Origin of the sequence: Sphingobium psychrophilum (assembly GCF_012927105.1) — a bacterium.
GTDB lineage: Bacteria > Pseudomonadota > Alphaproteobacteria > Sphingomonadales > Sphingomonadaceae > Sphingobium > Sphingobium psychrophilum.
On record NZ_JABBFV010000004.1, the window covers coordinates 282,249 to 333,064 of the forward strand.

Below are 50,816 nucleotides of genomic sequence, written 5' to 3' on the forward strand. Positions count from 1 at the left end.
CGCGTCGGCCAATTAAGGCGGACAGGCTCCATCCTGATCCCATCATCCCCAATCCGATCATCGCCCGGCCCCGTCATCACCGCGTCATGACGCCATTTCACGGGACATGGCGGGAACATCGCAGTTTTGCGTTGACGCACCATGTTGCACATGCACATAAAAGGATCGCTATGAAATATTATATCCCCCTGATCGCCGCCGCCAGTGTTTCGTTGCTGTCGGCCTGCAACAACAACAAAGAGCCTGAAGTCGTGGGCGGCCCAGCCGATCCCATGGCCGCCGAACTCGCCAATGCCGCGCCGGTCGAGCTGCCGCCGTCGGTCAAGGCGAACAAGCAGTTCCGCTGCAAGGACAACAGCCTGATCTTCGTCGACTTTATGAGCGACGACAAGACCGCGCTGTTGCGCACCGAAAAGGGCGGCACCGCCACCTCGCTCAAGGCCGCCGAAGCCGGCCAGCCCTTCACCGCCGAAGGCTTCGAAGTCAGCGGCTCGGGCGACGACGTGACCATCACCGTGCCCGGCAAGGGCGCCCAGGCCTGCCACGTCTAAACCGGGCACGCCTTTTCTGTTTTTACCAGGCCGGACCTCCCCTAAAGGTCCGGCCTTTTTCTTTTTGAAGCGGGTGGCCGCTAACGACCATTAGAGGCCGGAGCTTACACTTCCGCACGTTCCTTAAACCTGCCATCATCTGATAACGACGATCTAAGTTGCGAGATGTCTATGGAAGCCGCCACCTTTGTAGAATTATTGCGTCAGGTTGTGACAGATAACGCCGCAACGGAAGCCATTGCACAGGCTGAAAGCCCGTCAGGCCGAAGCCAATCCGATGATCAGAAAATGCGTTCGGCGTGGATAAGGGCGCTTTCGGCAGAGGAACGTGGCCACCTGGAATGCGTTGCAAGTCAAGCCGCTCGTGCCACCGCATTTGGGTTGCTTTGTATTTTGGACGGTGCGCGGAAAATTGAGGATGGCATTGATCATGGCCATCTTGAGCTGCGATATGTGGAAGGCCAGTCAAACACCCTGCTTGCTTCTAGCGCGGACCATATGCCAGTGCCCCCGTTGCACGAACTGTTATAGATCGGTCGTCTCAAGATGGCGGCTTATCACTCAAGGGCGCTCAAAAGCTGCCTGTCGCCTAACCACCCATCATCGCTGTGCAGATACAAGCCAGCTCTAACCTCACATCTGTCGCCCAACCACCCCTTCGTGACCAAAGCACGCACGCCGCCATTGCTCTCCGTCCACGCCCCCGCTAAAGGCGCGCACATGTCCAGCACCGCCCCCCAGATCACCCCGGAAGTCGTCGCCGAACATGGCCTCAGCCCGGAAGAATATGACCGCGTCCTGAGCGCCCTCGGCCGCGAACCGAACCTTACGGAACTCGGCATATTTTCGGTCATGTGGTCGGAGCATTGCTCGTATAAATCCTCAAAAATTCATTTGATGAAGCTGCCGACCACCGGCCCGCAGGTCATTTGCGGCCCAGGCGAAAATGCCGGCGTGGTCGACATTGGTGACGGTCAGGCGGCGATCTTCAAGATGGAGAGCCACAACCACCCCAGCTACATCGAACCTTATCAGGGCGCGGCGACGGGCGTCGGCGGCATCTTGCGCGACGTGTTCACCATGGGCGCGCGCCCGATCGCCAACATGAACGCGCTGCGCTTCGGCCGTCCCGACCATCCCAAGATGCGCCACCTGATCAGCGGTGTGGTGCGCGGCATCGGCGGCTATGGCAATTGCGTGGGCGTGCCAACCGTCGGCGGCGAGGTGAATTTCCACCCCGCCTATGACGGCAACATCCTGGTCAACGCCATGACCGTGGGCGTCGCCGACACCGACAAGATTTTCTATTCCGCCGCTTCGGGCGTGGGCAACAGCATCGTCTATGTCGGCTCCAAAACCGGCCGCGACGGCATCCACGGCGCGACGATGGCGAGCGCGGACTTCGGCGACGACGCCGACGCCAAGCGCCCCACCGTGCAGGTCGGCGATCCCTTCACCGAAAAACTGCTGATCGAAGCCTGCCTGGAACTGATGGCGTCCGACGCGATCGTTGCGATTCAGGATATGGGCGCGGCCGGCCTAACCTCCTCCAGCGTCGAAATGGCGTCGAAGGGCGGCGTGGGCCTCCACCTCAAGATGGACGACGTGCCGCAGCGCGAAACCGGCATGACCACCTATGAAATGATGCTCTCCGAATCGCAGGAGCGCATGTTGATGGTCCTGAAGCCCGGCCGCGAGGATTTCGCCGAAGCCATTTTCAAGAAGTGGGAACTCGACTTCGCCGTTATCGGCCATGTCACCGACACCGGCCGCATGGTGCTGGAGCATAAGGGCGAGATCGTCTGCGACATCCCGCTCGCCCCGCTGGCCGACGACGCGCCGCTTTACGATCGTCCCTCCATGGCGAAGGATGCGTATAAGATCTGGTCGAAGGTCGAGCCGCTGGGCGACATCGCGCAAAGCACCGACATCGGCGCGGACCTCGTCAAGTTGATGGGGTCGCCCGACATCGCCAGCCGTCGCTGGATCTGGGAACAGTACGACCATATGGTCGGTGCCGACACCGTCCAGCGCCCCGGCGGCGACGCAGCGGTCGTGCGCGTCCATGGATCGAACAAGGGCATCGCGATCAGCACCGATTGCACGCCCCGCTATTGCTATGCCGACCCCTATGAAGGCGGCAAGCAGGCGATCGCCGAATGTTATCGCAACCTGTCCGCCGTCGGCGCGACCCCGCTGGCCGTCACCAATTGCCTCAACTTCGCCAACCCGCAGCGACCCGAAATCATGGCGCAACTGACCGGTTGTCTGGAAGGCATGGGCGACGCCTGCCGCGCGCTCGACTTCCCGATCGTGTCGGGCAACGTCTCGCTCTACAATGAATCCAAAGCCACTGGCGGCGGATCGGCGATCCTGCCGACCCCGGCGATCGGCGGCATCGGCCTGCTGGCCGACGTGGACGTGATGGCGACCGTGGCGTTCAAGAATGAGGGCGACGCCATCTGGCTGATCGGCGAAGAAGGCACGCATCTGGGCCAGACCATCTGGCTGCGCGAAATTGCAGGCCGCGAAGCGGGCGACGCGCCCAAGGTCGATCTGGCCGCCGAACGCGCCCGCGCCGACACCGTGCGCGCGCTGGTCGCCAATGGCATCGTCAACGCCGTGCATGACATCAGCGATGGCGGATTGCTCGTCACGATCGCGGAAATGGCGCTGGCCGGCAAGATCGGTGCGACACTGGACATCACCCTCACAACAGCCTCGGCCTTCGGCGAAGATCAGGGCCGCTATGTCGTCACCGCGCCCGCAGGCGTCGAGATTGCAGGCGCGATCAAGATCGGCACGACCGGCGGCGACACCGTCGTCGGAGTCGCGCTGGACGCCCTGCGCACCGCCCATGAAGGCTTCTTCCCAGCCCTGATGGACAGCGAACTCTAAACCTTAGCACCAAACCCCCGTCGTCCCCGCGCAGGCGGGGACCCAACTGTCGTGAAGCGCCTTCATTGCGATGGCGGGGGTTCGTTAATGCTGGCGCTGCTTCATAGATTTTCGAGCGCAGCCCTTCTCGAAATTATCCGGTCACCACAACCAAAGGCGTCTGGCCCTTAGTGGGTCCCCGCCTTCGCGGGGATGACGAATTGCTATTACGAAGATTAAGCATGGTTTAAGCCAAGCCGATGCACCGCACTCGCCAGCCCTGCGTCTATCTCCTCGCCAGCCGACGCAACGGCACGCTCTATATCGGCGTTACCGCCGACCTCATCGCCCGCCTGCACCAGCACCGCACCGGCGCAGTCCCCGGTTTCACCCACGACTATAGCGTCAACCGCCTGATGTGGTTTGAACAACATGGCACGATGGACGAAGCCATCCTCCGCGAAAAACGGCTGAAGAAATGGAACCGCGCGTGGAAGATCGCGCTGATCCAAGAATTGAACCCGCATTGGGATGATTTGGCGATCGGCCTGGGCTTCGAGCGCTTGCCCGATTGACCCTCACTCCCCGTCGTCCCCGCGCAGGCGGGGACCCAATTGTCGTGAAGCGCCTTCGTTATCATTGGCGCGCTACGGTCTCACCTGCCACCAGCAAATTGCGCAACGACAGCTGGATTCCCGCCTTCGCGGGAACGACGAGTGAGGGATAACCCTGCTCCGGCCTAACCCGCCCGCGTCACCCGCGCAAACAGCACCTGATAGCCCTCCCCGCCGCCGCGCTCTTCAAACGCCGCCATCACCCGGCGCAGGTCGCGCGGGGTCAGCGGCTTGCGCCCCTCGCTCGGCACCACCGCGCCAATCCCCTTGAGATGCGCGATCAGCCCGCGCGCGTCGCCGCACTCCAGCGCATAGTCCTCGTCAAAGGCGAAGGCGTCCTCATACCCCGCGATCAGCCCGCGCAGATCGCCCAGCGACGGATAGTCCGGCACCCCCGCCACCAGCCCGCACGCCGCATGCGCCGCGCGCCAGCGGGCAAAGCTCCCCTGCCCCATGGTCGAGAAGATCAGGCTACCCCCCGGCCGCAACAACCCCGCCAGCCGCCCCATCGCGCCGCCCAGATCGTCGAACCACTGGAAGGCCAGGCTGGACAGGATCAGGTCGAACCACGCCCCCTCGAACGGCGGCGCTTCGCCGTCCATCGTCATGAACCGTCCCGCGACCAGCCCGTGCGACGCCGCTTGCTCCAGCATCCCCGGCGATATGTCCGTCGCCACCAGTTCCGCGCCGGGCCAGCGCGCCTGGATGTCGCGCGTCAGGAATCCGGTGCCGCACCCGATCTCCAATATGCGCGCCACACCGTCCGACTTCTGGCGATAGGCGAGGTCCGCGACCAGGCTGGCGGCCAGCCGCTGCGGCCCGGCATGGGCGTCATAATGCGCCGCCGCCGCGCCGAAGGCGTCGCTTATCCGTTGCTTGCGAACGTCGTTCATGGCTAGGCGCATGGCAGAGCTTTGGCCGCTTGGCCAGTATCGACCCGCATCCGCCCGCACAGAACAGGAACCGCCGCCCCATGACCGCTTCCGCCCGCATACCCGCAATGGACGTGCTGCGCGGTTGCGCCGTGCTGGGCATAGTGTGGATGAACATCACTGCCTTCGCCCTGCCGCAAAACGCCTATTTCAATCCGGCTGTCGCGGGACCGCCATCGGCCGCGGACATCGTCGCCTGGGCGATCAGCCTGATCTTCGTGGACGGCAAGATGCGCGGCCTGTTCGCCCTGCTGTTCGGCGCGTCCATGCTGCTGCTGATCGACCGGGAGGAGATGGCGGGGCGCGACGGTCGCCGGGCGCAGATGATCCGCTCCGGCTGGCTGTTCGTCCTGGGCTGCGCGCATTTCTTCCTGCTCTGGTGGGGCGACATTTTGCGGGTCTATGCGCTGGTCAGCCTGTTCGCTTTGTTGTTCGTGGGCCTGGAACCCTTCGCCCTCGTCAAGCGCGCCCTGCTCTTCTTCTTGCTCCAGTTCCTGCTGGTCGCCAGCTTCATCGCCAGCCTCTACGCCTGGCACCATGCCGCCGCGGCCTCCGACGCAGGCGCCACCCTGCGCGATGGCTATGCCGCCTTCATGACTGCCCTGGCCGATCCCGCCAGCCCCGGCACATTGGCGGAAATCGCCACCTATCGCGGCGGCTTCGTCACCATCCTCCAGCATAAACTGGCCGGTCTGCCGGGCGACTGGCTCTGGGGCTTCCTCTTCACCGCCTTCGAAACCATGGGCTTCATGCTGCTGGGCATGGCGATGCTCAAAGGTGGCTTCCTCACCGGCCGCTGGGACGCGGCGCAATATCGCCAGACCGCGCGCCATTGTTTCATGATCGGCCTGCCACCCATGGCCGCGATGGCGCTATGGGTGGCCTGGAGCGGCTTTGCGCCGCTGCCCGCCTATGGCGTCGCGCTCGCCTGGTCGCTCCCCTTCCGCATTCCGCTGACGGTCGGCTGGGCCGCGCTCATCCTGTGGCTGCTCGCCCGCCATCGCAGCCATTGGCTGGTCGACCGCCTGGCCGCCGCCGGGCGGCTGACGCTCAGCAACTATCTCGCCACCAGCCTTGTCATGACCGCGCTCTTCTACGGCTGGGGCCTTGGCCTCTTCGCGCAGGTTCCCCCGGCGGCGCTGCCACTGTTCGTGGTGGGCGGCTGGACGCTGATGCTCGCCTGGTCGAAACCCTATGCGGCGCGATTCGCCCTCGGCCCGGCCGAATGGCTGTGGCGCAGCCTGATCCGCGGCCAACCGCAAAAGATTCGCAAGAGCGACTAGATTACTATTGCGACCCATTATCAGACACGCTATCTCTGTTTCCAACAGGAGAGTGTCTTCGATGGTCGTCTGCGTGTGTAATGCGATTCGTGAAAAGGACTTGCGGGAAGCCGCGCGCAACGGGGCGGACACGCCTTGCAGCGCCTATGCCCAATATGGCCGCCGCCCCAAATGCGGCCAGTGCGTCTCCTTCGCCCGCACCATCATCGCCGCGGAACGCGCCTCGGCCTGACAGGATTGCGAATCAGCCGCAACCGGCAGTCGCGATCTCCACGCAATAGCGCGGCGAAAAACCCCTGATTTCCAAGGGTTTTGCACTTAACAGCGCGTCTCCGAAACGATATACGATCCGGCGTCCCCCATTGCCGGAGTAAAGCGCCATGAAAGGCGATCTGAAAGTCATCGAATATCTGAACGAGGTGCTCAAGAATGAGCTGACCGCGATCAACCAATATTTCCTCCACTATCGCGTGCTCAAGCATTGGGGCATCGAGAAGCTGGCCAAATTCGAATATGAAGAATCCATCGATGAGATGAAGCATGCGGACAAGGTGGCGGAACGCATCCTCTTCCTCGACGGCCTGCCCAATTTCCAGCTGCTTGGTCGCCTGAAGATCGGCGAAACGGTCGAGGAAATCCTCAAGGCCGATCTCGAACTGGAATATGAGGCGCTGCCCGTCCTGCGCGAAGCGATCGCCTATTGCGAATCGATCAAGGATTTCGTCAGCCGCGACCTCTTCCAATATATCCTCGAAAGCGAAGAAGAGCATGTCGACACGCTGGAAACCCAGTTCGAAATGATCGAACGCATGGGCATCCAGAATTATGTCCAGCTACAGAGCAAGGCGAAAGAGGACTGATTCCTGACTGTTCCCCGGCGCAGGCCGGGGTCCAGGGTTTTCTGGCGCAGCGCGTGACGCCCTGGACCCCGGCCTGCGCCGGGGCACTTATAAAGCCAACTCGATCCAGTTGAAAAAGGGGCGTCCTGCATGGGCGCCCCTTTTGCGTTACAGCAGCGCTTCGAGCAACCCGATTAGCGGCAGGTCCGCCGGCGGCATATCCAGCGCGTACATCTGCGCCGGCTTCAGCCATTTGAGCGCGGTCGCATGGCGCGCCTCCGGCACGCCCTTCCACTTGCGGCAGACATAGAGCAGCAGCAGCAGATGCTTCTCGCCCATGGCCTCGCTGGCGAAGGTCGCGGGGGCCAGACAACTACTATGCGTCTCGATCCCCAATTCCTCTTCCAGTTCGCGCACCAGCGCCGCTTCGGGCGTTTCGCCCGGCTCCACCTTGCCGCCGGGAAACTCCCACAGGTCCGCCATCGCCTTGCCGGGCGGGCGCTGCTGCAACAACACGCGGCCATCGGCATCGATCAACGCTACGGCAACGACCAGCAGGGGAGGAAAAGCGGGCATATCGGTCCAGTCGGGAGGGGTTTGTTAACCGTGGCTGCTTTACAGGTTCATCGGGGACTGTCTGTAGCGAAACGGGGATTTTATGCGCGCGCTTGTCGAAATCCTGGCCCGATTGAGGCTGATCCGGTGCGAGCGCGGCGCTACGGCCGTCGAATATGGGCTGATCATCGCGATGATCGTAATCGCCATGATCGCTGCACTCAATAACGTCGCAAACAAGACGACCGGCATGTGGAATAACGTCGCGACGGAAGTAACCAAGCATTAACCATCAATATTTGACAGCCGCTCGATCACATTAAGTCTTTCTCAACCGACCTGATCTAATCCGTTCCTTGCTGACCACAAATAACCATGCGGGGCGGCCGGGTAGTTAAACGCTGAAATCCATTTCTAGGGAGACGTCACATGCAGTTCATCCGTAAGATGCTGAAGAATGAAAAGGGTGCCACCGCGATCGAATACGGCCTGATCGCCGCTCTGATCGCCGTCGCCGCCATCGGCGCGATGACCAGCCTGGGCACCAAGCTGGGTTCGACCTTCAACAACGTCTCGGGCAACCTGAAGTAAGCCCAGACGCTTGTCGAATTAAGGGGCGGCGGAAGCAATTCCGCCGCCCCTTTTCGTTTGCGCGTAAGAATGCGCTTTTGGCGCGTCCGCACCAGCCCTCACCCCCACCCGACCTTCCATTCAGGATACGCTCTGTGGGAGGTCGGGTGGGGGTGAGGGCTGGTGCGGCAACCGAAATGCGCTCTTTCGCGCATTTCGAGACAAACTCTTACCAAGTCACGATCTTGACCCGCTGCCCCGGTCGCAGCGCCGCATTAGCGCTCAGCGCGTTCATGGTCAGGAACCGGTCGAGCTGATAATCCGAATAGGCCATGCGTTTGGCCATGGATTGCACGGTGTCGCCTGCCTTGACGGTGACGACGTCGACACGGCGCGGCTTGATCGCCGCCGCTTCCTGCGCGCTCAGCCGCTGCACCGACTGCACCATCGCGGTAAAAGGCCCAAGCCCCTGCCCAGCCGGCGTCAGCAGCAGGAAATGATAGGCTTTCCCGCCGCCGAAATCATAAGCGAAGACGGTCGCATCGACCTCGCTCGACTGGCTCGTCGCCCGGACGGTGCGATAAGCGGCCGGCAATCCATTGATCGTCGTCCGGCGAACCTCGCCTGCGGGCACGCCGCCGTCATTCCCGCCCAGTTTGGCGAACACGCTGTCGATATAAGCGGCCAGATTGCCGGAATAGGGTGCCGCGCCGAACTGCGCCTGCCCCCCCGATCCGGTAATCGACACCGCGTCCGCGCCATTTTCCATGCCAAAGCCGCTGGGCGCGGCAAAGCTCAGCCGCAGGTCGGGATGGCGAAAGCGATTGCCGTCGATCACCCCCTGTTTGGGATCGTCGCCATAGAGCACGCCGTCCACCGCATTGAGGAAGGCGTCGCGGTTGCGCACCTTGCTGGTCGCGCGAGTCGCGGCGGCGGCATTGGCAGCGCGCTGAACGCGGGCACCGGGATCGGGGTGGGTGCTCGCCCATTCCGGCATCGACCGCGCGCTGCCCGCCACCCGCGCGTCCAGGCTGCTCTGCGCCGCCAGCGACGCAAGCATCCCCGACAGCGCACGCGGGTCATAACCGCCCGTCGCCAGGTAACGGATGCCCAGATCGTCGGCCTCATATTCCTGGCTGCGTGAAAATTTCAGCGTCAGCAGCTGGCTGCCCGTGCCAATCCCCTTCTGGATCAGCCCCGCAAAGCCCGAATCGCCCAGGAACGCCCCTGCCAGCGCGCCCAGCAGCGCCCCGCCAATCGCGTTGCGCGTCGCCGCCTTCTGTCGCCGCTGGCCATGCTGGGCCGCGACATGGCCGACCTCATGACCCAGCACGCCGGCCAGTTCGGCCTCGTCGTTCATCAGCGCCATTAGCTGCCGGGTCACATAGACATAGCCGCCGGGGATCGCGAAAGCGTTGTTCACCGGCGAATTGAGCAAGGTGACGGTGAAGTCGCCCTGTGCGTTGGACAGGCCGGATTGCACCGCGATGCGACGCCCGACGCCCTCCACATATTTGGCCTGTGGCCCCACATAGGGACCGCCAAATTCCTTGAGCAATTCAGGATGCTGCTTGGCCCCGCTCGCTTTGTCCTGCGGACTAATCGACGAAACGGTGCGAATCGCCCGTTGCTGGCCGATCACGGCCGGGGCGCTGATCGCCGCGATCACCAGCACGCCGCTGGCGCAGCCCAGCTTCATCTTCCAGTTCATATACCCTCACCCATTGCCGTTACCCCCACGTAACGAACAATCATGACGGGGCGTTCCCGTAAAAGCGAGCGACTAAGCGCGCCATCACCCCATCAGCGACGCCGTATCAGGCCCCGATGGCCAGGAATTTGTCGGCGCGATCGGTGCGCAGCGCGTCCGCGCCCAGCCCGTCGAGCGACGCCAGTTCCGCCTCGATCGCCGCGGCCAGATTGGCGATCGCCGCCACCGGATCGCGATGCGCGCCGCCCACCGGCTCCGGCACGATTCCATCGATCACGCCCAGCCCTTTCAGATGCTGCGCCGTCACCTGCATCGCCGTCGCCGCGTCGCTCGCCTTGTCGGCGGTGCGCCACAGGATCGATGCGCAGCCTTCGGGCGAGATCACCGAATAGATCGCATGTTCGAACATCAGCACGCGGTTGGCCGCCGCCAGCGCGATCGCGCCGCCGGAGCCACCCTCGCCCACCACTACCGCGACCATGGGCACGCCCAGCTTCAGGCAGGCTTCGGTCGACCGGGCGATGGCCTCGGCCTGGCCGCGTTCTTCCGCTTGCACGCCAGGAAATGCCCCCGACGTGTCGACCAAACTCACGACCGGCAGGCCGAACCGGTCGGCCAGTTCCATCAGGCGGATCGCCTTGCGGTATCCCTCCGGCTTGGCCATGCCGAAATTGTGGCGCACGCGGCTGGCGGTATCATCGCCCTTTTCATGGCCGATCACCATCAGCTTGCGCTCGCCCAGCGTCGCGAAACCACCAATGATCGCCTGATCGTCGGCAAAGGCGCGGTCGCCCGCCAGCGGCATGAAATTGTCGAACATGCCCGCGACATAGTCCTTGAAGTGCGGGCGTTCGGCGTGCCGCGCCACCTGCGTCTTCTGCCACGGCGTCAACCTGGCATAAGTGTCCGACAACAGCTTGCCCGCGCGGCTTTCCAGCGTCGCGATCTCGCCGTCGATATTGATGTCGCCCACGCTGGCGGTGGCGCGCAGCTCGACAATGCGCGCTTCCAGCTCCGCGATCGGCTTTTCGAATTCCAGAAAACTTACCATGGCCGGAGCGTTAAGGCGCTGGCGCGTCGCCGTCAACGCGGGGATGCGCGATCTTGGGGCTCATCCCCGCGAGCGGATGGCGGCTGTTGACCAGTTCGACCAGCCGCCGGCTGTCGACATGGGTATAGATTTGCGTGGTGCCGATATCGGCATGGCCCAGCATCATCTGCAACGCGCGCAAATCCGCCCCGCCCTCCAGCAAATGCGTGGCGAAGGCATGGCGCAGCACATGGGGGCTGACCCGCTGCGGCGCGATTCCCACTGCGCCTGCCAGCGCCTTGACCAGTTGATACAGGCGGATGCGGCTCAAATGGCTCTTGCCCGACGGAAACAACCACGCGCTGTCCGCCGGCACATGCGGCAGCCAGGCGGAAACGGCCGCCCGCGCCCGGTCGGAAATCGGCACCAGCCGCTCGCGCGCGCCCTTGCCCTTCAGGATCAGGAAGGGCCGGTCGGCCGCCAGCGCCCGGCGCGGCAACGACATGAGTTCCGTCGCGCGCAGCCCCGACCCATAGAGCAGTTCGATCAGCGCCGCGAGCCGCAGGTCCGCCGCCGCAGGATGCTCCGCATCCAGCCGCTCGGCGATATACGCGAAAAAACGATCGACCTCCGCCACCGACAGGATCTTTGGCAGCGACCGACGCGTCGTCGGCCGCGGCAGCGCGGCGGAGGGATTATCGGCACGCAGCCCTTCCTCCTCCAGAAAGGCGTAGAAAGCCCGCAGCGCCGACACTTTGCGCGCCATGGACGACGCCGCCAGATCGGCCCAGGCCGCCGCCAGCGTGCCCAGCCCGTCCTTGTCCGCCCCGGCCAGTCCGCCCAGCAGATCGCCCGCTCCGCTCAAATCGGCGCGATAGGCGAGCAACGTGTTGCGCGACGCCCCCCGCTCCGCCGCCATCATCTCCAGAAAGCGGTCGACGAGGATGGCGTCATCCTGTCCCATATTCAGGTGCGACTGATCGCCTCGGCCGCGATCATCCGCGCTTCAGGGTCCAGCCCCACGCGATGCAGCGCCGCCACGACATGATAGAGATGGGCCGCCGGCAAGCGGCTCCAGTCATTCCCCTGCATGCCCACGGCGGCCAGCAGCGCCACGGTGCCCTTTTCCCCCCGCTGCGCCGCCGCGCCAATCGCGCGCGCCCAGCGGCTGTTCGCGTCCAGCGCAAAGCCGTTATCCTGCGCCAGCGCCGCGGCATCGTCCGCTGACAGACGCGACAGGCCGACCAGCGCCGCGATCAACATCCGGCCCTTCTCCGCCCCGGCGTCGCCGACATAGCTCGACACCCGGCTGCTATTGATATCCACCACCGGGCTTGGCGCGCCGACCGCCAGCAAGGCCCAGAATTGCGACGCGCCCGCGCCGTCCAGCTGGCCGATCGCCCGCGCCCAGCGCGCGGCATTGCGGTCGTATCCCGCCGCCAGCATCGCCGCGACCAGATTGGCCGCATCCTGCGCATCGGCCTGCGCCACCGGCAACGCCGCGGCCGCCCGCGCCGTCGCGATCAGGCCCAGATAATCGGGCTTCGCGCCATCGCGCCACCATGTTCGCATCGCGCCGATCCGGTCGCCCACGGTCGATCCGGCATGGGCGGTGCGCAACGTCTCGATCCGGTCGGCGACATCGCCCGCCGCATCGCCATCGGTGCCCATCTGGCCATAGAATCCGACCAGCGCCGCGCTGGACAGCACGCCCAACCGCGCGGCGATCTCCACGCCCGGCCGCCGCTTGACCGCGCTCAGCGCAGGCGCCCGCGCTTCCCACGCGCGGACATGCGATCCGACCGTGCCCCATAACGCATCGGGAATTTCGACGTTCAGCGCCGTCGCCAGCCCGAATCGCCACGCCGTCAGCCTATCGACGCCATCCCATTCGATCTTCACAGACCGGCGCGCATTGAACCCGGTGCCGACCACCTTTTCGGCCAGCCGATAATCGATGCCGCGCACGACCCCGCGCCGCTGCGCCTGATTGAGCGCGCCGCTCGACGTGCCCTGATCGCCCGACAGCGCCGGGCAGATCGCCCGCGTCATGTCCCAGCCCGGTTCCTTGCTGAACCGCAGAGCCCCGGCAGACAGCGGGCACAGGCCCGCCGGATCGGCCGTCGCTAGATAGGTTTGCATCGCGATCGCATAGAGGCGCGGCGAATAACGGTCGGGATCGACGCTCTGCACCATCAGCCGGGCATTGTCCGCCTCGCCCATGCGCAGCAGCAGCCAGGCGCGCTCCGCCGCCCAATCCGCCCCGTCGATGTCGCGCGGCGTATCGACCGCGCTCAGCAATGTCCGGCGCAGCAGGATGGAGGCCCAGCGCGACACGATCGGCGCGTGCGTCTCCTTCATCAGCGCAGCCAGATATTTGCCCGATTCGCCCCCGAATGCGTCCGGCTCGAACCCGCGCGTCTGCGGCGTCAGCGGTCCGATGCGGTCCAGCGACCGGCGCGCCGTGTCGGGCAGGTCATATTTCGCCTTCTGCGCCGCCAGTTCTTCGGGCGTCAGTTCGGCCTCGACCGCGTTCTGCGCCGCGTCCACCAGCGACAGGTCGGGCGGCGTGCCCGGATTGAGCGGCTGCACCATCGGCGCGGCGGGCGCGCCCGTCGTGCTGGGCGCACCGGGCGTCGGCCGCACCGGCGGCGGCGCGGGCGCTTCGGGCGTATCGCCGAAACCGGGCGGTAGCAGCGATTCGGGCGCCTGCTGCGCAACCACAGGCAGCGTCAGGGCCAGCGCAAAGCTGCCCAACGCCCATTTCGCATTACCGCGCGGCCAGCGCATACGCCTTACTGGCCCAGCTTCTCGGCGGGGATGACCTTCTCGACGCGCTGCTGCGGCTGTTCGCCCCCGCGCGACCAGAAAAAGGCCAACAGGCCGATGACCAGCAAGGCCAGGGCGATGGGGATGATCGGCAGGCTGGAGCCGCGGCGACGCGAACCGCCCTCAAAACTGCTGAAGTTGCGATTATTCTTCATAAGTCCTTGGCTGTGGCTGGCCGGGCGTTGAAGGCCGGGCGACAAAGAAAGATGCGATTTGCCTCTGTGACGGGTGGCTGTATAGCCCCGCAAGCCATGCAGCGAAACAGCAAAATCCCGCAGAGCCAGGCCCGGCGCGGTCCCATCGTCCTGGTGGGCATGATGGGCGTGGGCAAATCCACGGTTGGCCGCCGCCTTGCCGCGCGTCTGGGCCTCAGCTTCGTCGATGCGGACGAGGAAATAGAGAAGGCCGCCGGCATGTCCGTGGCGGAGATTTTCGAACGCTATGGCGAATCCTATTTCCGCGACGGCGAACGCCGCGTCATCGCCCGGCTGATGGATGGCGCGCCCAAGGTGATCGCAACGGGCGGCGGCGCCTTCATGCAGGATGAGACGCGCCGCCTGATATTGGAAGCCGCCACCGCCATCTGGCTGGACGCCGACATCGACATTTTGGTCGATCGCGTCGCCCGCCGCGACAGCCGCCCGCTGCTGAAAAATCGTGACCCGCGCGTCGTGCTGACGGAGCTGGCCGCGATCCGCAATCCCGTCTACGCGCTCGCGCCCATTCATGTGAAGAGCATCGCTGCCCCGCATGAAGTCGCCGTCGAACGCATCATGGAGCAATTGACCGCATGGCATTAGTCCGCGTCGCGCTGGGTGCGCGCAGCTACGATATCGTGATCGAACAGGGCGCACTGGATCGCGTCGGCGATAGCCTGGCCCCCTATGCCCGCAAGGGGCGGCTCGTCGTCGTGACCGACGCCAATGTCGCATCGACCCAGTTGCCGCGCCTGCACGCCAGCCTGCGCGCCGCGAACATCGCCATCGAACCGATCATCCTGCCACCGGGCGAACAGACCAAGAGCTGGCGTCACCTCGAACAATTGCTCGACGCGCTGCTGGCGCTGGAGATCGAGCGCGGCGATCATATCGTCGCGCTGGGCGGCGGCGTGATCGGCGACCTGGTCGGCTTTGCCGCCTCCATCCTCAAGCGCGGCTGCCACTTCGTTCAGCTGCCCACCACCTTGCTGGCCCAGGTCGATTCGTCGGTCGGCGGCAAGACCGCGATCAATGCGAAGGCGGGCAAGAACCTGATCGGCAGCTTCTACCAGCCCGCCCTCGTCCTGATCGACCCCTCGACGCTCGACAGCCTGCCCCCGCGCGAAACTCGCGCCGGCTATGCCGAAGTCGTCAAATATGGCCTGATCGACGACCCCGACTTCTTTGAATGGTGCCACGCCAACGCTCAGGCGCTGCTGGCCGGCGACCCGGACGCCCGCACCATCGCGATCCAACGCAGCGTCCAGGCCAAGGCCGCGATCGTCGCCGATGACGAGCGCGAAACGTCGGGCCGCCGCGCCCTCCTGAACCTCGGCCACACCTTCGGTCATGCGCTGGAGGCAGACACCGGCTTTTCCGACACATTGCTCCATGGCGAAGGCGTTGCCGCTGGCATGGCGCTCGCCTTCCGCTATTCCGCGCGCCTCGGCCTCTGCGCGCAAGCGGATGCCGACCGCGTCACCGCGCACCTCAAGGCCGTCGGCCTCCCCTACGACCTATCCACCGCCCATGTGCAGGCGGGTGGCGCGGAACTGGTCGGCCACATGCTGCACGACAAGAAAATGGCCGCCGGCACCCTCCCCTTCCTCCTCGCCCGCGGCATCGGCCAGACCTTCCTGTCGAAAGACGTCGCGCTGGACGACGTGGCGGCGTTTCTGGATGCGGATAGGGCGGCAGCCTGAGACGAGGATTCTTAGCACTCTTCCGCTTTTCGCGGGAGAGGGTTGGGTGAGGGTCTTTCTTGCTGAATGGTGCGAACCTGCGGCCCGCTTACCCTCATCCAACTGCGCCTAGCCGGCTGCGCCGCCAAGGCTCCATATCCTTCTCCCGCCTGCGGGAGAAGGAAGACAGATGCCCCCAAAAATTTCATCCACACCGCCCGCCAGCAACATCTCTGACATTCCCCTGCATCATTCGACGCCCACTACCGTCCTTGTCAGCGGCATCCCCTACAGATCCCCCTTCTGTCGCCGCTGGCTCCTCCCCTGAACCTCGGCCTCCAGCTTTTAGCTGGAGGCCCTTTTTTTGCCCCCGCTTCACCGACCGGCGTCAGGCACAAAAAAGGGCGCCTCGCAGGCGCCCTTTCGTTCAACCATGAAAGGCCGATTACTTCTTCAGCGTCAGACCGCCGAAACGCTTGTTGAAGCGGGCCACCTGGCCACCGGTGTCCAGCTGGCGGTTGCCGCCGGTCCAGGCCGGATGCGACTTGGGATCGATGTCCAGCGCCAGCGTGTCGCCTTCCTTGCCCCAGGTGGAGCGCGTCTGAAAAATCGTGCCGTCGGTCATCTGGACGTTGATCATGTGGTAGGCGGGGTGGGTATCGGCCTTCATGGCATATGCTCCGTAATGTGCCGGTTCCGACCGGCTGTGGATGCGGTAAAATAGCGAAGGCGCGCCGTTAGCGGGTTCGGCGCGCCTTGGCAAGAATAAAGCCCGCCCCGGCCCGAACCGGGGACGGAGGCCAGGATCAATCCTTGGGCGGATCGCTGATCATGGCGACGAAATTGGCTTCCGCGGCCAACTTGCCCTCGATCAGCGCCTTGCCGCTGAACTTGCAGATCGCGCCGCGGTTCTGCGTCACTTCGACATGCAGGTCGAGCAGGCAACCCGGCTCCACCGGCGTCCGAAACTTCGCGCCGTCGATGCTCATGAAATAGACGAGCTTGCCCGAATCGGCCAGGTTCATCGATTCCACCGCCAGCACGCCCGCCGCCTGCGCCATCGCTTCCACGATCAGCACGCCGGGCATGATCGGCCGGGTGGGGAAATGACCCTGGAAAAACGGCTCGTTCACCGACACCGCCTTGATCGCGTGGATCGACTGGTTGGGCACCAGTGTCACCACACGATCGATCAGCAGCATCGGGTAACGATGCGGCAGCGCGGCCATGACCCGACGGACATCCATCGGGCCACGCGCGGTCGTTTCAACCTCTCCCGTCATTGTCTATCAGCGCGACTTGGGCGCCTGCGCCGGAGCCACCGGGGCGGGCGCGGCGGCCTGGCCCTGACGGCCACCGGGCTGCCAGCCAGCCGGCGGGGTGATCGATGCGCTGGGGACCAGGGCGTTGAGTTCGGTCGTGACTGCCGGGGTGATGTCCGCGGTCGCGCCGAAGCTTTCGGTCGCCGCCTTCTTGAACACGATTTCCGACTTGGTCTTGGCGGTCGCGGCCTTCAGCGCGTCGTCCAGCTTGGCGACGATCTGTTCCTCGACATAGGCGCGGGCCAGGCTGATCGGCTGGCTCATGCGCTGCAATTCGGCCTGCCCTGCCTGCTGCGCCTGCTGATATTGCTGATACTGGGTTTCGATCGCCGGGGTCGGCTTGTTCGCGGCGGCCTTCAGCGCGGCTTGCAAGGCGTCGCCCTTGGTCTTCAGGTCCGTTTCGATCGCGGTGCGGCGCGTGTTCAGCGCATCGATCTGCGGTTTGTAGGTGGTCTGCATCTGGGCGATCGCCGTGGTGAAGGCCGCGCTCTTGGCGACGGCTTCCTCCAGGTCGACCACGGCCAGGCCCTGCTTGGTCTGGGCGACGGCCGGAACGGCAGTCAGCGCGATGGCGGTCATGGGCGCGAACACGAGCGCCGCGGCCTTGAAAATGGTCTTCATCAGAATTGAGTCCCTACGTTGAAGGTGATGAGCTTGTTGTCGTCCCCTGGTTCTTTCAACAGGGCCTTGGCGATGTCGATGCGGAACGGGCCGAAGGGCGAGTTCCAGTTGACGCCAAAGCCCACCGACAGACGCGGCTTGAGCGTGTCGCCGAGATATTCTTCCTCGAAATTGCCGCCAGCAAAATCGAAGTTCGCCCCGCAAATAGGCGCACTCGCGGTGCCGCTCGCACGGACCCTGGTCGAACCTGTTGGCGCGCTGGTGCCCGGATCGCAATAGCCGGCAAAATTGATCGTGCCGGGATTTTTCAGTCCGGCGACGGCGCCAGCATCCATGAAGATGGACGGTCGCAGGCCCATTTCGCGCGCGCCCGAACCCAGCGGAATTTCGACTTCCGCACGGGCAAGATAATAGATCTTGCCGCCCAGCGCATCGTCAGAGACGTTGTTGTTGCCATCGCTGCGAATGTAATTGCCCGTGGCTGCGCCCGCGTCGTTCGTTTCCGCCGTCAGATAATAGCGCTTCACGCGCGGACCGACGCCGCGGATATCGAAGCCGCGAAACTGCGGTTCACCCAGGAAGAAGCGGTCGGTCAGGCGGATCTTGTCCACTTCCTGGCCGGTCGAATCGCGGCGCGTGCCTTCCAGGCTGTGAATATAGCCACCCTCGCCGGTCAGCGAGAAGATGAAGCCGCTGCCCAGCGGGATATATTTGGACGCCGACAAACGGGTGCGGACATATTTCACGCTGCCGCCCAGACCCGCGAAATCCTGGCTCAGCGTGACATTCTGGCCGCGAGTTGCGCGGATGCGGTTGTCGCGCGTGTCATAGATTAGCGAATAGCCGAGCGAAGATGTCGTGCGCTTGCCGATCGCGTCGCACAGATAGCGACCCGCCAGCAATGGATCGCACTCGGTCGTGCCATTCCCGTCGGTGTCGGAATAATAAGTATCCTTGTCCAACGTCACATCGTCGAAATTGAGGCTGTAGCGCAGCGCCAGCGACATATATTCGGTGATCGGCACGCCCGCCCGGATCTGGAAGCCGGTGGTCGTCTGCTCGTAGGTGGTGTCGCGGTCGTTGTTGGACAGATAGCGGAAGCTGTTCATGTCGCGGCGATAGATGTCGCCGCCCAGCGCGATATTCTTGTCCATGAAATAGGGTTCGGTGAACCCGACCTCGACCGATTTGCTATAGGCCGAATAATTGACCGACGTGCGCAGTTCCTGGCCCTTGCCGCGGAAGTTGCGCTGCGTGATCGACGCTGACACGATGAAGCGTTCCAGCGACGAGAAACCGGCCGACAGCGACAATTCGCCAGTCGATTTTTCCTGTACATTGGTTTCCAGGATGATGCGGTCGGGTGCCGAACCGGGCTTCTGCTCGACGTCCAGCTTCTCCTGGAAGAAGCCCAGCGAGTTGATCCGGTCCTTGGAGCGCTTGACCAGGAAGCTGTTGAAGGCGTCGCCTTCGGCCAGACGAAACTCCCGGCGCACGACCTTGTCCTGCGTCAGCGTATTGCCGTTGATGTCCACCCGCTCGACATAGACGCGCGGCGCATTGGCGATGCGGAAATTAATCCCCATCGTCAGCGATTCCTTCTCACGGTTGAAATCGGGCGACACGTCGGCGAAGGCGTATCCGAACAGGCCGGCCGTCTCGCTCAGCGTATCGACCGTGTCCTCGACCTGCTTGGCGTTATACCAGTCGCCCTTCTTCATCGGCAGGCGCTTGGTCAGCGAATCGCCCGACAGGTCGCGAATGTCGGATTCGACCTTCACGTCGCCGAATTTATAGCGGTCGCCTTCTTCCACGACATAGGTGATGATGAAGTCCTGCTTGTCCGGCGTCAGTTCCGCCACAGCGGAAATCACGCGGAAATCGGCATAGCCTTCGGTCAGGTAGAATTGGCGCAGCTTCTGCTGGTCATAGGCCAGGCGATCGGGATCATAGCTGGTGCCCGACGAAAACAGGCGGAACCAGCGCGACTGCTTGGTCACCATCTGGGTGCGCAGTTCGCCGTCCTTGAACTTGTCGTTGCCGATGATGTTGATCTGGCGGACCTTGGATTTCGGCCCTTCCGAAATCTCGAACACGATGTCGACGCGGTTCTGGTCCAGCTGGACCATCTTCGGCTCGATCGTCGCGGCGAAACGGCCCTGGCGGCGATACAGCTCGACGATGCGGGCCACGTCGGCGCGCACCTTGGACCGGGTATAAATCTGGCGCGGGGCCAGTTTGATTTCCGGCCGGATCTTGTCTTCCTTCAGGCGCTTATTACCTTCAAGGACGATACGGTTGATGACCGGGTTTTCCTTCACCTCGACGGTGAGCGCGCCATTGTCGTTGCGGATCTGGACGTCGGCGAACAATTCCGTCTCGTACAGGTCGCGCAGACCCTGATCCAGGCTCTCCTGGCTATAGGGCTGGCCGATGCGCAGCTTGGTGTAGGACAGGACCGTGTCCGGCTCCAGACGCTGGGTGCCGGTGACGGTGATCGCGCGGATCGTGCCGATGGGTGCCGCCACCGACGCGGCGGGCGCGGCCAGAGGGGCTGCGGGCGCAGGAGCCTGTTGCGCCATGACCGGCGCCGAGAGGCCCGCGATCATCGTGGTCGCCAACAAGGCTGCCACGATCGGGCGCTGCCTGTTGCTGATCTTCATCGCTGTCACCCGCTTCACCTCAAAATTCCGATACAATGTTTCCGCCGACACAGACGACGCCAAACCGGGCTTCCCTGCCCGATGCGCGTCAACCGATCAAGCCGGACAGACTCTTCCAAAGCCCGAAAGACGACAAATCGTTGAAAGTCACCAGCAGCATCATCGCCATCAGCACCGCCAGACCGGACCGATAGGCCCATTCCTGCGCAGCCACGCTGACCGGCCGACGCTGCACCGCCTCAATCCCGTAAAAGAGCAGATGCCCGCCATCCAGCATGGGAATTGGCAACAGGTTGATGAACCCCAAGTTAATCGAGATGAGCGCGGCGAAGAAGATGAAGCTTTCGATGCCCAGCGTCGCCGCCTGTCCCGAAACCTGCGCGATCTTCAATGGCCCGCCCAGTTCCTTGACCGAACGGCCGCCGGTGAAAATCTGACCCATTGTCTCGACCATGGTCCGCACGATCTGCCCAGTGCGCTCGACCGCGACAATGGGCGCGCGCCACAGGCTCACCGGCTCGATCACCGGATCGCCCGGCGCCAGGCCCAGCCGTCCGATCTGGAACTTGTTGCCAAAGCCGTCATCCTCGGTGACGCTGCCGATCTTGCCGTCGCGGGCAAATGTCTTGCCGTCGCGCTCGATCACCATCGCCACCGCTTCGCCGGGACGGATCTGCGCATAGAGGCGGATATCGTCGAAAGTCGCCATCTCGCGACCACCCAGCGACACGATCCGGTCGCCCGCCTTGATCCCCGCCGCCGCCGCCGCGCTGCCTGGCTGCACCATGCCCGCCACCGCCGGCGTCCGGCTTTCGCCATGCAAGAAGGCAAAGGTCGCCAGGATCAGGATCGCAAACAGGAAATTGATCGCAGGCCCGGCCGCGACGATCGCGGCGCGCTGCCACAAAGGCTTGGCGGGGAAGCTTTCCGCCCGGTCCTTGGCCGACATTTCCAGCCAGGCCGGATCGGTCATGCTCGCCGCGTTCATGTCGCCCTTGAAACGGACATAGCCACCCAGCGGCAGCGCCGCGACGCGCCAGCGGGTGCCGCGGGAATCGACCCAGGCGAACAATTCCGGCCCGAAGCCGATGGAGAACGCTTCCGCCTTCACCCCGCACCAGCGGCCGACCAGATAATGGCCCAGCTCATGGACGAAGACGAGCGGTCCGATGACCGCCACAAAGGCGAGCGCGGTCAGCAGGAAACCGGGATTATGGATCAAGCCGTCAATCTTTCCATCACTTGGCCCGCCTCGATACGCGCCCGGCCGTCAGCCGCCAGCACATCATCGATAACGGCGGGCGTCGCCGCGCTATAACGGTTCAACACTTCCTCTACAATCATGGCGATATCAAGGAAGCCGATCTGCCCGGCCAGGAAAGCGGCGACCGCCACTTCGTTGGCTGCGTTCAATATCGCCGGCGTCGCCCCGCCCGCCTCGGCCGCCTGCCGCGCCAGACGCAGCGCCGGAAATCGCTCCATATCAGGGGCTTCGAAATCGAGCCTGCCAATGCGTGTGAGGTCCAGCGGCTGGCAGGGCGTCGCCATCCGCTGCGGCCAGGCCAGCGCGTGGGCAATCGGAATCCGCATGTCGGGCGATCCCAACTGCGCCAGCGTCGACCGGTCGCGATATTCGACCATCGAATGAATCACCGATTGCGGGTGGACGAGAATCTCGATCCGGTCGAGGCCGACCGGAAACAGATGCGCCGCCTCGATCAGTTCCAGCCCCTTGTTCATCATCGTCGCGCTGTCGACGCTGATCTTGGCCCCCATCGACCAATTGGGATGCGCCACCGCCTGCGCCGGGGTGATGTCGGCCATCTCCGCCCGGCTGCGGGTGCGGAACGGCCCGCCACTCGCGGTCAGGGTTATCCTTGCCACATCGTCCAAGCTGCTACCCGCAAGGCACTGGAAAATCGCATTATGCTCGCTATCCACCGGCAGCAGCGTCGCGCCCGATGCAGTCGCGGCCTCCATCATCAGCCCACCTGCCGACACCAGCGACTCCTTGTTGGCCAGCGCCACCGTGCGCCCGGCCTTCAGCGCCGCCATGGTCGGCCGCAGACCCGCACAACCCACGATCGCCGCCATGGTCCAGTCCGCGTCCATCGCCGCCGCCTCGACCAGCGCCTCCTCGCCCGCCGCCGCTTCGATGCCCGACCCGGCCAGCGCCTCTTTCAGCGCCCCGTACAGCCGCGCCTGCCCGATCACGGCGACTGCCGCGCCCATCTCCCGCGCCAATGCCGCCAAACTGTCCACATCGCTGTTCGCGGTCAGCGCCACGACCTTATAGTCGTCCGGCGCGCGCCGGATCAGGTCCAGCGTGGACAGGCCGACCGATCCGGTCGCGCCAAAAATCGAAACCCGCTTCATCCGCCCTGCACCAATATGATATAAAGCAACGCGGCCAGCGGCGCGGCGGTCGCCACCCCGTCCAGCCGGTCCATCACCCCGCCATGGCCGGGCAGCAACGTGCCGCTATCCTTCACCCCCGCCCGGCGTTTCATGTGGCTTTCCAGCAGGTCGCCCAGCTGCGCCGCCACCGCCAGAACGCCGCTCGCCGCCGCCAGCTGGATCGGCAGGCCACCGAAACGATGTAGCAGGAAACCCAGCACCAGCGCCGCCAGCACGCCGCCCGCCAGCCCCGCCCAGGTCTTCGACGGGCTGACCCGCGGTGCCAGCTTCGGCCCGCCGATCGAACGCCCCGCGAAATAAGCGCCAATGTCCGTCGCCCACACCAGCCCCAGCGCCCAGAAGGCCAGCAGCAGTCCATAGGCATAGGGTGCCTGCCCACGCAGGAACAACAAGGCCACGATCGGCAGGCAGACATAGGGGATGCCCAGCGCCAGCTTCAGGCTGCGGCTGGTGAACAGCACGAAGAAGAAGGCGGCAGCCCCCGCGATCAGCACCGGCCAATCGATCCCGGCGGCATAGGGGCATAGCAGCGCCAGCGGGATCGACACGGCGAACATCGCTGCCTTGCGCTGCTCCGGGGTCGCGCCGGTCAGGTCGCCCCATTCGCCCTGCATCAGCACGCCCGCCACCACCAGCAGCGTCCAGAAGATCAGGCCACCTGACAGCAGCGCGCCCAGCGCCACCGCGATCAGCGCGACGCCCACGATGCTGCGGGTCCGCAATTCGCTACTCATGTCGATCACAATCCGCCGAACCGGCGGTCCCTCAATCGGAAAGCGTCCAGCGCCTGTTCCAACGCCCGGCCGTCGAAATCGGGCCACAGCATGTCGGTGAAATACAGCTCGGCATAGGCCGCCTGCCACAGCATGAAATTGCTCAGCCGCTGCTCGCCCGACGTGCGGATCATCAGGTCCAGTGGCGGCAGGTCGGCGGTATAGAGCGCCCGGTCGATATCGCCCGCGCCGATCGCATCGGCCGCAATCTCGCCCGCGGCCGCCCGCGCCGCCAGCGCCTGCACCGCCTGCACCATCTCGTCCTGCGCGCCATAATTCAGCGCGATCGCGACGATCGGCCCGCTATTGCCCGCCGTCCGCGCCATGGCGCTTTCGATCATCGTCACCAGCGACGGTTCCAGCGCGCGATAATTGCCGATCACGCGCAATCGCACGCCATTGGAATGCATCTCGTCGATATCGGACTGGATGAAATGGCGCAGCAAACCCATCAGGTCCGCGACCTCGCTCGCCGGCCGCTTCCAGTTTTCGGAGGAAAAGGCGTAGAGCGTCAGGCACTCCAGCCCCAGTTCCCGCGCCGCCCGCGCCACCTTGCGCACCGCCTCCACGCCGGCACGATGCCCGGCGATGCGCGGCAGCAGCCGTTTCTTGGCCCAGCGGCCATTGCCGTCCATGATAATCGCGACATGGCGCGCGCCATGGACAGGCGCGACGCTGGTCAGATCGGGCTTGGCTTGTGTGGCCATCAGGAAGACATGCGTGCTTTGGCCGCGAAAGGAAAGCCCCGGCTTACTGGCCGAGGATTTCCTTTTCCTTCGATGTCGCCAGCGCGTCGATATCGGCGATGATGCTGTCGGTCAATTTCTGGACCTCGGTTTCCTTGCGCTTGCGATCGTCCTCGCTGATTTCGCCCTTCTTCTCGTCGGCCTTCAGGCTGTCCATGCCGTCGCGGCGGACATTGCGCACCGCGATGCGCGCGCCTTCGGCATATTTGCTGGCGAGCTTCGCCAGTTCCTTGCGCCGTTCCTCGGTCAGGTCGGGAATCGGCAGGCGCAGCGTCTGGCCGTCGGTGATCGGGTTCAGGCCCAGGCCCGCCGACCGGATCGCCTTGTCGCACGGGCCGACATTGGTCTTGTCCCACACCTGCACCGACAACATGCGCGGTTCGGGCGCGGAAACGGTCGCGACCTGGTTGAGCGGCATGTTCGCGCCATAAACGGTGACCATCACCGGATCGAGCAGCTGGATATTGGCGCGCCCGGTGCGCAGGCCGCTCAAATCGCCGCGCAGCGCTTCGATCGCACCGGCCATACGGCGCTCAAGGTCGGACTTGTCATATTGGGCCATGATTAGCTCTCCTGATTCTGGACGATCGTCGCGACACCCTGCCCGGCCAGCACGGTGGCCAGATTACCGGTTTCGCGGATGTTGAACACGACGATGGGAATATCATTTTCGCGGCACAGGGCGATGGCGCTGGCGTCCATCACCTTGAGGTTATCGTTCAAGACCTGGTCGAAGCTGATGCTGTCATACCGCACCGCATCGGCGACCTTCTTGGGATCGGCATTATACACGCCATCGACGCTGGTGCCCTTGAACAGCGCATCGCAATTCATTTCGGCCGCGCGCAGCGCCGCGGTGGTGTCTGTGGTGAAATAGGGGCTGCCGGTGCCGGCCGCAAAGATCACGATCCGGCCCTTCTCCATATGCCGCTCCGCCTTGCGCCGGATATAGGGTTCGCACACCGACGCCATCGGGATCGCCGACTGGACGCGGGTGTCGTAACCCAGCTTCTCCAGACCGTTCTGCACGGCCAGGGCGTTCATGACCGTGGCGAGCATGCCCATATAGTCGGCGCTTGCCCGGTCGAAGCCCGCCGCAGCACCCGCCAGACCGCGAAAAATATTGCCGCCGCCCACGACGACGCAAATTTCGAAACCGGCATCCTTGGCCGCCGCGATCTCGCCTGCGACACGGGCCACGGTTTCCGGCTCGATGCCGAACTGCCCCTGTCCCATCAGCACTTCGCCGGACAATTTCAACAGGATACGCTTGTAGGCGGGCCGGGTCATGAGCGGTCTGATATCCTTTTGCGAGTGGCGGAAAGCGGCGCGGACCTTAGTCGCGCGCAACCGCAATGCCAAGCGGCGTTTGCGCCGATCCGCCGCCCCGCGCGCGAAAGGCGAGATGGCCCGGACATGGCGTGGACATGCTTATTGCGCGGCCGTTCCGATTGATCGCAGCACTCAATCATTGTGACCATATCAATCAATTGTCCGTCTCTCCTGCCCGTCCCTATCCGCCTGTAACGGCACCAACGCCTGCATGAACAGGGATATGACGACATGAGACGAACATCCACATCCATATTGGCGCTGCTGTGCGCCGCAACCTTGACGCCCGCACTGGCGCAGGAACCCGCTTTGCCCACCGAACCAGCCACGACCACCTCGCCGCGCTGGTGGCCCAATGTGCTGGATCTGACCGCCCTGCGCCAGCATGAGGCGCAATCCAACCCCTATGGCGCGGACTATGACTATGCCAGGGAATTCGCCTCGCTCGATCTCGACGCGGTAAAGGCGGACATCCGCAAGGTGCTGACCACGTCGCAGCCCTGGTGGCCGGCCGACTATGGCCATTATGGTCCCTTCTTCATCCGCATGGCCTGGCACAGCGCGGGCACCTATCGCGTGGGCGACGGGCGTGGCGGGTCCGATGGCGGCGAACAGCGGTTCGAACCCCTCAACAGCTGGCCCGACAATGTCAGCCTGGACAAGGCGCGCCGCCTGGTGTGGCCGATCAAGCAGAAATATGGCCGCAAACTCAGCTGGGGCGACCTGATGGTCCTGTCGGGCAATGTCGCGCTTGAAGATATGGGCTTCAAGACCGTCGGTTTTGCGGGTGGCCGCATCGACGCCTGGCAACCCGACGTCGTGTTCTGGGGACCGGAAACGAAAATGATGGGCACCGACCGCTCCAACCCGGACGGTTCGCTCAAGCGGTCGCTGGCCGCCACCACCATGGGCCTCATCTACGTCAATCCCGAAGGACCGGGCGGCAATCATGATCCCATCGGCGCTGCCGCCGACATCCGCCGCGCCTTCGGCCAGATGGCGATGGATGACGAAGAAACGCTGGCGCTGATCGCGGGCGGCCACACCTTTGGCAAGGCCCATGGCGCGCGCAAGCCCGAAGACTGCCTCGGCAAGGAACCTGCCGCGCTCGGCGTCGAAAATCAGGGGCTGGGCTGGCACAATAAATGCGGCAAGGGCAATGCGGAAGACACGCTGTCTTCGGGGCTGGAAGGCGCCTGGTCGGCGACGCCCACGCTGTTCACCACCCAATATATCGACAATCTGCTGAACTTCGACTGGGTCAAGACCAAAAGCCCGGCTGGCGCGACCCAGTGGATTCCGACCGATCCCAACGCCGCCGCCCTGGTGCCCGACGCGCATCTCAAGGACAAGCGCCACGCACCGATCATGTTCACCACGGACATCGCGCTCAAGGAAGACCCAGGCTTCCGCAAGGTTCTGGAAAGCTGGCAGAAGAATCCCGACCTGTTCGGCAAGGCGTTCGCCCGTGCCTGGTTCAAGCTGACCCATCGCGATCTGGGGCCACAGGGGCGCTATCTGGGCAAGGATATTCCCGCCGAAACCTATAGCTGGCAAGACCCGTTGCCCAAATCCGCCATCGCGCCGATCAATGATGCGGACCAGGCCAAGCTCAAGGCGATAGTTCTGGCGTCGGGCCTGACGACGGCCGAACTGGTGCGGACCGCCTGGGCCTCTGCTGCGACCTTCCGCAGCACCGACATGCGCGGCGGCGCGAATGGCGCGCGTCTCCGCCTCGATCCGCAACGCAGCTGGGCGGTCAACAATCCGGCAGAGCTGGCCAAGGTGCTCACCAAACTGACGGCGGTGCAGAAGGACTTTGCCAAGTCGGGCAAGCAGGTGTCGATGGCCGACCTCATCATTCTGTCCGGCAATGCCGCGATCGAACAGGCGGCCACCCGCGCGGGCCATGCGGTGCGCGTGCCCTTCACCCCCGGCCGGGTCGATGCGGCGCAGGCCCAGACCGACGTCGCCTCCTTCGCCTATCTGGAACCCAAGGCGGACGGCTTCCGCAACTTCTACACGGCAAAGGCGGAAGTGGGACCGGCCGAAGCGCTGGTGGACAAGGCGGATGCGCTGAACCTCACCGTGCCCGAAATGACCGTGCTGGTGGGCGGGATGCGCGCACTGGGCGCCAATGCAGGCGCATCGACCGCGGGCATCTTCACCAGCCGGCCCGGCACGCTCAGCAACGACTTCTTCGTCAACCTCCTGTCGATGGACACGGTTTGGGCGAAGTCGGCGGCGAACCCCGCCCTGTATGAGGGCAAGGATCGCGCATCGGGCGCGGCCCGGTGGACGGCAACCCCCGTCGATCTGGTCTTCGGCTCGAACTCCGAACTGCGCGCCGTGGCCGAAGTCTATGCCGCCAACGACGCCCAGCAGAAGTTCGTCGACGATTTCGTCGCCGCCTGGGTCAAGGTGATGGACGCAGACCGCTTCTAAGTGTGACGACCTTACTCTGATCCGTTCGTCCTGAGTAGCCATTGAGCGAAGTCGAAATGGCGTATCGAAGGATCGCGCGCTGCGCATGATGCTTCGATACGGGTCTTCGACTTCGCTCAGCCCCTACTCAGTACGAACGGCGTGGGTCACCTCAATGTCATCACGCTCTAAGCCTCTGGCGGGGCGGCGGCCGGGCCTCTGGTCCGGTCGCCGCCCCACACCTTCTATTACGGACTCCCGATCATGACGCTTCGCCATTCCGGCGCCCTGCCCCTTTGCATCGTCCTGATGGGCGTCACGCAGCCGGCCTTCGCCCAGCCACCGGCCGATTTCGCCATCTGCGCCGCCTGCCACGCGACCCAGCCCGGAAAATCCAGTTTCGGTCCCAATCTGCGCGGCGTCGTGGGGCGCAAGGCCGCCACCCTGCCCGGCTACGCCTATAGCGACGCGCTCAAGGCGTCGGGCATCACCTGGAACGCCCGGACGCTCGACACCTGGCTCACCGGACCGCAGGCCATGGTCAAAGGCACGCGAATGCCCTTTGCCGGGCTGGCCGACCCGGTCCGGCGGCAACGGCTGATCGCCTATCTCGCCACCCTGCGATAATCCGGCCCGCAAATGAAAAGGGGCGCCCCGCAGGACGCCCCTTCCCCTAACCCATGGTCTGTCTCGCGATCAGACGCCGGCGGCCGCCGCGACTTCCGCCGCGAAGTCGCTGACTTCCTTCTCGATGCCTTCGCCCAGCTGGAAGCGGACATAGCTCTTCAGCGTGATCGACTTGCCGGCATCCTTGGCCGCCTTGGCGACGACGTCGGCGACCGGGGTCTTGTTGTCCATCACGAACAGCTGCGACAGCAGGGCCTGCTCCTTGGCGAACTTGGCGACCGCGCCGTCGACCATCTTGGCGACGATCTCGGCAGGCTTGCCCGATTCGGCGGCCTTTTCAGCAGCGATCGCGCGTTCACGCTCCAGCAGCGCCGGATCGATGTCGGCGGCCGACAGCGCCAGCGGGAAAGCCGCCGCGATGTGCATGGCCAACTGCTTGCCCAGCGGCTCCAGCACGTCGGCAGGCGCATCGCCTTCCAGCGCGACGAGAACGCCAATCTTGCCCAGGCCCGGCGCCGCAGCGTTGTGGACGTAGGGGACGACGACGCCCTGGGTCACTTCGACCTGCGCGACGCGGCGCACATTCTGGTTCTCGCCGATGGTGGCGATGTTGGCGACCAGCTTTTCAGCGACGGTGCCGCCCGACGGATAGGCCGAATTGGCCAGCGTCTCGGCATCGATCGCGCCGGTTTCCAGCGCGATCGCCGAAACGGTGCGGACGAAATCCTGGAACTGGTCGTTCTTGGCGACGAAGTCGGTTTCGCTGTTCACTTCGACGGCAACGCCCTTGGTGCCGGCAACGGCGACGCCGACCAGGCCTTCGGCGGCGGTGCGGCTCGACTTCTTCTGCGCGGCGGCCAGGCCCTTGGCGCGCAGCCAGTCGGTTGCCGCTTCGATGTCGCCACCGGCTTCGGTCAGCGCCTTCTTGCAATCCATCATGCCCGCGCCCGAACGGTCGCGCAGTTCCTTGACGGCGGCAGCGGTAATCTCGGCCATGTTTCGGCTCCTAAGTTCAGTGTTTCAAAGGATAAGGTCTTAGATAGGCGTTAGGGCGCGTCTCCGAAGAGCGCGCCCTAGCCTGTCATTCCTACAGTCGTGCGACGCGCTTAGGCTTCGGCGACGACTTCTTCAGCGATCGGCTCGTCCATGGCACCCAGATCGACGCCCGAAGCCTGCTGCGCACCACGGTTGCCCTTGGTGGCGGCGGCGGCGATGGCGTCGCAATAGAGGCGGATGGCGCGGCTGGCGTCATCGTTGGCGGGCACCGGGAAAGCGATGCCGTCGGGCGAGACGTTCGAATCGAGGATCGCGACGACCGGGATACCCAGCGTGTTGGCTTCCTTGATCGCCAGCTCTTCCTTGTTGGCGTCGATCACGAACATGACATCGGGGATGCCGTTCATGTCGCGGATGCCGCCCAGCGACGCTTCCAGCTTCTCGCGCTCGCGAGTCATCTGGAGCACTTCCTTCTTGGTGAAGCCGTGGGTATCGCCCGACAGCTTTTCCTCAAGGGTCTTCAGACGCTTGATCGAACCCGAAATCGTCTTCCAGTTGGTGAGCATGCCGCCCAGCCAGCGATGGTTGACGAAATGCTGGCCAGACTTGCGCGCGGCGTCCGCGATCGGGTCCTGCGCCTGGCGCTTGGTGCCCACGAACAGCACCTTGCCGCCGGCGGCGACGGTGCCCGACACGAAGTCGAGCGCACGGCCGAACAGCGGCACGGTCTGGGACAGGTCAAGGATGTGGATGCCGTTGCGCTCGCCGAAGATATACGGCTTCATGCGCGGATTCCAGCGATGGGTCTGGTGGCCGAAATGGGCGCCAGCCTCGATCAATTGGTGCATGGTGACGACAGGTGCCGCCATAATTATTCTCCTTCCGGTTTGACCTCTGGGAATCAGGAACACGGGGAACAGCCTGAAAGGCGTCTCCGGCACCGGATATGGTGATTCCCATGTGGAATGGTCGCGCCTTTAGACGCGGAAAAAAGCAATTGCAAGGGTTGACGGCGTTCCCGAATAAGAACATAAGGGGAACAGGCGGAACAAATACGGTTAACGGCCGTTCAATCCGTCATCATGAGACATGCCGTGCAAATGGCAAGATGGAAAGTGATCGACGATGTTCACTATAATTGCAGCGACCCTGTTCTCCGCCGCCTTCCTTCTGGCCATGGGCACCATCGTCTGGATGTTCGCCCATTATCACGACAAGATGGTGGCTGCGCTTCAGTTCGAGCCTATCCCGCACAATCCGCCGGTCTATCATCTGCGCATCCGTCGCCCCCGCGCCGCGCAGCCGCTTCGCCGGACGGCGTCGGCCCTGCCAGGCAACGCCCTCGCCGCCTGAACAACCAGACGCGCTTACAACCACCGGCGCTAAACCCGTTGGGGCTGTGCCTTTCGTATCCGTTAAGGCCTGCTCAACTTATATCCGTTCGTCCTGAGTAGCCATTGAGCGAAGTCGAAATGGCGTATCGAAGGATATAACGCCGCGCATGATGCAGCGATATTTGAGCATCTCACCCGTCCTTTAAGTCACAGGCGAAACGACCTTGGCGCTTTCCCTATGCCGACGCACTTTGGCGTAAGACATGATCCCGAACGGGATCAGCGCGACATAGATTGCGCAGATCAACAGCAGCGTCAGCCACGGGTCCGTCACCAGCAGCGCCGCCAGCAATCCGGCGAAAGCGATCACCTCCAGCCGGATGCGCTTGCGCAGCCGCAGCGCCGACCAGGTGTAGGTCGCGATGTTGGATATCATCAGGAAGGCGATGAAGGCGGTCCAGGGTGCGACCACATACCAGGCGCGGAAAATCTCCTCCCCCGTCACGAGCCACAGATAGAGCGGTACGAAGGCCAGCCCCGCCCCCGCCGGTGCCGGCACGCCGGTCAGGAATCCCGCCGACTTGTGCGGCTGCTCGTCGGCATCGATCGCGGCATTGAACCGCGCCAGCCGCAGTGCGCAGGACAGCGCATGGGCCAGCGCGAAGATCCAGCCGAATTTCGGCATGGCATAGAGCGACCAGAGGTAGAGGATCAGCGCCGGCGCCACGCCGAACGCGATCGAATCCGACAGCGAATCCAGTTCTGCGCCGAACCGGCTCTCACCGCGCAACATCCGCGCGATCCGCCCGTCCAGACCGTCGAGCACGCCGGCAAACAGGATGGACAGCACCGCCCGCTCCCACTCGCCCGAAATGCCGTACCGCACGCCGGTCAGACCGAAGCACAGCGCCATCGCCGTGACCGCATTGGGTGCCAGCATCCGCAGGGTGATGCCCCGGCGCAACCCGCGCGGTATGGCGCGCCGCTGGCGACTCACTGCTGGATGCCCGCGATAACCCGCGCGTCGCCCATCTGGCCCAGGATCGTCTCGCCCGCGACCGTGCGCTGGCCCAGGATCACGCGCGGCGCGGTGCCGGCGGGCAGATAGACGTCGACACGGCTGCCAAAGCGAATGAGGCCGATGCGCTGCCCCGCTGCGACCATGTCGCCGGGCTTGACGAACGGCACGATCCGCCGCGCGACCAGGCCCGCAATCTGCGTAAAGCCGATGCGTACGCCGTCATGGCGCTCGACCAATATATGCTGGCGCTCATTATCCTCGCTCGCCTTGTCCAGGTCCGCGTTCAGGAATTTGCCCGAAATATAGACGACCGACTTGATCGTCCCGCCAATGGGCGTGCGATTGATATGGACGTCGAACACGCTCATGAAAATCGACACGCGGATCATCGGCTGGTCGCCAAGGCCATTCGGCCCCGCCATCTCGCGCGGCGGCGGCACCCGCTGGATCAGCGTGATGAGGCCATCGGCCGGCGCGATGATCGCGCCCTCGTCCTGCGGCACGGCGCGCACCGGATCGCGGAAAAAGGTAAAGACCCAGATCGTCACGATCAGCATCAGCCAGCCCACAATCTCCCATCCCAGCAGGAACAGAACGCCGGTGATCGCGACCGCGATCAGGCCGAATTTCATTCCCTCCGGGTGAACCGAAGGAAAGCGCCATTTGACATTGCCGCCTGCGGCAATCGTGATCTCATCATTGTCCATGGTCACCGTCTTTAGGGAGAGACTAATGCCGTGACAACGACCGATCCCGGCCAAGGCTCCCCGCACGGCAGATAACTGGGCAGATAACTGGCCCTCCACGGTTGAACATTGCCGCCGCTTTGCCTAGTGCGTCCCCATATTCCACCCAGCAGCAAGAAGGCAAACAGGCGCTATGGCCAAGATCAAGGTGAAAAACCCCGTCGTTGAAATTGACGGCGACGAAATGACCCGGATCATCTGGGAATGGATTCGCGAGCGCCTGATCCTCCCCTATCTCGACATCGACCTGAAATATTACGACCTGTCCGTCCAGAAGCGTGATGAGACGAACGACCAGATCACGATCGATTCCGCCAACGCGATCAAGCAATATGGCGTCGGCGTGAAGTGCGCCACCATCACCCCCGACGAACAGCGGGTGGAGGAATTTAACCTCAAGCAGATGTGGAAGTCGCCCAACGGCACCATCCGCAACATCCTGGGCGGCGTCGTGTTCCGCGAACCGATCGTCATCAAGAACGTGCCCCGTCTGGTGCCCGGCTGGACCGACCCGATCGTCGTTGGCCGCCATGCGTTCGGCGACCAGTATAAGGCGACCGACTTCCTGGTCCCCGGCCCCGGCAAGCTGCGCCTGGTGTGGGACGGCGAAGATGGCCAGAAGATCGACAAGGAAGTGTTCGACTTCCCGTCGGCCGGCGTCGCCATGGGCATGTATAATCTGGATCATTCGATCATCGATTTCGCCAAGGCGAGCATGAACTATGCGCTCGACCGCAAATGGCCGCTCTACCTGTCGACCAAGAACACCATCCTCAAAGCCTATGACGGCCGCTTCAAGGATCTGTTCCAGCAGGTGTTCGACGCCGAATTCGCCGACAAGTTCAAGGCGGCGGGCATCGTCTATGAGCATCGCCTGATCGACGACATGGTCGCCTCTGCGCTCAAGTGGAGCGGCAAGTTCGTCTGGGCCTGCAAGAATTACGACGGCGACGTCCAGTCGGACACCGTCGCACAGGGCTTCGGTTCGCTCGGCCTGATGACCTCCGTCCTGCTCTCGCCCGATGGCAAGACGGTCGAGGCCGAAGCCGCGCACGGCACCGTCACCCGCCACTATCGCCAGCATCAGCAGGGCAAGGCGACCTCGACCAACCCGATCGCCTCGATCTTCGCCTGGACTCAGGGCCTCGCTTTCCGCGGCAAGTTCGATGACACCCCCGAAGTCACCAAGTTCGCCGAAACGCTGGAGCGCGTCTGCATCAAGACCGTCGAGGACGGCGCCATGACCAAGGATCTGGCGCTGCTGATCGGTCCCGATCAGGCCTGGATGACCACGGAACAGTTCTTTGAACAGATCCGCGTCAATCTGGAAAAGGAAATGGCCAGCTGGGCCTAAAGATACGGAACTGAAAAGCCGCTGAGGCTTTCAGTACGGAAACGGAACGAGGCGGCGCCGGACACCCGGCGTCGCCTTTTTCTTTTGGCGGCGTTTCAATGTTGCTGTTCCCCGGCGAAGGCCGGGGTCCAGTCCCGACGTTGAACTGGACCCCGGCCTTCGCCGGGGAACGCTGACCCAAGCACTGAACGAGGGAATGAAGCCATGACCACAGCAACCCGCAAACGCCTGGAGGTCCGCGCGGCCGTGCCGACCGACGTGCGCGCGATCATCCGGCTCATCGCCCGCGTCTATCCGGGGATGCCCAATTACTCCCCCGCCACGGTCCGGGGCCAGATCAACAATTTCCCCGATGGCTGCTTCGTCGCCCTCTATGACAATAAGGTCGTGGGCTATTGCGCCACCATGCGCGTCAGCAAGGGCATGGCCTTCGCCCATCATGACTGGGAAGAAATCACCGCCAACGGGTTCGGCACCCGCCACAGCGCGGCGGGCGAATGGCTCTATGGCTATGAAATGGCCGTCGATCCCAGCATGCGGGGATTGCGCATCGGCCAGCGCCTCTATGACGAGCGTAAGGAACTGGCCGAACAGCTTGATCTACATGGCGTCGTCATCGCCGGAAGGATGCCCGGCTATCTGCGCACCAAGCGCAAGGTGGAGGGGCCGAAGGATTATCTGGACAAGGTCGTCCAGGGCAAGATCCGCGACCAGGTGGTCAGCTTCCAGCTGAAAAACCAGTTCGAACCGCTCGGTGTCCTCGAAAACTACCTGCCCGAAGACAAGCAATCGGACGGCCACGCCGCCCATCTTGTCTGGCGCAACCCCTATGTCGATCCCGACGAAGCGCCCGAAATGCGCGTCCCCCGCGGCGTCGAAAGCGTCCGCCTCGCCACCTGCCAGCTCCAGGCCCGCGCCGTGCAGGATTTCGACGAATTCATCCGCAACATCGAATATTTCGTCGATGTGGCGGCCGATTATCGCTCAGACTTCATCGTCTTCCCCGAACTCTTCACCCTGCCGCTGCTCTCGTTCGAGGCCAAGAAGCTGTCGCCAATGGAAGCGATCGACAAGCTGACCAACTACACCCCGCGCCTGACCAGGGAACTGACGCGGATGGCGCTGGAATATAATATCAACATCATCGGCGGATCGCACCCGACCCGCGCCGACGATGGCGATATCCAGAATATCGCCTATGTCGCGCTGCGCGACGGTTCCGTCCACACCCAGGAAAAGATCCACCCGACCCCCAATGAATCCTTCTGGTGGAACATCAAGGGTGGCGATTCTCTCGACGTGATCCAGACCGACTGCGGCCCGATCGGCGTGCTGATCTGTTACGACAGCGAATTTCCCGAACTCGCCCGCCGCCTGGTCGACCAAGGCGCACGCATCATCTTCGTCCCCTTCTGCACCGATTCGCGGCTAGGCTATATGCGCGTGCGTTATTGCGCGCAGGCCAGAGCGATCGAAAACCAATGCTATGTCGTCATGTCGGGCAATGTCGGTAATCTGCCCAATGTCGACAATATGGACATCCAATATGCCCAGAGCGCCATCCTGACCCCCTGCGACCTGCCCTTCGCCCGCGACGGCATCGCCGCGGAATCGACCGAAAATGTGGAAACGCTGACGATGGCGGACGTGAACCTGGCCGACCTTAGTTGGGCGCGCGCCGAAGGCACCGTCCGCAACCTGCGCGACCGCCGCTTCGACCTCTATCATATCGAATGGGACAGCAACCCCGACCACAGCCACGCCCCCAGCGGCGGGCCAGTTCCGGCCGGCGGGCATAATTCGCCGGGGGGTGGATAACGACGGCAATTATCCGATGATTGCACGATGGCGACCGCATTCTATCCCGCTATGAAAGGCATTTATGTGATGCTTGCGGGGATTTCGAAATGACCGATCGAAAGGATATGACGGCCGCTTATTATAAAGCGTTGGACCTTCCAAAATCTCTTATAGTGACGAGAGGTGACGAAAAGCACATCATCCAGAAGAAAGCGGCGCTGGATCGAGCGCACGAAATGCGAAGATTCGAAATCGAGAATTATTGGAAACGCGCGACATATTTTTGGTCGTTCCAAGCCATAGCGTTTGTCGTGCTGGGCTTCATTTTCAAAGATGGCAACCCGCCAAAGCCCCTTCAAATCATACAGTTGCCTGCAGCAATTGGAGCAGTTTCGGGCTTCATAGGCTGGCTGTCCGCCAAAGGTTCAAAATATTGGCAGGAAAATTGGGAATCTCATGTCGATTCCTTGGAACATGATATCGAAGGCAAATTGACGCAAACCATCTGGAGCAATGGTAAACGCAGCTTCTCAGTAAGCAGGCTTAACCAAGCCTTTATGGCCGTAATCACGCTTGCTTGGTTGGTGGCGATGACGATACCCATTATAAACGAAACAATTCTGAACTGGATCGTTCGATACTCTGCCAACTTGTCTCTCGGCCTGTTATTAGCGATATTTCTTTATATCTGGATCGCATCAAGCCAGAAAATCACTGGCTATATGCTCAATCAAGACTCTTGGATCGGAAGCAGCACTCGTTGGCATTGGAATTGGAATTGGAAAAGATTGGGCGAAGGCAAAGAAAAACGACAATTAATTCTCCGCCATACGCATATGAAAGACGCTGAACAGCCTGACGATTAATGGCGGTTGAAGCATAATGTCACTCCACCGTAACGCTCTTCGCCAGATTCCGCGGCTGGTCCACATCCGTCCCCTTGATCACCGCGACATGATAGGCCAGCAACTGCACCGGGACCGCATAGACCAAAGGCGCGATCAGCGGATGGACCTTGGGCATCTCGATCGTCGCCATGCAGCCCTCGCCCGCCGCGGCGATCCCTTCCGCGTCGGAAATCAGCACCACCTTGCCGCCGCGCGCCTGCACCTCCTGCATGTTGCTCACGGTCTTCTCGAACAAAGGCCCGCTCGGCGCGATCACGATCACCGGCACCAGTTCGTCGATCAGCGCGATCGGCCCATGCTTCATCTCGCCCGCAGCGTATCCCTCGGCATGAATATAGCTGATCTCCTTGAGCTTGAGCGCCCCTTCCAGCGCCATCGGATAATCCGGCCCGCGCCCCAGATACAGCACGTCACGCGCCGGCGCGATCAGGTGCGCCATCGCCTCGATCTGCCCGTCGCGGCTCAGCGCCTCGTTCAAAGCCGCCGGCGCTTCCGACAAATGCCAGACGATCTCGGCTTCCTCTTCCGGCGTCAGCTTCCCCTTCGCCCGCGCCAGATTGGCCGCCAGCGCCGCCAGCACCGCCAGTTGGCAGGTAAACGCCTTGGTCGATGCCACGCCAATCTCCGGTCCGGCATGGGTCGGCAGCAACAGGTCCGCCTCCCGCGCCATCGAACTGGTCGGCACATTCACCACCACCGCGATGATCTGCCCCTCCGCCTTGGCATGGCGCAGCGCGGCCAGCGTGTCCGCCGTCTCGCCCGACTGGCTGATGAACAGCGCCAGTCCGCCCGCCTCCAGCACCGGGTCGCGATAACGAAACTCGCTCGCCACATCGATGTCGACTGGCACGCGCGCGAATTTCTCGAACCAATATTTCGCCACCAACCCGGCATAATAGCTCGTGCCGCACGCAACGATGGTGATCCGCTTCACCGCGCCCAGATCAAAATCCATGTCGGGCATGGCGACCTCATTCTCCATACGGCGCAGATACGACCGCAGCGTCTGGGCGACGACCACCGGCTGCTCGTAAATCTCCTTCTGCATGAAGTGGCGATGATTGCCCTTGTCGATCATCGCGCCGGACACGCCGGATATCGTCACCGGCCGCTCGACCGGCACATTATCCTTGTCGAAAATCTCCGCCCCATCCGCCGTCACGACCACCCAGTCGCCCTCTTCCAGATAGGCGATCCGCTGCGTCAGCGGTGCCAAAGCCAGAGCATCCGACCCCAAATAGGTTTCCCCATCGCCATAGCCGACCACCAAAGGCGACCCCAGCCGCGCGCCGATCAGCATGTCGGGATGGCTGCGAAACGCGATCGCCAAAGCGAACGCGCCATGCAGCCGCGGCAAGACTTGGCGCACCGCCTCCTGCGGCGACGCGCCCTGCTCCACCAGCTCGCTCACCAGATGGGCGACGACTTCGGTGTCGGTCTGGCTGTCGAAATGCCGCCCCCGCGCCATCAATTCGGCGCGCAGCGACTTGAAATTCTCGATGATCCCATTGTGGACCAGCGCAACCTCGCTGGTCGCATGGGGGTGCGCATTGCTGGTCGTCGGCGGCCCGTGCGTCGCCCAGCGGGTATGCGCGATGCCGGTGGTGCCGGGCAGAGGCTCGTCGCGCAATTCGCGCACCAAGTTCGCCAGCTTCCCCTCGGCCCGCCGCCGCTCGATCGCGCCGTCATGGATGGTGGCCACCCCCGCGCTGTCATAGCCGCGATATTCCAGCCGCTTCAAACCGTCGACCAGCCGTTCCGCCACGTCGTCCTTGCCGATGATGCCGATGATGCCGCACATGTGCCGGAAAGCCTTTCAGAAACTATAGGGAACGCGGATACCTGGCATCTCTGCCGGGAAATCCTTTGTATTTCGTGTCACCAGCACGCGGCCACGCAATTGCGCCGTCGCCAGGATGATGGCGTCCATCGCCTTGAGCCGCCCCCGCTCGCGGCGCAAGGCCGCTGCGCGCCGCCCAACCTCCGCGTCAATTTCATCGACGCCAAAACCGGACAGCAAAGTTTCCGCCCGCCACAGCCCGTCGCCCGCGCCCTTGGACATAACTTCGATCCACACCGCCCGGCTGATCCAAGCCCGCGCGCCATAATCGGTCGCGCGATCAATCTCCATCCGGGCCGGGGCAAAGCCCGCCAGCGCATCAATGATGATATTGGAATCGAAGCTGAAACCGCTCACCGGGACACAGGCGTCTTGGCGTCGGGATATTTGCCCGCGACCATGTCGAGATAAATCCGGCGCTGGCGATCATCGTCCGCGTCGAACAGATCGGGGAATTCGGCTTTGACCTCTTCATAATCATCGTCCCAGGGCCGGGTCGACGATGCCCGCTCCCGCCGCTGCCACGCGACCGCATCCCCTATATCGACGCTGTCTTTCCACGCGCCAAAACCGATATCGAGCCATTTTTTGCTGGTCACCGACTCCGCGTCGGCACGATAGTCCCGCACCGCCTCTCGCAAAACAGCCGCGCGCGACTTGCCCTGCTCGCGCGCCAGCTGGTCGAGCCATTTGACGTCGTCGTCAGGAATATCGGCCAGGAAACGCATGATGCCATGATATCATATCATGATATCAAGTCAATCCGCTCATAGAGGCCGGATCGTCACCAGCCATATATCCGGCGGCGCCAGCATCCGCACTGGCGCGCTGCTCGTCCCCACCCCGCCGGACACGATCATCGTCCGTTTACCCTCGCGATACAGGCCGCACGCATAGCGGGTGCCATATTTGGACGGAACATAGGTAATCCCGACAAAGGGCAAGGCGATCTGACCGCAATGGGTGTGACCCACCAGCGTCAGAGAAGGCGCGTCAGGTAGCAGCGGGAATATATCCGGCCCATGCGACAGCATCACCGGCGCGCCGCCCACCTGTCGCATCGCCGCCAACGTATCGGGCATATCGATCTTGCGGGTGTAGATGTCCCTGAACCCGGCGATGGCGATCGGCCCGCGCCGTGTCGCCCCATCCTGCAACAGGGGGATGCCGATCCGCGCGAAGGCCCTGCGCCAGTCCGCCGCGCTCAGCGCGCGATCGTTCAGCTTGCTACGACTGTCATGATTGCCCAGCACCGCCACCACGCCCAGCGGCGCGCGCAATCCCGCGAACGGCGCGATGCTGGCCCGCGCATCATAGATGGCACCGCCCTTGTCATCGCCGATATAATCGCCGCCCAACAGGATCAGGTCGGGCTTGAACGCATTGATCTGCGCCACGATCCGCGCCATCCGCGCCGGGCTGTTGTCCGGCCCCGACAGATGCGTATCGGTCAGCAGCGCGACGGTCACAGGATCGCGCGGCGCATCGATGGGGAATGGCAAAGCCACCGCCGCCCGCCGCACGACCGGCATGGCGCTGGCGTTGAGGAACAGCCAGAACGCGAAGGCACCAGCCAGCACGAGTAGAGTAAGCAATACCCGAAATATCCTGGCCGCTCTCATCTCGCCAATCCGTGCTCCTGCGCAAGCAGGAGCCCAGGGTCGAACGACGTGCCCTGTATCCTAGGTGCCTGCTTGCGCAGGAGCACCAAATCCTTCCTCACTTCAAGGCTGCCATCATATATAGCGATCATATTGCGACAATCTTCTCGCCATACCTTCCCTCAGTGCCGGATTTTCACTGAATAATGGATCAATAACGCTGGCATGAATTTCATGGACGGCAGATGCGATCGCAACTTTCAGATCCTTTCTGTCTGCTGGTATCAACCGTGCCAAGTCACCAATGTCTCGCGCAGCCTTGATACAGGTGGCGGAAATTATCAAAGCGAGATCGTCATCCACGGAGCAATTCTCCACTTTCCAAAAATGGGCCAAAAAGCCTCACGCCGCCGATGGCATTTTGCTGCTCAGTTCGCCGCTTTCCGCGCCAGCATCCGCTCGCGAAAGCGCTTGGCCCATCCCGCCTTGCCGATCTGCTCCGGCCGCACCAGACACAGCGCATCGGCCTCCACCGGCTTCGTCACCACGCTCCCCGCCGCCACGATCGCCCCGGCGCCGATCGCCGCCGGCGCCACCAGCGCGCTGTTCGACCCGATAAACGCCCCCGCGCCGATCTCGGTCCGATATTTGAAGAAGCCATCATAATTGCAGGTGATCGTCCCCGCGCCGATATTGGCCCCCGCGCCAACACTGGCGTCGCCGATATAGGACAGGTGGTTGACCTTCGCCCCTTCGTCCAGCCGCGCCTTCTTGATCTCCACGAAATTGCCGACCTTGGCTTTGGGACCGATATCCGCCCCCGGCCGCAACCGCGCATAGGGACCGATCTGCGCCCCGCTTGCGATCGTCGCGCCCTCCAGATGCGAAAAAGCGTGGATCGTCACATCGTCCGCGATTCTCACGCCCGGCCCGAAAACGACATTCGGCTCCACCACCACGTCACGGCCCAGCACCGTATCATGGGCGAAGAACACCGTCTCCGGCGCGACCAGCGTCACGCCATCGCGCATCGCCTCGGTCCGGCGGCGCGCCTGCCACATGGCTTCGACCCCCGCCAGTTCGATCCGGCTGTTCACGCCCGCCACTTCCCATGCGTCCGTCTCGATCACCGCGCTCGTCCCGCCGGGCAACATGACGATATCGGGCAGATAATATTCGCCCGCCGCATTGTTGTTGCCGATCTGGTCCAGCAGCACGAACAGGTCGGTCGATCGCACCGCCATCAGTCCGCTGTTGCACAAAGTCACCGCCCGCTCGGCTTCGCTCGCGTCCTTAAATTCCACCATCTTTGCGATGATGCCCTGCCCATCGGCGATGATCCGCCCATAGGCGGCGGCGTCATCGGGGCGGAAGCCCAGCACCACGGCGCGCGGCTCGTCGCCCCGGCTCAACCGGTCCAGCATCGCCCGCATCGTGCCCGCACTCACCAGCGGCACGTCGCCATAGAGGATCAGCACATCGCCCGCGAACCCCGCCAGCGCGTCATGCGCCTGTGCGACGGCATGGCCGGTGCCCTTCTGCTCCGCCTGCACCGCCACGATCGCACCGGTGCCATCCACCGCCGCCTCGACCTGCGCACGCCCCGCGCCCACCACCACCACCTGCCGCTCAGGCGACAATGCACCCGCGCTCGCCAGCAGGTGCAGCAGCATCGGCCGCCCGGCGATCGGGTGCAACACCTTATGCAGCGATGATTTCATCCGCGTCCCCTGCCCCGCGGCAAGGATGATGACGGCCAGCGGGCGCGAAGACAATTTGGGGTCGGTCACGATGATTTTCCCGGCAAATATGATGGGCTTGTCCGCTCTCTGCCATGTTTGCCTTGCCTTTGCCACCGCGCACGCGGCATGGCGGCGGCATGACCAGCATCCCCTTCGATATCGTCGGCTTCGACCTTGACGGCACTTTGATCGACACCAGCGGCGATCTCGCCGCCGCGGTCAATTACGCCATCGGCACGATCGGCCGACCGGCCTTTCCGGCCGCCGCGATCCATCCCTTCGTCGGCAAGGGCGCAAAGGTGATGCTGGCGCGCGCACTCGACGCATCGGGCGGCTACACCGCCGACACGCTGGACGCGCTCCTGCCCATATTGCTCGACTATTATCAGCAGAATCTGGCCATCCACAGCGTCCCCTATCCCGGCCTGATCGCCGCGATGGACGCGCTGACCGACGCGGGCGTGAAACTCGCCATCTGCACCAACAAGGCGGAACGCTTCACCATCCCGCTGATGCACCAGATCGGCCTGTCGGACCGTTTCGCCGCGATCGTGGGCGGCGACACGGTGGGCGTCGCCAAGCCCGATCCCGCACCCATCCGCGAAATGATCGCCCGCGCCGGCGGCGGCCGCACAATCTTCGTCGGCGACACGATCAACGACATCGCGGGCGCGCGCAATGCGGGCATCGCCAATGTCGCGGTCGGCTTCGGCTTCCTCGACGGCCCCGTAGAAAATCTGGATGCCGACGCCATCATCCACCATTTTGACGAACTGGTCCCGCTGCTGCGGCGCTGGCCGGCATGACGCCCCTGTGATGACCCTGCGCCTGGAGCAGGATGGCCCAGTCGCCCGGCTGTTGATCGACCGTCCCGACCGTCGCAACGCCATGACCCAGCCGATGTGGGAAGCCCTCCCCGTCCTCGTCGGGCAAGCCATGGCCGACGAGGACGTCCGCGTCCTCATCCTCGCCTCCGCCACCCCCGGCCTCTTCTGCGCCGGCGCCGACATCAATGAATTTGCCGCCTGCTCGGCCGACACCGACTGGCGCGTCGCCAATCAGGCCGCGATCCGCGCCAGCCAATATGCGCTCGCCCACGCGCCAAAGCCTGTGATCGCCGCGATCGACGGCGATTGCGTCGGCGGCGGCTGCGGCCTCGCCATCGCCTGCGACCTGCGCATCGCCGCGCCCACAGCCCGCCTGGGCATCACGCCAGCCAAGCTCGGCATCGTCTATTCGCTGTTCGACACCAAATTGCTGGTCGACCTGGTCGGCCCCGCCCGTGCGAAGCGCATCCTCTATACCGGCGCGCTCCACGGCGCCGACGAAGCCCTGTCCATCGGCCTGATCGAAGAGATCGCGCCCGATCCCCTCGCCGCGGCGCACATGCTCGCCCGCACCATCGCCGCCAACGCCCAGCACAGCGTCCGCGCGTCCAAGGCGATCGTCCGCCGCATCCTCGACGGGCAGGCCGACGACGACGCCACGACGCTGGCGCTGTTCCGCGACGCCTTCACCCTGCCCGACTTCGCCGAAGGCGTCGCCGCCTTCCGCGCCAAGCGCCCGCCAGACTTCTAGAGCGTTTTCGAAGCAGGTGGCTTCACCTGCTGACTCGGAAAACGCCGCAAATCAAAAGAATCGCAAACGCAAAAAGGCCCGGCGCGAACCGGGCCTTCTGCCATGACGGGCGGGGCAATCAGTTGCCCACGACCGGCCGCATCTCCTTGCCCGCGTCCGCATAACGCTCGCCGGTTTCGGCGCGGGCGATGGCGGCGCTGACCGGCGCCTGCACCTGGGCCAGCGCCTTGGCCTTGCATGCCTGCATCGTGGCCAGGTCCGTGGAGGAACAGACGCGGCTGGCGGCGCGGGCGATGCGGCTGCGCAACTGCTGCTGGCCTGCGGCCTGGCCCAGGTCCAGGTCGCCATGATAGACGGCGCTGGTGCGGCCATTGGACACGAAATCCTGCGCGGATGCGGCGCCGGCACTGGCCAGCAGGGCAATGGACGCGACGGCGGCGGCGAATTTGGGTGCTACGAACATGGGCTTATCTCCTCAAAATCTGTTGTGACCGGCGCGCCGCCTCAAAGGGGGGCGGTAGGGAACACCGGGTGCGAACGGGTGGAGCCGGGGTCTTTGGGGGTCGGCGTCCTGCCCCGTTCGCCTCATCTTGTTACGCTTGCCGCGTGCGCCGCGCCCGCCCGCTTCGACGGAAAGCGATCCGCATCGGCCAACGACAGGGTCACCGACCAAGCGCAGAGGAGCGCGGACGAACGGCGCGACGAACGACATCCGCGCCCACGCCAACGACATGCACGCGCCATATTGCCGTAAGGGAAAGGCGAATCATCCGACAGACAGCGCCAGACGCGAAAACGCCCCCGGCGCAAGGGAAGGCCGGGGGCGTATCCAGATGCTGTCGGGCACCGGATCGGGGTAAAGCTGTCAGGCAGAGACGACGCCATAAGCGCTGAACCGTCGCTTAACGGGCCTTCCGGCGCCGCGCTCTACCGATGCCCGCACCATAGCGCGGCAACGCCGATCCCCCCGCCCGCTTCGATGATCCGCCCATGCGCAGCGCCCGGCTACATCCCGGCCGGACCAACGGCTTGCGCAAAGCGACGAACGACATGAAAAGCGGCGGTTGCGACGAGCGCTTTGGCATGCGCGCCGGCAAATTACCGCAGCGATGTCGCAAGCGTCGATCCGTGCAGCCTACGAGCGCGAACTATGTCGCCAATGCGCCAGTTGTTGCCGCTCGGGTGAGAATTTCGCCTTCCCGAAAGCAGTCGTTCGTTGAGATTTCTATCATGCAGCAGGCGATGAAAAAGCAGCCGGTCGGCCGTCGATCATGTCCCAACACCGTATCGCGCAAACTTAACGGAAATTTCATGCCGCAAAATTATGCCCGCTGCATGAGCGATCGACGCAAAGTCCAGCTATTATGCGTGACATTAGTGGGGATGATCGCGTTTGGCGTTTATAAAATAGGGTTGGCTCTCAGCACCGGAATTTTGGAAACAAAGCTGGCACGGGCTTCGTGGCTCGACAACCCGGCTGGCTTTGTTCTCTATTTAGCTGTTTTCGTTGTGGGCACTGCGGCATTTTGCGCCTGACTGTTTGTCATCATTCATGATGAGCGGTCCGGACGCCAGCATACCAAAAGCCACTCGCTAACGTTCGATAGGCCAGAATACCGGTCATCGGCTCCCGACAAGTCGAGCCGCGACCAACGTCCGTAAATCCCCCATGCCGGGCGACGTGCAGACGATGGGGTCTTTGCAGGAAGCTGCCGGGCGGAACACGACCATTTCTGTCCTAGGTTGTCGGAATTTTCACAATCGATAGCGGATTTTGTCGATATCTCTTTACGGTCCAGCAACCGCACGCACGGTAGGTTTCCGACATGAACAGACTGAGTCAGATGTTGATGCTCGGAAGCCTTTTGGTCTGTGCAGTGGTTCAGTCACCTCCCCTCGCAGCATTATGCATTGGCCTGTCAATGACTTGCTTTAGCTACTGGATTAGTCGCAAATGGCCGGATCCTAGGCCATTATTTGTAGAGATCATGTCTCGACCCAGCACTAAAACGCTACCTAGGGAGCGGCGCTTAAACGCCTTGGTTGCCGGGGCGATGATTGTAAGTGGGCTGATACTTCTATTCTTTTTGCCTCAAATGCTGCCTGTTACCATTTGGACGTTTTGTTGGCCTCCGATGGGCGCGCATATCATGGGGCAAGGGGTCGCCACTCTCATATTTGGCTGGATCGCTGCGCCCAAGAATGTTGCAGAACACAATGCGTGGTTGGCGAAAATGGGCAAACCCTATCACCCCTGATCTCCGTCCGATTTCTACATGAGCCTGCTCCAATCCCGCCTGTCGCGTAGCCAGCTTTCTCCTACCAAATGGTTCAAAGCTGGCACTCCGCAATCCACCCATTATGACCCCCACCTGACGATTGCGACGGGAGTTATGGCAACGCCGACCATCCGCAGTCCCTCGTCTCGTCCTAAAAAGACCGCCATAGCGTAGCGCAGGCTACCAATTTTTAACCCCAAACATTCAACGTCAGTGCAAGGATGCGGAGGTAGCATATGATCCTGAAATACCGGCCTTGGCGCATGATCGTGGCTACAATCCTCGTAGCGATAATAGCCATCGTCTGCGCCATGTTTGCGCTCGACGTACCAGAGCCAAGCCGAAGCGGTCGCTACGCCGCGCTGCACGGCGTGCTGGGGCAAACCGGCATCATGGTGTTTTTACTGGGACTGGCGGCGATCTTCGCGCACTGTGCAGTCAAGTTAGTGTTGCTTTTGGCTTCCGGGTGCGTGGCAGCGGAGAGCGACGACACTGGCGTGCGCTTGCGCAGCGCAGGGCACCCCATCGCTTTGACCTGGGGCGACATATATAGGGTGGAGCGTAAGGAGATAGGCGGCAGGAACAAAGTTCCCGTAGTCGTGCTGCATCACGCGCCGAAGCGCGCGGTCCTCTTTGGCAGCAGACGCACCAGCACCCTGATCCCAAGACTTCTGACCGCAGACGATTGGGAGTTCGAGAATTGGCTAACGACGGTCGAGGCGCGGATCGCCTCCGGGTCGTAAGTCAGCAATGGCGCTCAGCCAGCGTAATCGCCGGCAAACTTGTTACGTTGCTACGTTTACGGCCCCTAATGCCCTTCGACGGATTGGCTCCGGGCCACCGCCATTGCTGCGGCAAGGCGGTTCCGGCTCATTGGCAGCTTTCACGGTTTCTAGGTAAAGCCAATGCGCAAAAGCGGATCAGCAGCTATCGCGATCTTCTCGCCGACGACCGGACATTCGGAAATCGGCCATTTAGCCCCACAATCCCTCCGCCCTACCCTCTCCCACGCCCCGCTGCCCTTTAGGCATGGCATCGCGCGCCCGATGGCCACGCGGCCACTCGCAATCCCATTGTATCGCTCCTATCTTCGCCTCTGGATTCCTCCTCGGAACATTTGTAGAACGGATCGCATGAGCCTCACCCACATCTCCGTCCGCGGCGCGCGCGAGCACAACCTCAAGGGCGTCGACGTCGATCTGCCCCGCGACAGCCTGATCGTCATCACCGGCCTGTCCGGCTCCGGCAAATCCTCCCTCGCCTTCGACACCATCTATGCGGAGGGGCAGCGGCGCTATGTGGAATCGCTGTCCGCCTATGCGCGCCAGTTTCTGGAGATGATGCAGAAGCCCGATGTGGAGCATATCGAGGGCCTCAGTCCCGCCATCTCCATCGAGCAGAAGACGACCAGCCGCAATCCCCGCTCCACGGTCGCCACGGTCACGGAAATCTACGACTATATGCGCCTCCTCTGGGCGCGCGTCGGCATCCCCTACAGCCCCGCGACCGGCCTGCCCATCAGCGCGCAGACGGTGTCGCAGATGGTCGATCGCGTCGCCCTCCTGCCCGAAGGCACCCGCTTCTACCTGCTCGCCCCCGTCGTGCGCGGGCGCAAGGGCGAATATCGCAAGGAACTGGCCGAATGGCAGAAGGCGGGCTACACCCGCGTCCGCATCGACGGCGAAATGATGCTGATCGAAGACGCGCCCGCGCTCGACAAGAAATATAAGCATGACATCGAAGTCGTGGTGGACCGCCTGGCCGTGGAACCCGACATGGGCACGCGGCTGGCCGACAGTTTCGAACAGGCCCTGAAACTAGCCGACGGCCTCGCCTTCGTGGACCTGGCCGACGGTGTCGTCCCCGGCCGCGAAGACGAAGCGCAAAGCACCGACAAGAAGATGAAGGGCGCGGGCATCCCCGCCAACCGCATCGTCTTCTCCGAAAAATTCGCCTGCCCGGTCAGCGGCTTCACCATCCCCGAAATCGAACCGCGCCTCTTTTCCTTCAACGCGCCCATGGGCGCTTGCCCGGCCTGCGATGGCCTGGGCGAACGGCAGGAGTTCGACCCCGAACTGGTCGTCCCCAACGAAGCGCTCTCGATCAAGAAGGGCGCGGTCGTCCCCTGGGCCAAATCCAACCCGCCCAGCCCCTATTATATGCAAGTCCTCGGCTCCCTCGCCAAGGAATTCGGCTTCTCGCTCGACACCCCCTGGGCCGACCTGCCCGGCGAGATAAAGCTCATCATCCTCCACGGCACCGGCGGCAAGCCCGTCACGCTACGCTTCATCGATGGCAAGAAGTCCTACGAGGTCAAGAAAGCGTTTGAAGGCGTCATCGGCAACTTGAACCGCCGCCTGCTCCAGACCGAAAGCGCGTGGATGCGCGAGGAACTGAGCAAGTACCAGACCGCCATGCCCTGCGAAACCTGCCACGGCGCGCGCCTGAAACCCGAAGCCCTCGCCGTCAGGATCGCGGGCGAGGATATCTCCATCTCCACCCACCGCTCGGTGGTGGACGCGCTCGCCTTCTTCACCGCGATGCCCGATCATCTGAACGACCAGCAGCAGCAGATCGCCAAGGCCATCCTCAAGGAAATCGTCGAGCGCCTGGGTTTCCTCAACAATGTCGGCCTCGATTATCTGAACCTCGACCGCACCAGCGGCACCCTCTCCGGCGGCGAATCCCAGCGTATCCGCCTCGCGTCGCAAATCGGCAGCGGCCTGTCGGGCGTCCTCTACGTCCTCGACGAACCCAGCATCGGCCTGCACCAGCGCGATAACGACCGCCTGCTCGTCACGCTGAAGCGCCTGCGCGACCTGGGCAACAGCGTCATCGTCGTGGAGCATGACGAAGACGCCATCCGCCACGCCGACTATATCGTGGACATGGGACCGGGCGCGGGCATCCATGGCGGCGAGATCGTCACCCAGGGCACGCTCAAGCAAATCCTCAAGGCCAAGAACAGCCTCACCGCGGACTATCTCAACGGCACCCGCCGCATCGAAGTGCCGCCCAAGCGCCGCAAGGGGTCTGGCAAGAAACTCACCGTCCACAACGCCCGCGCCAACAATCTGACCGGCGTGACGGCGTCGATCCCGCTCGGCACCTTCACCTGCATCACCGGCGTCAGCGGATCGGGCAAGTCCAGCTTCACCATCGACACCCTCTATGCGGCATCGGCGCGCGCCCTAAACGGCGCCAGAATTATCGCCGGCCCGCATGACAAGATCACGGGCCTGGAACATTGCGACAAGGTGATCGACATCGACCAGTCGCCCATCGGCCGCACCCCACGCTCCAACCCGGCCACCTATACCGGATCGTTCACCAACATCCGGGACTGGTTCGCCAACCTCCCCGAAAGCCTCGCGCGCGGCTATAAACCCGGCCGCTTCAGCTTCAACGTCAAGGGCGGCCGCTGCGAAGCCTGCACTGGCGATGGCCTCATCAAGATCGAGATGCACTTCCTCCCCGACGTCTATGTTACGTGCGACGTGTGCCACGGCGCGCGCTACAATCGCGAAACGCTGGAGGTGAAGTTCAAGGGCCACTCGATCGCCGACGTGCTCGACATGACGGTCGAGGATGCGGTGGAGTTCTTCAAGGCCGTCCCCCCCATCCGCGACAAGATGGCCATGCTCGCCGAAGTGGGCTTGGGCTATGTCAAGGTGGGCCAGCAGGCCACGACCCTGTCCGGCGGCGAAGCCCAGCGCGTCAAACTCGCCAAGGAACTCTCGCGCCGCGCCACCGGCAACACCCTCTATATATTGGACGAACCCACTACCGGCCTGCATTTCGAGGATGTCCGCAAACTGCTCGAAGTCCTCCACGCGCTGGTCGATCAGGGCAATAGCGTGGTCGTGATCGAACATAATCTCGACGTCATCAAGACCGCCGACTGGATCATCGACATGGGACCGGAAGGCGGCGTCAAGGGCGGCGAAGTCGTCGCGGAGGGAACGCCGGAGAAGGTCGCGAAGGAGCCGCGGTCATTCACCGGGCACTATCTCGCGCCATTGCTGGGGTTGGAGAGTGTGGCGGCGGAGTGAAAAAACTTAACACTAATATCTCTCCTTCTGCCATGAGGAGACAAATATCAAAACGGAGGGCCACTTGGCTGTTTACGCTCTTTGGAACAACAAGGGTGGGGTAGGGAAAAGCTACCTCACTTTTCAGATTGCTGCGGAATATGCCCGCACTCACCCAGCCGAAAATGTGCTGGTCATTGATTTATGTCCTCAGGCAAATTCATCAAGCATGTTGCTTGGTGGCATCGAGCATGGTGAGCGCATTCTTAACGAGCTTGCCACGGGCACACCACGCCGAACAATTGCTGGCTATATCGAAGAGCGGATCGTCAGTCCCTATATAAATCCCAATGCCGGATCAGCCTATGTTCATCAAGTAAGTCGCTACAATCACTGGATTCCACAGAACCTGCATTTAGTTGTGGGTGATGAAGAATTAGAAGTTCTAACCTCTAGGGTACAGGGTGCGACAAATCCTGGACCCGGCGATGCATGGAGAATAGTTCATAGTTGGATTTCAGATCTCATCGCAGATATTCGTCATTCTTGGAACGTCGAAAACAGTACAGTTTTCATAGATTGCAATCCAAGCTTCTCCATCTACACAGAACTAGCAATGTCAGCCTCAGATAGGCTTATTATTCCTTTTTCAGCAGACGGCTCTTCAAAAAGAGCTGTAAGAGCGGTTCTGTCATTGTTGTTTGGAATCCGACGGACGGGTACAGGCCGTCAATCTGAATTCTTCCTGAATTCTCAACGCTATCGCATGTCTGTGCCAGAAATATACAGCTACGTTGGCAATAGGCTAACGTCGGCTAATATGAGCACTGCAAGTGCTTTCCGGACTGTGGTGAATGAGATTGGCTCAGAGCCTGATTCATAATTATCCGATGAAATTTCATAGTCTTGCGATGCGACGCGCGAATAGCTGGATGGAAGCTATGAACAGCCACGCAGTTGCCGATGCGATGGTCTGTTCAAAGTCCTTGG

General features: G+C 63.2%; 51 protein-coding genes and 1 pseudogene. 23 read left to right on the plus strand and 29 right to left on the minus strand.

Annotated features, from left to right (window positions below; genetic code table 11):
* Positions 1-170: 170 nt before the first annotated feature.
* The 4 genes from HHL08_RS08005 to HHL08_RS08020 all read left to right on the plus strand — a co-directional run bounded on the left by HHL08_RS08005 (position 171) and on the right by HHL08_RS08020 (position 4,003).
* Positions 171-551: a hypothetical protein gene (locus HHL08_RS08005; RefSeq protein WP_169572161.1), complete on the plus strand. Its 381-nt coding sequence runs from the start codon at positions 171-173 to the stop codon at positions 549-551.
* Between the two features lie 171 nt (positions 552-722).
* Positions 723-1,082, plus strand: a complete 360-nt coding sequence (locus HHL08_RS08010; protein ID WP_169572162.1) for a hypothetical protein — start codon at positions 723-725, stop codon at positions 1,080-1,082.
* A 189-nt stretch (positions 1,083-1,271) separates the two neighbouring features.
* Positions 1,272-3,449: a phosphoribosylformylglycinamidine synthase subunit PurL gene (gene purL, locus HHL08_RS08015; RefSeq protein WP_169572164.1), complete on the plus strand. Its 2,178-nt coding sequence runs from the start codon at positions 1,272-1,274 to the stop codon at positions 3,447-3,449.
* Positions 3,450-3,688: 239 nt separating this feature from the next.
* Positions 3,689-4,003, plus strand: coding sequence for a GIY-YIG nuclease family protein (locus HHL08_RS08020; protein ID WP_169572166.1), 315 nt, complete (start codon positions 3,689-3,691; stop codon positions 4,001-4,003).
* Between the two features lie 164 nt (positions 4,004-4,167).
* On the opposite strand, the gene HHL08_RS08025 is transcribed toward HHL08_RS08020, so the two are convergent.
* Positions 4,168-4,935, minus strand: coding sequence for a methyltransferase domain-containing protein (locus tag HHL08_RS08025; RefSeq protein ID WP_169572168.1), 768 nt, complete (start codon positions 4,933-4,935; stop codon positions 4,168-4,170).
* Positions 4,936-5,015: 80 nt separating this feature from the next.
* Between HHL08_RS08025 and HHL08_RS08030 the strand changes: the two genes are divergently transcribed.
* From HHL08_RS08030 to bfr, 3 genes are all read left to right on the plus strand, one after another.
* Positions 5,016-6,257, plus strand: a complete 1,242-nt coding sequence (locus tag HHL08_RS08030) for a DUF418 domain-containing protein (protein ID WP_169572170.1) — start codon at positions 5,016-5,018, stop codon at positions 6,255-6,257.
* Positions 6,258-6,318: 61 nt separating this feature from the next.
* The gene (locus HHL08_RS08035) at positions 6,319-6,489 is read left to right on the plus strand and encodes a (2Fe-2S)-binding protein (RefSeq protein WP_066603762.1); all 171 of its coding nucleotides are present in this window, start codon (positions 6,319-6,321) and stop codon (positions 6,487-6,489) included.
* A gap of 148 nt (positions 6,490-6,637) precedes the next feature.
* Complete coding sequence (gene bfr / locus HHL08_RS08040) at positions 6,638-7,117, plus strand: bacterioferritin (RefSeq protein ID WP_056687943.1); 480 nt, start codon at positions 6,638-6,640, stop codon at positions 7,115-7,117.
* 147 nt (positions 7,118-7,264) lie between these two features.
* Here bfr and HHL08_RS08045 read toward each other — a convergent pair whose 3' ends face one another.
* The gene (locus tag HHL08_RS08045) at positions 7,265-7,672 is read right to left on the minus strand and encodes a (deoxy)nucleoside triphosphate pyrophosphohydrolase (RefSeq protein WP_169572172.1); all 408 of its coding nucleotides are present in this window, start codon (positions 7,670-7,672) and stop codon (positions 7,265-7,267) included.
* Between the two features lie 82 nt (positions 7,673-7,754).
* Here HHL08_RS08045 and HHL08_RS08050 point away from each other — a divergent pair, with 82 nt between their 5' ends.
* Together HHL08_RS08050 and HHL08_RS08055 are read left to right on the plus strand one after the other, a co-directional pair.
* Positions 7,755-7,940, plus strand: a complete 186-nt coding sequence (locus HHL08_RS08050) for a Flp family type IVb pilin (RefSeq protein ID WP_169572174.1) — start codon at positions 7,755-7,757, stop codon at positions 7,938-7,940.
* A 140-nt stretch (positions 7,941-8,080) separates the two neighbouring features.
* Positions 8,081-8,242, plus strand: a complete 162-nt coding sequence (locus tag HHL08_RS08055) for a Flp family type IVb pilin (RefSeq protein ID WP_056687935.1) — start codon at positions 8,081-8,083, stop codon at positions 8,240-8,242.
* 208 nt (positions 8,243-8,450) lie between these two features.
* Here HHL08_RS08055 and HHL08_RS08060 read toward each other — a convergent pair whose 3' ends face one another.
* The 5 genes from HHL08_RS08060 to HHL08_RS08080 all read right to left on the minus strand — a co-directional run bounded on the left by HHL08_RS08060 (position 8,451) and on the right by HHL08_RS08080 (position 13,946).
* Positions 8,451-9,932, minus strand: a complete 1,482-nt coding sequence (locus HHL08_RS08060; RefSeq protein ID WP_169572176.1) for a M48 family metalloprotease — start codon at positions 9,930-9,932, stop codon at positions 8,451-8,453.
* Between the two features lie 106 nt (positions 9,933-10,038).
* Positions 10,039-10,983, minus strand: coding sequence for an acetyl-CoA carboxylase carboxyltransferase subunit alpha (locus HHL08_RS08065; protein WP_169572178.1), 945 nt, complete (start codon positions 10,981-10,983; stop codon positions 10,039-10,041).
* 10 nt (positions 10,984-10,993) lie between these two features.
* Complete coding sequence (locus HHL08_RS08070) at positions 10,994-11,926, minus strand: tyrosine recombinase (RefSeq protein WP_169572180.1); 933 nt, start codon at positions 11,924-11,926, stop codon at positions 10,994-10,996.
* A 2-nt stretch (positions 11,927-11,928) separates the two neighbouring features.
* The gene (locus tag HHL08_RS08075; protein ID WP_169572182.1) at positions 11,929-13,752 is read right to left on the minus strand and encodes a hypothetical protein; all 1,824 of its coding nucleotides are present in this window, start codon (positions 13,750-13,752) and stop codon (positions 11,929-11,931) included.
* 5 nt (positions 13,753-13,757) lie between these two features.
* Positions 13,758-13,946 (minus strand): cbb3-type cytochrome oxidase assembly protein, encoded by a 189-nt coding sequence (locus HHL08_RS08080; protein ID WP_169572184.1) that lies wholly within the window; start codon positions 13,944-13,946, stop codon positions 13,758-13,760.
* A 96-nt stretch (positions 13,947-14,042) separates the two neighbouring features.
* Between HHL08_RS08080 and HHL08_RS08085 the strand changes: the two genes are divergently transcribed.
* Positions 14,043-14,591, plus strand: a complete 549-nt coding sequence (locus HHL08_RS08085; RefSeq protein WP_169572186.1) for a shikimate kinase — start codon at positions 14,043-14,045, stop codon at positions 14,589-14,591.
* Entirely contained in the window at positions 14,582-15,691 is a 1,110-nt protein-coding gene (gene aroB / locus HHL08_RS08090) for a 3-dehydroquinate synthase (protein WP_169572187.1), read from the plus strand. Before HHL08_RS08085 ends, aroB begins: the two co-directional genes overlap by 10 nt.
* 424 nt (positions 15,692-16,115) lie before the next feature.
* On the opposite strand, the gene rpmE is transcribed toward aroB, so the two are convergent.
* From rpmE to pyrH, 10 genes are all read right to left on the minus strand, one after another.
* Positions 16,116-16,340, minus strand: coding sequence for a 50S ribosomal protein L31 (gene rpmE / locus HHL08_RS08095; RefSeq protein ID WP_169572189.1), 225 nt, complete (start codon positions 16,338-16,340; stop codon positions 16,116-16,118).
* Positions 16,341-16,476: 136 nt separating this feature from the next.
* Positions 16,477-16,953, minus strand: coding sequence for a 3-hydroxyacyl-ACP dehydratase FabZ (gene fabZ / locus HHL08_RS08100; RefSeq protein ID WP_169572191.1), 477 nt, complete (start codon positions 16,951-16,953; stop codon positions 16,477-16,479).
* 6 nt (positions 16,954-16,959) lie between these two features.
* Positions 16,960-17,613 carry an OmpH family outer membrane protein gene (locus HHL08_RS08105; protein WP_169572194.1) on the minus strand — a complete coding sequence of 218 codons (654 nt, stop codon included), beginning with the start codon at positions 17,611-17,613 and terminating at the stop codon, positions 16,960-16,962.
* On the minus strand, positions 17,613-20,276 hold the full coding sequence (gene bamA, locus HHL08_RS08110) for an outer membrane protein assembly factor BamA (RefSeq protein ID WP_169572196.1): 2,664 nt from the start codon (positions 20,274-20,276) through the stop codon (positions 17,613-17,615). The genes HHL08_RS08105 and bamA overlap by 1 nt, the downstream gene beginning before the upstream one ends.
* 88 nt (positions 20,277-20,364) lie before the next feature.
* Positions 20,365-21,498, minus strand: a complete 1,134-nt coding sequence (gene rseP / locus HHL08_RS08115; protein ID WP_169572198.1) for an RIP metalloprotease RseP — start codon at positions 21,496-21,498, stop codon at positions 20,365-20,367.
* Positions 21,495-22,652 carry a 1-deoxy-D-xylulose-5-phosphate reductoisomerase gene (locus HHL08_RS08120; protein ID WP_169572200.1) on the minus strand — a complete coding sequence of 386 codons (1,158 nt, stop codon included), beginning with the start codon at positions 22,650-22,652 and terminating at the stop codon, positions 21,495-21,497. Before HHL08_RS08120 ends, rseP begins: the two co-directional genes overlap by 4 nt.
* The gene (locus HHL08_RS08125) at positions 22,649-23,428 is read right to left on the minus strand and encodes a phosphatidate cytidylyltransferase (RefSeq protein WP_169572202.1); all 780 of its coding nucleotides are present in this window, start codon (positions 23,426-23,428) and stop codon (positions 22,649-22,651) included. Before HHL08_RS08125 ends, HHL08_RS08120 begins: the two co-directional genes overlap by 4 nt.
* Positions 23,429-23,433: 5 nt before the next feature.
* Complete coding sequence (locus tag HHL08_RS08130; protein ID WP_169572204.1) at positions 23,434-24,174, minus strand: isoprenyl transferase; 741 nt, start codon at positions 24,172-24,174, stop codon at positions 23,434-23,436.
* Between the two features lie 43 nt (positions 24,175-24,217).
* Entirely contained in the window at positions 24,218-24,775 is a 558-nt protein-coding gene (gene frr, locus HHL08_RS08135) for a ribosome recycling factor (protein WP_169572206.1), read from the minus strand.
* 2 nt (positions 24,776-24,777) lie between these two features.
* The gene (gene pyrH, locus HHL08_RS08140; protein WP_169572208.1) at positions 24,778-25,503 is read right to left on the minus strand and encodes a UMP kinase; all 726 of its coding nucleotides are present in this window, start codon (positions 25,501-25,503) and stop codon (positions 24,778-24,780) included.
* Positions 25,504-25,776: 273 nt separating this feature from the next.
* Between pyrH and katG the strand changes: the two genes are divergently transcribed.
* Positions 25,777-27,990 carry a catalase/peroxidase HPI gene (gene katG / locus HHL08_RS08145; protein WP_169572210.1) on the plus strand — a complete coding sequence of 738 codons (2,214 nt, stop codon included), beginning with the start codon at positions 25,777-25,779 and terminating at the stop codon, positions 27,988-27,990.
* Positions 27,991-28,233: 243 nt separating this feature from the next.
* Positions 28,234-28,596: a c-type cytochrome gene (locus HHL08_RS08150; RefSeq protein ID WP_169572212.1), complete on the plus strand. Its 363-nt coding sequence runs from the start codon at positions 28,234-28,236 to the stop codon at positions 28,594-28,596.
* Positions 28,597-28,665: 69 nt separating this feature from the next.
* Here HHL08_RS08150 and tsf read toward each other — a convergent pair whose 3' ends face one another.
* Positions 28,666-29,592, minus strand: a complete 927-nt coding sequence (tsf, locus tag HHL08_RS08155; protein ID WP_169572214.1) for a translation elongation factor Ts — start codon at positions 29,590-29,592, stop codon at positions 28,666-28,668.
* 110 nt (positions 29,593-29,702) lie between these two features.
* Positions 29,703-30,461 carry a 30S ribosomal protein S2 gene (gene rpsB, locus HHL08_RS08160; RefSeq protein ID WP_169572215.1) on the minus strand — a complete coding sequence of 253 codons (759 nt, stop codon included), beginning with the start codon at positions 30,459-30,461 and terminating at the stop codon, positions 29,703-29,705.
* A 256-nt stretch (positions 30,462-30,717) separates the two neighbouring features.
* On the opposite strand from rpsB, the gene HHL08_RS08165 reads away from it, so the two are divergent.
* Positions 30,718-30,945 (plus strand): hypothetical protein, encoded by a 228-nt coding sequence (locus tag HHL08_RS08165; protein ID WP_169572217.1) that lies wholly within the window; start codon positions 30,718-30,720, stop codon positions 30,943-30,945.
* A 183-nt stretch (positions 30,946-31,128) separates the two neighbouring features.
* Here HHL08_RS08165 and HHL08_RS08170 read toward each other — a convergent pair whose 3' ends face one another.
* A complete protein-coding gene (locus HHL08_RS08170; RefSeq protein WP_169572308.1) occupies positions 31,129-31,866 on the minus strand; it encodes a CDP-alcohol phosphatidyltransferase family protein in 738 nt (245 codons plus the stop codon).
* Between the two features lie 53 nt (positions 31,867-31,919).
* Positions 31,920-32,654: a phosphatidylserine decarboxylase gene (locus HHL08_RS08175; protein WP_169572219.1), complete on the minus strand. Its 735-nt coding sequence runs from the start codon at positions 32,652-32,654 to the stop codon at positions 31,920-31,922.
* A 172-nt stretch (positions 32,655-32,826) separates the two neighbouring features.
* Between HHL08_RS08175 and HHL08_RS08180 the strand changes: the two genes are divergently transcribed.
* The 3 genes from HHL08_RS08180 (at position 32,827) to HHL08_RS08190 (ending at position 36,713) form a co-directional block, all read left to right on the plus strand.
* Positions 32,827-34,047 (plus strand): NADP-dependent isocitrate dehydrogenase, encoded by a 1,221-nt coding sequence (locus HHL08_RS08180; RefSeq protein ID WP_169572221.1) that lies wholly within the window; start codon positions 32,827-32,829, stop codon positions 34,045-34,047.
* Positions 34,048-34,251: 204 nt separating this feature from the next.
* Positions 34,252-35,865 (plus strand): bifunctional GNAT family N-acetyltransferase/carbon-nitrogen hydrolase family protein, encoded by a 1,614-nt coding sequence (locus HHL08_RS08185; protein WP_169572223.1) that lies wholly within the window; start codon positions 34,252-34,254, stop codon positions 35,863-35,865.
* Positions 35,866-35,954: 89 nt separating this feature from the next.
* On the plus strand, positions 35,955-36,713 hold the full coding sequence (locus tag HHL08_RS08190) for a RipA family octameric membrane protein (protein WP_169572226.1): 759 nt from the start codon (positions 35,955-35,957) through the stop codon (positions 36,711-36,713).
* A 19-nt stretch (positions 36,714-36,732) separates the two neighbouring features.
* Here the strand turns inward: HHL08_RS08190 and glmS are convergent, their stop codons facing one another.
* From glmS to glmU, 6 genes are all read right to left on the minus strand, one after another.
* The gene (glmS, locus tag HHL08_RS08195; RefSeq protein ID WP_169572228.1) at positions 36,733-38,556 is read right to left on the minus strand and encodes a glutamine--fructose-6-phosphate transaminase (isomerizing); all 1,824 of its coding nucleotides are present in this window, start codon (positions 38,554-38,556) and stop codon (positions 36,733-36,735) included.
* 15 nt (positions 38,557-38,571) lie between these two features.
* Positions 38,572-38,952 carry a PIN domain-containing protein gene (locus tag HHL08_RS08200; RefSeq protein ID WP_169572230.1) on the minus strand — a complete coding sequence of 127 codons (381 nt, stop codon included), beginning with the start codon at positions 38,950-38,952 and terminating at the stop codon, positions 38,572-38,574.
* On the minus strand, positions 38,949-39,323 hold the full coding sequence (locus HHL08_RS08205; protein WP_169572232.1) for a ribbon-helix-helix domain-containing protein: 375 nt from the start codon (positions 39,321-39,323) through the stop codon (positions 38,949-38,951). The genes HHL08_RS08200 and HHL08_RS08205 overlap by 4 nt, the downstream gene beginning before the upstream one ends.
* A gap of 39 nt (positions 39,324-39,362) precedes the next feature.
* Positions 39,363-40,217: a metallophosphoesterase gene (locus HHL08_RS08210; protein ID WP_169572234.1), complete on the minus strand. Its 855-nt coding sequence runs from the start codon at positions 40,215-40,217 to the stop codon at positions 39,363-39,365.
* Positions 40,218-40,331: 114 nt separating this feature from the next.
* Positions 40,332-40,559: a hypothetical protein gene (locus HHL08_RS08215; RefSeq protein WP_169572236.1), complete on the minus strand. Its 228-nt coding sequence runs from the start codon at positions 40,557-40,559 to the stop codon at positions 40,332-40,334.
* A gap of 65 nt (positions 40,560-40,624) precedes the next feature.
* Positions 40,625-41,917: a bifunctional UDP-N-acetylglucosamine diphosphorylase/glucosamine-1-phosphate N-acetyltransferase GlmU gene (glmU, locus tag HHL08_RS08220; protein WP_235954986.1), complete on the minus strand. Its 1,293-nt coding sequence runs from the start codon at positions 41,915-41,917 to the stop codon at positions 40,625-40,627.
* Positions 41,918-42,075: 158 nt separating this feature from the next.
* On the opposite strand from glmU, the gene HHL08_RS08225 reads away from it, so the two are divergent.
* Both HHL08_RS08225 and HHL08_RS08230 read left to right on the plus strand, forming a co-directional pair.
* On the plus strand, positions 42,076-42,744 hold the full coding sequence (locus HHL08_RS08225) for an HAD family hydrolase (RefSeq protein WP_206377768.1): 669 nt from the start codon (positions 42,076-42,078) through the stop codon (positions 42,742-42,744).
* Between the two features lie 10 nt (positions 42,745-42,754).
* Positions 42,755-43,516, plus strand: coding sequence for an enoyl-CoA hydratase/isomerase family protein (locus HHL08_RS08230; protein ID WP_169572240.1), 762 nt, complete (start codon positions 42,755-42,757; stop codon positions 43,514-43,516).
* 118 nt (positions 43,517-43,634) lie between these two features.
* Here the strand turns inward: HHL08_RS08230 and HHL08_RS08235 are convergent, their stop codons facing one another.
* Complete coding sequence (locus HHL08_RS08235; RefSeq protein ID WP_169572242.1) at positions 43,635-43,979, minus strand: UrcA family protein; 345 nt, start codon at positions 43,977-43,979, stop codon at positions 43,635-43,637.
* A 527-nt stretch (positions 43,980-44,506) separates the two neighbouring features.
* On the opposite strand from HHL08_RS08235, the gene HHL08_RS08240 reads away from it, so the two are divergent.
* The 4 genes from HHL08_RS08240 (at position 44,507) to HHL08_RS08255 (ending at position 50,709) form a co-directional block, all read left to right on the plus strand.
* Positions 44,507-45,052 carry a hypothetical protein gene (locus HHL08_RS08240; protein ID WP_169572244.1) on the plus strand — a complete coding sequence of 182 codons (546 nt, stop codon included), beginning with the start codon at positions 44,507-44,509 and terminating at the stop codon, positions 45,050-45,052.
* Positions 45,053-46,031: 979 nt separating this feature from the next.
* Positions 46,032-46,538 (plus strand): hypothetical protein, encoded by a 507-nt coding sequence (locus HHL08_RS08245; RefSeq protein WP_169572246.1) that lies wholly within the window; start codon positions 46,032-46,034, stop codon positions 46,536-46,538.
* 390 nt (positions 46,539-46,928) lie between these two features.
* Positions 46,929-49,847 carry an excinuclease ABC subunit UvrA gene (uvrA, locus tag HHL08_RS08250; RefSeq protein WP_169572247.1) on the plus strand — a complete coding sequence of 973 codons (2,919 nt, stop codon included), beginning with the start codon at positions 46,929-46,931 and terminating at the stop codon, positions 49,845-49,847.
* A gap of 64 nt (positions 49,848-49,911) precedes the next feature.
* Entirely contained in the window at positions 49,912-50,709 is a 798-nt protein-coding gene (locus HHL08_RS08255; RefSeq protein ID WP_169572249.1) for a ParA family protein, read from the plus strand.
* A gap of 15 nt (positions 50,710-50,724) precedes the next feature.
* Here HHL08_RS08255 and HHL08_RS08260 read toward each other — a convergent pair.
* Positions 50,725-50,816 (minus strand): annotated as a pseudogene (locus HHL08_RS08260) (IS5/IS1182 family transposase); the annotation flags it as partial.

What these genes read in the sequence shown, in the direction of transcription:
- glmU (WP_235954986.1), bottom strand. Translation starts at nt 41,917, where the DNA reads ATGAAATCATCGCTGCATAAGGTGTTGCACCCGATCGCCGGGCGGCCG.
- HHL08_RS08150 (WP_169572212.1), top strand. Translation starts at nt 28,234, where the DNA reads ATGACGCTTCGCCATTCCGGCGCCCTGCCCCTTTGCATCGTCCTGATG.
- rpsB (WP_169572215.1), bottom strand. Translation starts at nt 30,461, where the DNA reads ATGGCGGCACCTGTCGTCACCATGCACCAATTGATCGAGGCTGGCGCC.
- fabZ (WP_169572191.1), bottom strand. Translation starts at nt 16,953, where the DNA reads ATGACGGGAGAGGTTGAAACGACCGCGCGTGGCCCGATGGATGTCCGT.
- HHL08_RS08130 (WP_169572204.1), bottom strand. Translation starts at nt 24,174, where the DNA reads ATGGCCACACAAGCCAAGCCCGATCTGACCAGCGTCGCGCCTGTCCAT.
- HHL08_RS08175 (WP_169572219.1), bottom strand. Translation starts at nt 32,654, where the DNA reads ATGGACAATGATGAGATCACGATTGCCGCAGGCGGCAATGTCAAATGG.
- HHL08_RS08050 (WP_169572174.1), top strand. Translation starts at nt 7,755, where the DNA reads ATGCGCGCGCTTGTCGAAATCCTGGCCCGATTGAGGCTGATCCGGTGC.
- uvrA (WP_169572247.1), top strand. Translation starts at nt 46,929, where the DNA reads ATGAGCCTCACCCACATCTCCGTCCGCGGCGCGCGCGAGCACAACCTC.
- HHL08_RS08020 (WP_169572166.1), top strand. Translation starts at nt 3,689, where the DNA reads ATGCACCGCACTCGCCAGCCCTGCGTCTATCTCCTCGCCAGCCGACGC.
- bamA (WP_169572196.1), bottom strand. Translation starts at nt 20,276, where the DNA reads ATGAAGATCAGCAACAGGCAGCGCCCGATCGTGGCAGCCTTGTTGGCG.
- HHL08_RS08025 (WP_169572168.1), bottom strand. Translation starts at nt 4,935, where the DNA reads ATGAACGACGTTCGCAAGCAACGGATAAGCGACGCCTTCGGCGCGGCG.
- HHL08_RS08055 (WP_056687935.1), top strand. Translation starts at nt 8,081, where the DNA reads ATGCAGTTCATCCGTAAGATGCTGAAGAATGAAAAGGGTGCCACCGCG.
- HHL08_RS08045 (WP_169572172.1), bottom strand. Translation starts at nt 7,672, where the DNA reads ATGCCCGCTTTTCCTCCCCTGCTGGTCGTTGCCGTAGCGTTGATCGAT.
- HHL08_RS08080 (WP_169572184.1), bottom strand. Translation starts at nt 13,946, where the DNA reads ATGAAGAATAATCGCAACTTCAGCAGTTTTGAGGGCGGTTCGCGTCGC.
- frr (WP_169572206.1), bottom strand. Translation starts at nt 24,775, where the DNA reads ATGGCCCAATATGACAAGTCCGACCTTGAGCGCCGTATGGCCGGTGCG.
- rpmE (WP_169572189.1), bottom strand. Translation starts at nt 16,340, where the DNA reads ATGAAGGCCGATACCCACCCCGCCTACCACATGATCAACGTCCAGATG.
- HHL08_RS08030 (WP_169572170.1), top strand. Translation starts at nt 5,016, where the DNA reads ATGACCGCTTCCGCCCGCATACCCGCAATGGACGTGCTGCGCGGTTGC.
- HHL08_RS08240 (WP_169572244.1), top strand. Translation starts at nt 44,507, where the DNA reads ATGCGCAGCGCCCGGCTACATCCCGGCCGGACCAACGGCTTGCGCAAA.
- HHL08_RS08070 (WP_169572180.1), bottom strand. Translation starts at nt 11,926, where the DNA reads ATGGGACAGGATGACGCCATCCTCGTCGACCGCTTTCTGGAGATGATG.
- HHL08_RS08190 (WP_169572226.1), top strand. Translation starts at nt 35,955, where the DNA reads ATGACCGATCGAAAGGATATGACGGCCGCTTATTATAAAGCGTTGGAC.
- HHL08_RS08210 (WP_169572234.1), bottom strand. Translation starts at nt 40,217, where the DNA reads ATGAGAGCGGCCAGGATATTTCGGGTATTGCTTACTCTACTCGTGCTG.
- HHL08_RS08065 (WP_169572178.1), bottom strand. Translation starts at nt 10,983, where the DNA reads ATGGTAAGTTTTCTGGAATTCGAAAAGCCGATCGCGGAGCTGGAAGCG.
- katG (WP_169572210.1), top strand. Translation starts at nt 25,777, where the DNA reads ATGAGACGAACATCCACATCCATATTGGCGCTGCTGTGCGCCGCAACC.
- pyrH (WP_169572208.1), bottom strand. Translation starts at nt 25,503, where the DNA reads ATGACCCGGCCCGCCTACAAGCGTATCCTGTTGAAATTGTCCGGCGAA.
- HHL08_RS08235 (WP_169572242.1), bottom strand. Translation starts at nt 43,979, where the DNA reads ATGTTCGTAGCACCCAAATTCGCCGCCGCCGTCGCGTCCATTGCCCTG.
- HHL08_RS08225 (WP_206377768.1), top strand. Translation starts at nt 42,076, where the DNA reads ATGACCAGCATCCCCTTCGATATCGTCGGCTTCGACCTTGACGGCACT.
- HHL08_RS08230 (WP_169572240.1), top strand. Translation starts at nt 42,755, where the DNA reads ATGACCCTGCGCCTGGAGCAGGATGGCCCAGTCGCCCGGCTGTTGATC.
- HHL08_RS08120 (WP_169572200.1), bottom strand. Translation starts at nt 22,652, where the DNA reads ATGAAGCGGGTTTCGATTTTTGGCGCGACCGGATCGGTCGGCCTGTCC.
- HHL08_RS08125 (WP_169572202.1), bottom strand. Translation starts at nt 23,428, where the DNA reads ATGAGTAGCGAATTGCGGACCCGCAGCATCGTGGGCGTCGCGCTGATC.
- HHL08_RS08035 (WP_066603762.1), top strand. Translation starts at nt 6,319, where the DNA reads ATGGTCGTCTGCGTGTGTAATGCGATTCGTGAAAAGGACTTGCGGGAA.
- HHL08_RS08060 (WP_169572176.1), bottom strand. Translation starts at nt 9,932, where the DNA reads ATGAACTGGAAGATGAAGCTGGGCTGCGCCAGCGGCGTGCTGGTGATC.
- HHL08_RS08165 (WP_169572217.1), top strand. Translation starts at nt 30,718, where the DNA reads ATGTTCACTATAATTGCAGCGACCCTGTTCTCCGCCGCCTTCCTTCTG.
- HHL08_RS08245 (WP_169572246.1), top strand. Translation starts at nt 46,032, where the DNA reads ATGATCCTGAAATACCGGCCTTGGCGCATGATCGTGGCTACAATCCTC.
- tsf (WP_169572214.1), bottom strand. Translation starts at nt 29,592, where the DNA reads ATGGCCGAGATTACCGCTGCCGCCGTCAAGGAACTGCGCGACCGTTCG.
- HHL08_RS08085 (WP_169572186.1), top strand. Translation starts at nt 14,043, where the DNA reads ATGCAGCGAAACAGCAAAATCCCGCAGAGCCAGGCCCGGCGCGGTCCC.
- HHL08_RS08105 (WP_169572194.1), bottom strand. Translation starts at nt 17,613, where the DNA reads ATGAAGACCATTTTCAAGGCCGCGGCGCTCGTGTTCGCGCCCATGACC.
- HHL08_RS08010 (WP_169572162.1), top strand. Translation starts at nt 723, where the DNA reads ATGGAAGCCGCCACCTTTGTAGAATTATTGCGTCAGGTTGTGACAGAT.
- HHL08_RS08180 (WP_169572221.1), top strand. Translation starts at nt 32,827, where the DNA reads ATGGCCAAGATCAAGGTGAAAAACCCCGTCGTTGAAATTGACGGCGAC.
- HHL08_RS08005 (WP_169572161.1), top strand. Translation starts at nt 171, where the DNA reads ATGAAATATTATATCCCCCTGATCGCCGCCGCCAGTGTTTCGTTGCTG.
- purL (WP_169572164.1), top strand. Translation starts at nt 1,272, where the DNA reads ATGTCCAGCACCGCCCCCCAGATCACCCCGGAAGTCGTCGCCGAACAT.
- HHL08_RS08170 (WP_169572308.1), bottom strand. Translation starts at nt 31,866, where the DNA reads ATGCTGGCACCCAATGCGGTCACGGCGATGGCGCTGTGCTTCGGTCTG.
- HHL08_RS08075 (WP_169572182.1), bottom strand. Translation starts at nt 13,752, where the DNA reads ATGCGCTGGCCGCGCGGTAATGCGAAATGGGCGTTGGGCAGCTTTGCG.
- glmS (WP_169572228.1), bottom strand. Translation starts at nt 38,556, where the DNA reads ATGTGCGGCATCATCGGCATCATCGGCAAGGACGACGTGGCGGAACGG.
- HHL08_RS08185 (WP_169572223.1), top strand. Translation starts at nt 34,252, where the DNA reads ATGACCACAGCAACCCGCAAACGCCTGGAGGTCCGCGCGGCCGTGCCG.
- bfr (WP_056687943.1), top strand. Translation starts at nt 6,638, where the DNA reads ATGAAAGGCGATCTGAAAGTCATCGAATATCTGAACGAGGTGCTCAAG.
- HHL08_RS08205 (WP_169572232.1), bottom strand. Translation starts at nt 39,323, where the DNA reads ATGCGTTTCCTGGCCGATATTCCTGACGACGACGTCAAATGGCTCGAC.
- aroB (WP_169572187.1), top strand. Translation starts at nt 14,582, where the DNA reads ATGGCATTAGTCCGCGTCGCGCTGGGTGCGCGCAGCTACGATATCGTG.